Source organism: Nocardiopsis alba (assembly GCF_000710955.1).
Lineage (GTDB): Bacteria > Actinomycetota > Actinomycetes > Streptosporangiales > Streptosporangiaceae > Nocardiopsis > Nocardiopsis alba.
In genome coordinates, this window is the sequence record NZ_BAZE01000002.1 from 457130 (window position 1) to 508227 (window position 51098).

The following is a 51098-nucleotide window of genomic DNA, read 5'->3' on the forward strand; positions in this document are numbered from 1 at the left end:
GCGTAGGCGGACAGTTTCGGGCCGGGGTTCGGTCCATCCCCACGTGCGTGGGGCTCACGCCACCAAGGACGCCGGCCGCCGCCTCGGAGACGGTCCATCCCCACGTGCGTGGGGCTCACTATCCGGCGCCGGAGAGTGCGCGCGCCGCGGCCGGTCCATCCCCACGTGCGTGGGGCTCACGGAGGGTTCTTCATCGGCTGGGTCGCCGCCGGCGGTCCATCCCCACGTGCGTGGGGCTCACGGAGGGTTCTTCATCGGCTGGGTCGCCGCCGGCGGTCCATCCCCACGTGCGTGGGGCTCACCTAACGCACGCATCCTGCGCCACGTGATCGCCGGTCCATCCCCACGTGCGTGGGGCTCACGCTTAATGACCTGCGATAACACAGGGCGTTATCTCAGCGAGACCTACCGGCCGGTTAAGAAACCATCGGCCTCCGCGACCCATCGCGGAACCCTGCGTGGCGCCGATTCCACCTCTCGCCATGTTCTCACGAACATCAGAGCCCGTAGGAGAACCCGAGCACACCGACGCAAGGACCACTCCCCCACCCTCCACATCCTCCTGGCTCCCACCCGGCCCACCCACCGGCACGGCGAGCGGACCGGGCGAACACACCTCAGGGCTTGATGAGGACCTTCAGGCTCTTGCGCTCGTCCATGTCCCGGTAACCGGCGGGCACGCCGTCCAGGTCTGTGGTGGTGTCGAAGACCTTCCCCGGCTCGATGGTCCCGTTGAGGATGTCGGGCAGGAGCTCCTCGATGTAGGCGCGCACTGGAGCGGGCCCGCCGGCCAAGCGGATGTTGTGCCGGAACAGGCTCGCGAAGCCGATCGGGGCCTCCTCGTACTGCGGCACACCCACCCGGCTGATCACACCGCCGGGGCGAACGACGCCCACGGCCTGCTCGTAGGCGGGCATGTGTCCGACGGCTTCGAGGACGGCGTGCGTCCCCTGCCCTCCGGTGAGGTCTCGAACGCGGGCGATGCCCTCCTCTCCGCGTTCGGCGACGACGTCGGTCGCTCCGAACTCGCGTCCCAGATCGGTCCGGTCGGTGTGCCGGCCCATGAGGACGATCCGTTCGGCCCCCAGTCGCTTGGCCGAGAGCACGGCCATCAGGCCCACCGCCCCGTCCCCGATCACGGTGACGTCCTGGCCGGGGAGCACGCCCGCGGCCTTGGCCGCGTGGTAGCCGGTGCCCAGCACGTCGGCCAACGTCAGCAACGAGGGGATGAGCGCCGAGTCGGGCGCGACCGGCAGCTTGACCAGGGTGCCGTCGGCCAACGGCACTCGAACCGCCTCGGCCTGGCCGCCCTCGTTCTGAAGACCGTCCCAGAAACCGGCCTCGTGGTGAGAGCAGGAGGTCTGGAGGTTCTCTCGGCAGTATTCGCACGCGTTGTCGGAGATGGCGAACGGCGAGACGACCAGGTCGCCTCTCTTGAGCGTGGCCACCTCCGTTCCGACCTCCTCTACGACGCCGATCAGTTCGTGCCCCATCCGGGCGGGGCCTTCGTCGGTGGTCATGGAGTGGTAGGGGTGCAGGTCGCTCCCGCAGATACAGGACGCGGTGATGCGGACCAGGGCGTCGGTGGGGTTCTCGATCCGGGAGTCGGGAACGTTCTCGACGCGAACGTCTCCGGCTCGGTACATGAGTGTTGCGCGCATGGTGGCTTTCTCTTTCGATGTCGTTCGTCGTCGTGGACCGCCGTCTCCGGCGGACGTGTGGCTGGTCAGGTCAGGGCGTTGACCGACTCGGGGCTCGTCTCCGCGGCACGGCGGCGCTGGATCAGGGCCAGCGCGGTCGCGGGGATCAGCGTCAGGGCGGCGATGACCGCCCCGACGAGGACGGGGCCCGTGGTGCCCAGCCCGGTGCCGAGGGCGATGCCGCCGATCCAGGAGGCGATCGCGGTGCCGAGGTTGAAGGCGGCGACGCTGAGCGAGGAGCCGAGCGTGGGCGCGTGCGCGGCGTAGCGGACGGCCAGCGAGATCAGCACCGGGTTCGCGCCCAGACCGAACAGGCCGAGCAGGATGAGGAGGATCGTCGTCGGGATCGACACGCCGGCGACAAGGGCGAGCGCCGTCAGGATCAGGGCGGTCGCCAGTGGAGCGACGATCGTGGCCGTGTGCGGGCGACTGTCACCGATACGGCCGCCCAGAAGGGAGCCGACCAATGAGCCGACACCGAAACCGGCGAGCACCAGGGGAACCAGGTTCGCGGGGATACCCGTGCGCTCGGTGAGCAGCGGGGTGATGTAGGAGTAGGCGGCCAGGACACCGCCGGTGGTGGCGGCGCAGGTCGCCAAGGCCAGCCACAGCCTGCCGGAGTTCAGGGCGGCCAGTTCCGAGCGGATCGACACCGACCCGTGGTCGGCGCCACCGCGGGGAACGTGCCGGGCGATCATGGGGATCGCGACGACCGCGAGGATCGCCAGCGCCCAGAAGGTGCCGCGCCAACCGACGAACTGGCCGAGGAGCGCGCCGAGCGGAACGCCCAGGACGGTCGCGAGCATCCCACCGGCGTTGACGACGCCGACGGCGCGCGAGGCCATCCCGGGACCCGCGACGCGGGTGGCGACCACCGCGGCCACGGCCCAGAACGCGCCGGTGGCCAGAGCGGTGAGGAAACGCGCGGGGAGCAGCACCCCGAAGTCGGAGCCGACGGCGACGATCACGTGTCCGACGGCGAACACGCCCAGGGCGAGCATGAGCGTCACCCGCCGGGGCATGCGCAGGGTCAGCATCGCCATGAGCGGCGCGCCCACGATCATGCCGATCGCGAAGACCGTGATGAGCGTTCCCGCGCGGGCGACGCTCACCTGAAGGTCGGCTGCGATGCCGGGCAGGATCCCGGCCACGACGAACTCCGTCGTGAGCATCAGGAACGTCCCCAGCGCCAGGGCGTAGACGACGAAGGGGAGACGGGACGAACGGCCCTTCAGGGGAACCCGAGTGGCTTCGTCGTGCATGGTGGACCTCGTGTCGTGGTGATGCCTTCGCTGTCACCTCCACTCCACCGGCCACGGCCGTCAGGGAGAAGGCCGAGTTGATGGGGGGTACGATCTCGACCCCCTTAAGGCGCCCACCTGTGCCTATCGTGGACGACATGGACAATCGCGCGGACATCAAGGGCTTTCTCGCCAGCCGACGTGCCAAGTTGTCACCGGAACAGGTCGGGCTTCCGCCCGGCACCCGCCGCCGGGTCCCCGGTCTGCGCCGCGAGGAGGTAGCGGTCCTGGCCGGTGTGAGCATCGAGTGGTACACCCGGTTGGAGAAGGGCCACATCGCGGGCGTGTCCGAAGAGGTACTCGACGCGGTCGCCCGGGCGCTCCGTCTGGACGACGAGGAACGCACCCACCTGTTCGACCTGGCCCGCGCCGCGCGGCCGGCCCACCGCAAGGCGACCCGACGGCGCGAAGTGGCCCTCGCCCCGCCCGTGCAGTGGATGCTGGACTCCATCACGATGTCGACGGCGTTCGTGCGCAACGGCCGCCTGGACGTGGTCGCCACCAACGCCCTGGCCCGAACCCTGCACGCGCCGATGTTCGCCAGCCCGACGACGTCCGCCCACGGTCGGGCCAACTTCGCCCGCTACCACTTCCTCGACCCGGCGTCCCGGGACTTCTTCGTGGACTGGGAGGACGGGGCCGCGATGACCGTGGCGCTGCTGCGAGCCGAGGCCGGACGCGAACCCTACGACCAGGCGTTGCGGGAGCTCATCGGGGAGTTGGCCACCCTCAGCGAGGACTTCCGCGCCCTGTGGGCCTCGCACGACGTGCGGATCGACCACAGCGGCGTCAAGCGCATGCATCATCCGCAGGTGGGCGATCTGGAGTTGACCTTTCGTTCCCTGGACCTGCCGACCGCACCGCGGGCCGTACACGACCTGTCGCTCTACACCGCCGAGCCGGGGACCCCGCACGAGGAACGGCTCAAGCTCCTCGCCAGTTGGGGCGCGTCGACGGCGGAAGAGGGGACTCGGAAGGATTCCGAAGCGCTCTGACCCGGGCCCGGGTTCCCGCCGATTCCGGGGTCGGAGGCCGGTGGAAGTGTGGGCCGCCGGGACCAAGGGCGAGAGGCGGAGGCAGCAGGGTTCGGGCGTGTTCGGGTAGCCGGCCGCTCAGGCCTGGGACCGGAACTCGGTCAGGGCGACGGCGAGGTCCGCGCCATCCCAGGCTTCCACGAACTCCGCGAACCTGTCGGCCTCGGTGTCGCTCAGGCCGTTCTCGATGCCGTAGGACGCCCACTCGTCGAGGTGGTCGCGACGCTCGATCTCCTGGAAGGCCGCCTCCATGAACTCGTCCTCTTCGTCGAGGGGCTCGTCGGGGCCGTTCAACCAGATCTCGTGCAGCGCCGCGTCGTCCAGTTCACGCATCTGCTCCGCGTAGGGCGAGGGAGAAGACTGCTCGCCGGGTCCGCCGGTGAGGGTGGCTTCGGAGCGGTCGTCGTGCACGGGCTTCTCCGTTCAGGAGCAGGGGATGCTGTGGTGAAGGGCGGGGTTCCGGGTGCTCGCCCCTCCCCCGGACTCTTGAGAACGTAGCCCATCCCCACGTGCGTGGGGCTCGTACTCTCATCACAGCCGCCACATGGCAGTACTAGGGACCATCCCCACATGCGTGAGGCTCACCCCCTATTCTGTCGGACTCGGCGGTCGACGTGGCTCCGTCCACGTCTACTCTCCGACCATCGGAATTCACGGAGTGCCCCGCGTGCGATATACCCGCTTCGCCCCACCCACCGGACTCCTCAATGAGCTACGCGATGCCCACACCGGAAGCGAGATCCGACTCAAGGACGTGCTGAAGCACCATGGCCTGCGCACGCTGACCGGAGGTCTCCAGAACAGCGTCTACGCCTGGGAGGGTCCCGATGGCGAGCCCGTCTGCATCAAGCTCTACACCAAGGGGAATCATCGTCGACGCGTCGAGCGCGAATGGGCGGACCTGACCCTGCTCGCCGAACACGGGGTCGGCGACGTCCCCCGCCCGCTGTGGCTCGACGATGCCGGCGACCTCCCCGCGATCGGCATGAGCCTGGTCGCGGGAACGCCGCTCCTGGAGAGCGCCGATCGCGAGACCGCCATCAGAGGCTTGGCCCGCGCCACGCGACGCATGCAGAACGTGCCCTTGTCCGGTCTGCTCGCCGACGTCGAGCGTGTCGACTCCGGCTCCCACTACCTGCTGCGTCTCACGGACGGTTGGCCGAGACTTCTGGCGGAACACGAGGACGACCCTCTGACCCGCGACATGCGCGCCCTGCTCACGGCCTGGCACGACAGCGGCGACGCCGAAGTCGTGAGGGAGAAGGCGGCCTCCGCCGTGTTCTCCCGGGGAGACTCCAACCTTCTCAACTGGCTCCGCGACGGCGACAGAAGTCCATGCGTCGACTTCGAGTACAGCGGGCACAGCGGTGTCTTCTTCGACGCCGCCGACCTGATCGAGCACATCAGCGCTCGCGAGATCCCCGACAGCACCTGGATCGCGCTCCTACCCGATCTCGGCGTCACCGCTACCGACAGGCACCGATTCCTCGCCGCACAACGCACCTGCGCCCTGCGCTGGCTCGCCGTTCTGTGGAAACAGCGGCATACCCGCGCCGCCAGGTTCGCCGCCCAGCACGCCCGCGTACGGCTCTTGCAGCGTCCCGACAACCCCTGGCGCGGTTGAATCCACCGGACGGCGCATGAGCACGAACCGCTGAGCCGCCCATCCCCACATACGTGGGGCTCACCCCATGACCTCAGCCTCCCCGTGGGGCGGCGCCGGTCCATCCCACGTACGTGGGGCTCACCCCGAACTTCTGGGAGACCGGATCGCGTCCCGCGGTCCATCCCCACGTGTGTGGGGCTCACCCACCGGGACCAGGCTGCCCTTTTCGATGACCGGTCCATCCCCACGCGCGTGGGACTGCTCGCCCTTAATGACCTGGGACAACGCGAGGCGTTATCTCCGCGATACCTACTCGCCGCTTAAGGAACAGCCGGCCTCGACCATCCCTCTTCGACAACGCCCAGCGCCGTTTCCACTCCCCGGCATGCTCTCACGAACACCGAAGCGCCCAAGAACAACATCCCCGGATTTCCGGCTCCACCTCTAACAACCAACCACGAAAAACCGCACCCATTCCAACACCATCCCGAACACGGCACCAGCCGAGGAGAGGCCGCGCTCCAACAACAGGCGACAGCGCCAGGCCTGGCCCTCGCAAGACCCGTTCACCACCCGCCACCCGCCACCCGCCCGACCGCGACCACTCCTCGCACCGCCCCGCACCCCTCCGAGATCAGTTCACGCCACGCGGATCGAACGACTCGGTGTCGATCACCAAGGGCTCGGGGAACGCGCTGGCCACCGCGTCCCACCGCGTCAGCTTGAAGTTGGTGCTCTCCCGGTCCCCGTTCCCCGGCGTCTCCTCACCGTCGTGGGTGACCAGCAGTCCCTGGGGGAAGGCGTCGCCCAGGGGGACGTTGACCACGGTGGCGCCGTCGGAGTGCTGGGTTCCGTCGGTGGCGGGACCATCGACGATGGCGAAGGAGCCGACGTAGTCGTTGTCACCGCCGCGCTCGTACACGGCGAAGGTGTCGTCTCCCTGGCTGGAGACGAGCACGTATCCGGCGCCATCACCCGCGTGGTAGAGGGTCACACCCTCGGCGTCGGCGGAGATGTTCTCACCGCCGAACCCGGGGGCGTTCTCCGTGTCGAGGACGCACTCCTCGTCCGCGGTCTCGTCATACGTCCACGGCGTCCCGTATTCACGAACACGGTCGATCAGCTCCGCGTCGGCGAACTCGTCCTTGTCGAGGTCGATGCGCCACAGCCCCACGGTCTCCTGACCGGCATAGAGGACGTGCTCCTCCTCGTCGACGGCCATGCCCTCGACCTGGGGACGCTCGCCGGGGTCGGCGCAGGGCGTCCACTCGGTGCCGTCGGGCAGGGTGAAGGTGTCGGGGAGTTCGAGCGTGTCCTCGGTCTTGTATCCGACCAGCCCGCCCTCGTCCTTCAGCTCCAGGAGCCGCAGTCGGGTCTCTTCGCGCTGGGACACCACCACGAAGGCATCGTCGCCATGCCTGTAGGTGGTCAGCCCGTAGGAGGTTCGCTGGTCGTCCACCTCGGCTTCGTCCGCGGCGAAGACCGGCTGAACGTCGGGCGCGGTCACGTCACTGAGCGGCGGCCTGCCCTCCGCGACGGCGTCGGGGTCGATGGCGAAGGCGCGGATCCGGTCGCGCCCTCGGTCGCTGACGATCGCCAGGTCCGTCTTCTCGCCGTCCAGCTCGAACCCGTAGAGGACGTCGACGTTGTTGAACCGGCCGGGGGCCGCCTCCTCGTCGGGGGCCTCGGGCGCCGGGATGTGCTGGATGCGCTCGCCGTCGAGCCCGTAGACGTCGAGTCCGGCCTTCTTCAGGGTTCCGATGACGATGCTGCGTCCGGGGTCGTCAGGGTCGATCCAGACTGCCGGGTCGTCGGCGTCGGCGTTGCCTCCCGCCTCGTCGTCGTACACCGGAGGTGTCTCGACGCTCGCGGTGACGGGTACCGGGGGCTGGACGAAGGAACCGGTCGCCGCGAGGAGGGCGGCCAGTGTGGTCGGGACGGAGGCGTTCACGGTACTCCTCGGTAGGGGGAGTTGGACGCCGAGATGGTACGGGGCGGCCGACGAAGGAGACGGGACGCTCTCATGAACAGTGTGCGACCAGTCTGTTCCCCCTGGTAACGACCTCCGGGCCGACCCGACCTCTGTGCTCGCCCGCTGGAGCGCGAGCATCGGGCCCGAATCCGCACCATCTCTCCGGGCCCGTACCGACCTTGTCGAGGATGGGCCCGGCAGCCCGGGGCCGATGCCTGGCGCCCTCCCTGCGCCCTCGACCCGGCCCTCACCCTCGATTCCTTCCGTCAGCCCGCCGAGGCGTCCTTGATGAGGGGAACGTCCCGGCACAGCTCGCGGAACCCGGCGCCGTAGTACAGCTCGCGGGCCGCCGGGTGGCCTGGTGCCCCCAGGCAGGCCACCGTCGCGTGCACGGCCCCCGCCTCCCGCGCCAGCAGCATCCCGTGCAGGAGCAGCGCCCGCGCCAGGCCCCTGCGCCGGTGGTCGGGATGAGTCCCCATCGGCTCGAACTCGACGGTCCGGTTCACCTCGTCCAGCCACATGATGGTCGAGGCCGCCATCTCCCCGTCCGACGCCTCCACCAGCACGTGCAGGTCACCGCGGTACCCCGTCGTCTCCCGAAGGTCCCGGTAGGCCTCGACCGTGTACGCCCGGGGACCCCAGGCGTTCAGGTGGGCCTGGACCGCGGCCTCGTCCCCGGCCTCGTCGGCGGTGCGGAACCGGTACCCGTCCGGGAGCTTCGGAGATTCCACGTCGGTGAGGTCGCGTTGGTTGAGCTGGGTCCAGGAGCCGGTGTCCCCGAGCCCGTCCGGGTCGGGCGCGTACCCGTGCGCCGCCCACCGTTCCAGGGCGAACCTGTCGGGGTCCCCCGGAAGCACGGTGCGTTCCAGGCCCTCAGCGGTGGCGTCGTACCAGTCGATCACCTCGTCGACCAGCTCGGCGTGGTCGGGATGGACCTGGTAGGCCAGGTAGGCGCCGGTGGCGTTCGCGACCGACCCGTCGCTGAGCCGGACGCTGCACGGCAGCTTGACCCAGCCCCACGCCACGAGTTCCCCGCCGGAGAACCAGAGGCGGCGGCGCCATGAGGAACCCTGAGCAGCGTGCGCACGACCCCAGTTCCAGGCCAGCTCGCCGAACGAGGCGTCGCTGTTCACCAGCTCCGGGCGAGTGGCGGTGATGCGCTGGGCCAGGTCCTGCATGAGTTCCACGTCGGCGGCGGTCAGAAACTCCGAAGTCGTCATGGCGCCTCACAGTGTCAGGAAACCGCAGGCTTATCCACGGGTTTTCCGGCCCCTCACCGACCCAGTGCGTCGAGGTGTTCGGCGTAGCCGTCGAGGACGGAGGAGCCGCGCGATCCATCCCCACCTGCGTGGGGCTCACCTGATACGTATCTGCAGAGGGTGCACCCGCGCCTTCGAGAAAGAGGTGACGAAGCGGCCGGTGTCGGGCACCCGTCGATAAGACGCGGTCATGCCCTCGCATCGCGCAGGAGCCGGTCAGCCGAGCAGGGGAGCGAGATAGCCGCCCTCGTCGTCGATCAGGTCGGTGAGCAGGCGCCCTGGATTCCAGTCCTCGCCTCCGCCTTGGGTGAGCCAGATGTCGAGGTCGCGGAGCTGGTCGAGCACCGCGGCGCCACGGATGAGCGCGCGACCATGGATCGGATCCATGTGACGAGCGGCGATCTCCACCGCGGCGGCGCCCGCCTCCGAATCGACGTATTCGCCTTCCACGGACACGCAGGCCTCGTACACCAGCCGGCAGAGGTCGATCTCGACCGGACCGAGCACGGCGAACTCGAAGTCCAGCAGAGCGACGACCTCACCGTCCCAAAGTGCGTTCATCAGGGCCAGGTCGCCGTGGTCGACGACCTGCTCGACCATGGGCGCGGCCCGAAAGTAGCCCTCGATGATCTCGTGGAGTCGCGACTGCCGTGCGTCGGACAGTCCGAGCGCGGCTCCGGCGCGTCCGGCCGATGCCGTGGCGTCGCCGAGTGTCGCCGGTACGAAACCCCCGTGCGTCGCGACATGTGTCTTGAGGGACGGGCTCGCGTCATGCACGATCTGAGCCCGAGCCCATAGCTGATGGATCGCCTGTCGTTGCTCCACAGGTGTCAGCGTCGGCCATGCCTCGTACAGGTTCCGGCCGTGCACCTCCGCGGTCACGATCCAGCCGTGGCCCTCGGTAACGCCCTCCCCGAGGATCTCCGGATGTGCGACCTCTCGTGGCAGAGCACGCACGAGCGCGGCCTCGCGAGCCATGCCGACGGGTGTATGCGCGATCCGCACGGCGATGCCGTCGCCGACCCACGTCGCGTTCGAGTACCCGTTCGCTCGCCGCATCCGCGTGAGTTCACCGCCGTAGCGGGCCGCCACCTCGGCGGCCAGGCCCCGAACGAAGGCGGCCTCGGAGGGGTCGCGATGCTGGTCGAGCGGATGGGAGGTCGCGCTGGGCTCTGGCATCACGCGAGCATCCTCCCACGGTCGCTCGGGCGCTGATCCGGTGGTGAGAGCACGACCCGCTCGGCCACTCCACGGCCGGCCGTCGATCCTGTCGGCGAGCCGGTCGTGCCGCACCTGCGAGGCCATCCGGGGCTTGGCGTTCTCCTCCCCACGTACGTAGGGCTCACGCCAGGAGCCGGGCCATGTTCAGCCAGCCCTCCGGTCCATCCCCACGTGCGTGAGGCTCACGCCGCAGGAGGTGACACCAGCCTGGACGCTGCCGGTCCATCCCCACATGCGTGGGGCTCACGGCCTCCACGTGGCGGCCGAGTCCTCCCGTGCCGGTCCATCCCCACGTGCGTGGGGCTCACTCGTGCTCTCCACCATCTCGCCGCTCTTGAGCAGCGCCTGAATCGGTCCATCCCCACGTGCGTGGGGCTCACGATCGCGCAGGCCAGCTTGACGGCGTCCTCACCGGTCCATCCCCACGTGCGTGGGGCTCACCGCACGTTCTCGAACCCCCTCCCGGAGCACGTCGGTCCATCCCCACGTGCGTGGGGCTCACACCCTCTCCCCCTACCGCGCCCAGGTGCGGCACGGTCCATCCCCACGTGCGTGGGGCTCACGACTCGTTCCTGGAGTCGCGTGTCCAGGCGGCCGGTCCATCCCCACGTGCGTGGGGCTCACGTGCCGGTGGGGGCGGAGGCCTGTTCGACCGTCGGTCCATCCCCACGTGCGTGGGGCTCACCTGATCGGCCTCCTGGTCGACGCCGTCCTGATCGGTCCATCCCCACGTGCGTGGGGCTCACTTCTACCTGCGGAAAGGCACAGCATGCTCGACCGGTCCATCCCCACGTGCGTGGGGCTCACGAGACCTACCCCGTCGATGGCCCCTCGGTGTTCGGTCCATCCCCACGTGCGTGGGGCTCACGAGATCATCGGCGGGCCGGTTGGTTTCGCGGACGGTCCATCCCCACGTGCGTGGGGCTCACGATCGGATGCGCTTCGCCTTGGCGATGACATCCGGTCCATCCCCACGTGCGTGGGGCTCACAGATCACCATGTGGGGCAACCTAGGGCGTCTACGGTCCATCCCCACGTGCGTGGGGCTCACATGGTCGCCGCGCACAGCATCGTCGTAGTGCTCGGTCCATCCCCACGTGCGTGGGGCTCACGTCCTCGGGAAGCGCGAGGGTGGTGTCCATCCCGGTCCATCCCCACGTGCGTGGGGCTCACTCGATCGCCACCGCCCGCTGCAGGTCCCGCAGCGGTCCATCCCCACGTGCGTGGGGCTCACGTCTTCGCTCGAAGCGCCAGATGCCACAAGAACGGTCCATCCCCACGTGCGTGGGGCTCACGTCCTCCTCGATGGCGTCCAGGACCAGTTCGGCGGTCCATCCCCACGTGCGTGGGGCTCACAGCTTCTGGCCCCTGGGGAACCGGGCGACGAGCGGTCCATCCCCACGTGCGTGGGGCTCACATGTCGTGGGTGGAGCCGAGTCCGAAGAAGCTCGGTCCATCCCCACGTGCGTGGGGCTCACGCTTAACGACCTGCGATAACGCGCGCCGTTATCCCTGTGATACCTACCGGCCGGTTAAGAAATGGCCGCTCCCGGCCACCTCTCGCAAAACCGACACAGACCGTCCCACCGGAACGCTAGCTTGGCCTCATCCGATGCTCTCATACCCCCTGGAGCACCCCCGAAATGTCATCCGCTCCCCCCACTCCCCCAGACCCTGGCGATGATCACTCACGCATCGACCTCGGTCTCTGGGCCAAAGAACGTCACCTCCGCGGCCACCGCTACCCCTACGCCCTCCATGCCCTCGACGCCACCGCCGCCGCCCTCGTGCTGTGGGACGTCGTGCTCTCCGCCGGTCTGAAGCGCCGGATCGCGGCGGGCCTGGGCACGGACGAGAACCACGCTCGCGCGCTGGTGGCCTTCTGGGCGGGATGTCACGACATCGGCAAGCTCATCCGTGAGTTCCAGGAGCAGATCGACCTCGACCTGTCGGCCTACCCCGCCTACCCGCATCCCGGGGACCGGGCCGGCCACGCCTCCGTCACCCACCAGTGGCTGGTCACCGCGCTCGAGACTCTCGGCTATGAGGACGAGGGCGGGTACACCGCGCACCTGGTGGCCCAACTCCTGGGCGGGCACCACGGGATCTATCCGGAGGCCCTCGACGAGTACACGACGCCTCGGTTCGAGAGCGATGTCTGGCAGGAGCAGCGCGAGCGTTCGACCCGGATCGTCCATGAGGCGGCCGGCGCCCCGAAGCCCCCGGTCCGGTTCCAGGCCCCGGTCGCCCCGTTGATCTGTGGGCTGGTCATCCTCGCCGACTGGCTGGTCAGCCAGGAGCACTTTCTGCTCGACCGGCTCCGGACACCTCCCGCCGATGGTGGGCGCGCCGCACTCCTGGCGCACTTTCGAGCCTCCACCGGCAAGATCGTCGACCTGGTGCGGGAGGCCGGGCTGAGCCCTCTCACCGTCGCTCCGGCCTCGTTCGCCGAGTCCTTTCCGGGGTTCACCCCCAACGGCCTCCAGAGTTCGCTCGCCCACCATCTTCCCGGGCTGTGCTCCGAGGGAGGCCTGGTGCTGATCACCGCTCCCCCGGGCGAGGGCAAGACCGAGGCCGCCCTGCACGTCGCGGACCTGTTGGGTGAGGCGACCGGACACGATGGTCGTTTCCTCGCTCTGCCGACCATGGCCACGGCGGACCAGATGTACGGCCGGTTGAAGGAGTACGCGAATCGCCGTTCCGAGGTCGGGTCTCCCCTGACGCTCCTGCATTCCATGGCCTGGCTGAACCCCGACTACGCGCCCACGGACCAGGAGTTGGCGCGCGCCGACGATCTCGCCCCCACGAGCTGGCTCATGAAGGCCAAGAGGGGCCTGCTGGCCTCTTGGGCGACCGGCACCATCGACCAGGCCCTCATGGCGGTGCTGCCCTCGCGGCACAACGCGGTCCGCATGTTCGGTCTGGCGGGGAAGGTCGTGATCGTGGACGAGGTGCACGCCACGGACCCGTACATGCAGATCCTGCTGGAGCGTCTGCTGCACTGGCTCGGCGTCTACCGGGTCCCGGTCGTGCTGTTGTCCGCCACTCTGCACCACTCGGTGGCGAACTCGTTGGTGAAGGCCTACGTCACCGGCTCCAAGGGCAGGGTGAAGAAGTCCGCGCCGCCGTTCGTGGAGAAGATCCACTACCCCGGTTGGTTGCACGTCCACCCCGACAGTGGTGAGGTCACCACCAACCCCGAACCGTTCGAGACCACGAAGCGGAACCCGCTGAAGGTCGATCTGGTTCCCATCCCCGTCAAGGATCGACGTCCCGACCGGGAGCGGGCCCTGCGTGGCCTGTTGTCGCCCTTGGTCACGGAGGGCGGTTGCGCCGCGGTCATCTGTACGACCGTCGCCGAGGCCCAGCAGACCCGGGATCTGTTGGCCGCGTGGTTCGCCGAGTTGGAGGACCCGCCGGAGCTGTTCCTGCTGCACGCGCGCTTCCCCCAGGATCAGCGGAGCAGCATCACCTCGGAGCTCACGCGGAGGTTGGGCAAAGAGGGCGCGCGGAAGGGCGATCGTCCCGTGCGGGCCGTCGTCGTCGCCACTCAGGTCATCGAGCAGTCCCTGGACCTCGACCTGGATCTGCTCGTCACCGATCTGGCCCCTGTCGGCCTGTTGCTCCAGCGTGCGGGTCGCTGCTGGCGACACGAGCGCATGGAGATCATCACTCGTCCGAACTGGGCGACGGAGCCGCGTATGGCGATGCTGGTGCCTCAGGAGCAGCAGAGCAAGGGGCACCTTCCTCGTTCCTGGCAGTACGTCTACACCCCGTCCCTGCTGATGCGCACGCACACGCTGCTGGCCCGTAGGGACGGCGCGCACGTGAGGATCCCGGAGGACATCCAGTCCCTGGTGGACGGCCTCTACGACGACCCGACCCTCATCGAGGACGTCACCGCGGACATCGAGCGGATGGGCGAGGAGTTGGCTCTGCGCACGCACGGGCGCAACGCGGTCATCCCCGCCAGTGGAGGGATCTACGGAGATCTGTCCCCGTTCACCACGGCCGACTTCGAGATCGGCGAGCACTTCCTGGCCACCCGGTTCGGCGCCGACTCGGTGCGGGTCCTGTGCTGTTACCGCGACGCGCGCGGCGATCTGTGGCTGGACGAGGGGCTGACCCGTCGTCTTCCCGCGACCGACTCCGAGGGACGGATGTCCGGGGACGACCTGCGCGCGGTCATCTCGCGCACCATCCCCCTGCGCGCCGACCGGAACACGCGGCCGCCCCTGGCCGAGGGCAACCGGGTGCCGGAGGGGTGGGAGCGCAACTTCCACCTGCACGATCTGGTGCTCCTGGTCCACCCGGTCGGCGACGGCACGACCGGTGAGGCCCTCCTCGGAGACAGACGCCTGTACCTGCATCCCGACAACGGACTCGAAGAACGCGCTTGACCCTTGCCCCGGACCCTCTCGTCCGGCCGACCCTCCACGGAGCGACGGTGACCTCTCCCTCATACGACCTGACCGAACGACCCTGGCTACCGGTACGCGCGGCCGACGGCACACCCGCGCCCGCGGTCGGGCTCCGTGAACTGTTGTGCCGCGCCCACGAGTTCTCCGACATCGAGCTGCCGCTCCCTCCGGCCTCCTCGCAGCTGTGGCGGGTGCTGACGCTGTTGGCCGCCCGTGTCACCGGGCTGGACGTCGCCGCCGATATCGGCGACTGGTACCGAACGCGTCGCCGGGTCTTGGACGCGGGTGCGTTCGACCGCGACCGTGTGGAGGCCTACTTCGCCTCCTTCTCGGACCGTTTCGATCTTTTCCACCCCGAGCGTCCCTGGTCTCAGGACCCTCGCCTGCTTGAGCAGTGCGCCAAGTCCTCGGGGGTCAACAAACTGGCCTGGGGCCGTACCGCCGGGCAGAACCAGGTGTGGTTGGGCGGCCACCACCACGACCTGGACCCGGTGCCCCTTCCTCCCGACGAGGCCGCCTGGCATCTGTTGGCCACCCTCGGCTACGGCCCCTCCGGGCGCTGTACCTCGCGCACGGTCGATGGTCGTTCCGAGGCCAACAGCACCGCCGGTCCTCTGCGCGGGACGGTGTCCTTCCACCCGTTGGGGCGGACGCTGTTCGAGAGCCTGATCGTGAACATCCCCTTCGACGGTGACAACGAGGACGAGGTCGGCGATGTCGAAGCCGCCCCCTGGGAGCGGGACACCCTGCCCGACCCGTTGGGGACGCCTCGGGAGTCCACCGGTCTGGCCGGGACCCTGCTGAACCAGGCCTCGCACGCGGTTCTGCTGGTCGCCGATCCGGGGGGCGACAAGGTCGTCGACGCCTATGTCACCTGGGCCCGGCGGGACCGCCCGGTCCCGCCCACCGACCCCTACCTCATCCATCTGCTGAGCAAGAAGGGGCAGCGGTACGCCCGTCCGGCCGACGCCACGCGCGCGGTCTGGCGCGATCTGGACTCGCTGCTGTCGGAGGACACCCCGGAGCGGTTCCGCCCCGAGCTGCTCGGCCACCTCACCTCCAGGACCCACCTTCCCGACGACCTGTACCGGGCTCTGCGGCTGCGGGCCTTCGGCTTCGACCAGGACGGGCAGACCCGCGATCGCCAGTGGTTCACCGCCACCACCCCGGCGGTCCTGCGCTGGCTGGAGGACTCCGCCGACACCTCCGAGGAGGCCGTCGCGGCACGCGCCCGAATCCGGCTCACCCGTCGTTCGGCCGAGTCCCTGGGATCGCGCCTCAAGAGCGCTCTGACCGACGCTTGGAAGGAGGGCAACAGCCCTTCCGGTGGCTCCGGTCGTACCGATACCGGGACCGGCCCCTGGCTGCGGCGCGGCCTGTCCCGCTACTGGGCGGAGGCCGAGACGGAGTTCTGGCGGATCGCCATGGACACCGATTCCAAGGGCCCCGGTATCGACTTCTCCCGTCTGGCGCTGGCCGCCTACGACGAGGTGACCGACCCCTACTGCTCTCGCCCCCGCGTGGCCGCCGTCGTGGAACGGCACCGGCGATCACTGTTCCTACGGCGACCCGCCCGCCGTACCGACCGAGGAGACGACACATGAACGAGGCGAAGACGAAAAAGAAGGAAAAGAAAAGGGTGACGGACAAAGAGGTTCTCCGCGCCGCCGACCGGATGGTGGAGCACCTCCAAGAGCGGGTACGCGACGAGCCCGCGGTACGGGCCGTCCTACGCAGGGCGAGCGGTAAACGAGTCGAGGACCCCGCGGTCCTGCCGGTCCACGGATTCGTCGCGCGTTACCTGGACCGGCTGCTCACCTCCATCGAGGAGGACGAGCGGGCCCGGTGGCGGTTCCCGGAGGCGGACGTGGAGCGCGCCTTCTACGGGGTGGCCGCGATGCTCGCCGCTCAGCCCCGGCAGGCCCGCGATCGGATCGGTGGGGAGGACGAGGACACCGCCGACGAGGAGGTGGAGGACACCGCCGACGAGGAGGTGGAGGACACCTCCACCTCCGACCAGCAGGCCACCGACACCGAGGACACGGAGCGGCGCCCCTCCGACCCGCTGAGGAGGCGTTCCAACCTGGGTGCCGCTCTCGGGAAGGCCGTCACCCGGGGAAGGCTCAACGCGGACACCACCGAGGAGCGCCTGCACCTGTTGTGCCGCCAGTCCGTGGACGGGGCGCACGCGCAGCTCCCCCGTCTGATCCTGCACGCCAACGACAAGGACGTCCCCATCGATTGGGGGCGTCTGGCCCTGGATCTGTCCCGTTGGGGGGCCGATCGCGACTCCGTGGCCAAGGAGTGGGTGCAGGGCTACCACCGCACCATCGAGACCGAGAAGGCCGGGCGTGATGAGGCCCTGGCCCAGAAGAACAGCACCGACGACGATTCCGAGGATCAGGCAGCATGAGCACCCCCACGTTCCTGGACGTACACGTCCTGCACACCCTCCCCTACTCCAACATCAACCGCGACGACCTGGGCTCGCCCAAGACCCTCGTCTACGGCGGCGCCGAGCGCACCCGTGTCTCCAGCCAGGGTTGGAAGCGCTCCGTCCGGCACCGGGTCGAGGAGCGGCTGGGAGACCCGGCGGTGCGCACGCGACGCATCGTCGGAGAGATCGCCGGGCGTCTCATCGCTCGTGGTTGGGAGCCCGACCTCGCCGAGCAGGGCGGTAACCAGGTCGTCCTGTCCGCGGCCAAGAACGGGATCAAGTTGGAGAAGGAGAAGGAGGGAGAGTCGCGGGTGACCTCCGTGCTCTTCTACCTTCCGGTCTCCGCGATCGACGCCCTGGCCGCCATCGCCGACGAGCACCGTGAGGCGGTGACCAAGGAATCCGCCAAGAAGACCCCCAAGGGGATCCTGCCCGCCGACGACATCGTCGCGGTGCTGCGCTCGCGGAACGCCACCGTGAACCTGTTCGGGAGGATGCTGGCCGAGCTTCCCTCCACCGAGGTGGACGGCGCCGTGCAGTTCGCGCACGCTTTCACCACCCACGGCACCAGCGTGCAGGCGGACTTCTTCACCGCGGTCGACGACGTTCCCAGGCAGGACGACCACGGCAGCGGACACATGAACGTCGGCCAGTTCAGCACCGGCACGTTCTACCGCTACGCCAACATCGATCTGGCCGGGCTGCTGCGCAACCTCGACGGGGACGTCGAGGCCGCCCGCGAGCTGGTGTCGGAGTTCCTGCGCGCCTTCCTGGACACCGTTCCCTCGGGCAAGCAGAACGCGACGGCGGCGATGACCCTGCCCGACCTGGCCCACGTGGTGGTGCGCTCGGATCGGCCGGTGTCGTACGCGCCCGCCTTCGAGTCCGCTGTGCGCGGCCCCGAGGGGTTCGCCCCCGCCTCGGTGTCACGGCTGAGCGAGTACGCGGGGAAGATCGAGCGGCTCTGGTGGCCCGGGACCGTGCTGTCCTCCGTCCACGCCGGGATCGACGACAAGCCGGTCGAGAACCTCGGTGAGCGTCTGGCCGGCTACCCCACGCTGGTGGAGACCTCCGTGGCCGCCGCCTACCCCGGGGACGGGTCGTGACCGGTCTGCTGCTCCGCCTGGCCGGGCCGATGCAGAGCTGGGGCGAGCACAGCGCGTTCGGGGAGCGTGACACCCTCTCCTTCCCCAGCCGGTCCGGCCTGGTGGGGATGTTCGCCGCGGCCCAGGGCGTGGAGCGCCGGGAGGGCCTGGAGCGCTACGCCGGGCTGAGGCTGCTCGTGCGCGTCGACCGGCGCGGGATCCGGATGAGCGATTTCCACACGGTCGGCGGCGGTCTGCCTCGGGAGCGGACGGTGCCCACCGCCGAGGGCAAGCGACGTCCGGAGGGTGCGACCACCATCGTCACCCGGCGGGCCTACCTGGCCGACGCGGTGTTCACCGTGGCCGTCACCGGCCCCGGCTCCGAGGACATCGGCCCTGCCCTGCTCTCCCCCCATTGGCAGATCTACCTGGGGCGCCGTTCCTTCGTGCCCGACCCTCTGCTGGTGTTGCGAGAGCGGGTGTCCGACCCCGAGCACGAGCTGCGCACCACGGTGCCGCTGCCGTACCGCCGAGTTCCCGAGGGGGAGGAGACCGTCGAGGTCGAGATGGTCTCCGAGCAGGTCGTGCCCGGTGACGCCGACGCCGCGGGCCGGACCGTCCTCAACGACGTCCCCCTCTCCTTCGCCTCGGACCGCCGTCGGTACGCGAGCCGGGAGGTCCGGGTGGAAAGAACCGCGCTGCCCGCGGAACTCGTCTCGGACGGCATCCGGGAGTACCAGGAACGTCTGTTGAACTACGTCGAGGAGCATCGTTGACCTGGCTCACGAAGATCACCCCCGACCTGTCGTCGCGGAGTGCCCGCGCCGCCTTCGCCAACGCCGGAGAACTGCACCGAATGCTCATCGGTCTGGCCTCCTCTCAGCTGGGCGAGGAGACCATGCCCTCTCCTCGTCGGCACGCCGGTCTGCTCTTCCGGGTGGACGAGGGCCACACCGGGCCCGCGCTGCTGGTTCAGAGCCACGAACGTCTCGACCTGACCCGGGTCGACGGGATCGGTGAGGCCGCCGAACGCGACCTGTCACCCTTCCTCGACGGCCTGGAGAAGGGGCGAGAGGTGCGTTACCGGTTGGCCGCCGCCCCCTCCAAGCGGCTCGGTAAGTCGGAGAAGAACGCCGAGCGGCTCGGCGATCGGGCGCGGCCGGGCGTGCGCGCCTACACACGGCCGCTGTACGGGGAGGACGCCGAACGGTGGTGGCTCGACCGTGCCGAGGGCCATGGGCTGGAGTCGCGCCAGGTGTTGAGCACCGGTCTGGGGCCGGCCCTGGACCCGGGTAAGAGCGGCAGGCGCGGGGTGCGTCTGCAGGTGACCCGGTTCGACGGCTACGCGGTGATCACCGATCCGGACGCGGTGCGCCGGGCCGTGGTCGAGGGCGTGGGTCGGGGCAAGTCGTTCGGCTGCGGGCTGCTCAGCCTCGCCTCGGCGGAGTGGTGAGGCCGATGACCGCCACGAGTGAGGCCCGAGCGTCCAAGGCGCTGGCCCGACCGACGCTGGCGATGTTGCCGAAGGTGTCGGACAACCTGTCGTTCCTGTACGCGGACATCTGCCGGATCGTGCAGACCGACACCGGGGTGTGCGCCGAGGTCGCAGCCGGGGCGGGCAACGTGCACCGGGTACAGATCCCCACGGCGTCCTTGGCCTGCCTCCTCCTGGGCCCGGGCACCTCGATCAGCTCCCCCGCGCTGGCGACGTTCATGCGCCATGGAACGACGGTGGTCTGTTGCGGGTCGGGCGGGATCCTGCACTACGGGAGCTTGGTGCCCGAGAGCCGCACCACCGCGTGGCTGGACCGGCAGGTGCGGGCCTACTCCGACGACAAGGCGCGCATGGCCGTGGCCAGGCGCATGTACGAGATGCGGTTCGGAGAGGAGGTGGAGGAGGGGGTCGGTATCGAGCGTCTGCGTGCCCTGGAGGGGCAGCGGATGAAGGCGCTGTACCGGGGCCTGGCGAACAAGCATCGGGTGAAGCCGTTCAAGCGCAGCTACGATCCGGCCGACTGGGACGGGCAGAACCCGGTGAACAAGGCGCTGTCGGCAGGGAACGCCGCCCTGTACGGAGTCGTGTACTCGGTGATCGCCCATCTCGGCTGCTCCCCCGCTCTGGGCTTCGTGCACGCCGGGAAGCAGCGGTCGTTCGTCTACGACATCGCAGATCTGTACAAGGCGCAGACGACGATCCCGTTGGCGTTCTCCCTGCACGACGCGGAGAACCCCGAGGGGCGGGCCAGGACTCGGCTGCGGACCGATCTGCGGTTGTACAAGATGATTCCGCGCATGGTGCGGGACATCCAGGTCCTGCTCGACCCGAGCCTCGAGGACGAGGAGGAGGACGACGGTTCGGAGACCACGTCGAGCCGGTGGCGGGTCGTCGACCTGTGGGACCCCACCTCCGGTGCGGTCTCCGGCGGGGTCAACTACGCGGGGAAGGGGGACTGATGGGGTCGATGGTGGTGATCGCCACGACCGCGGTCCCCGATCGGGTGCGCGGCGCACTGTCCCGGTGGATGACCGAACCCGACGCGGGGCTGTACGTCGGCACGATGAACGCCCGGGTCCGCCGGGAACTGTGGTCGGCCGTGAGCGACTCCGTGGGCGAGGGGGCGGCCGTGTGCCTGCACCCCGCCGACAACGAGCAGGGCTACGTCGTGCTCACGGCGGGCGAGCGGCGCCGGAGGGTGCTGGACTTCGACGGTCTTCAGCTGATCCAGATGATGGCGCCGATCGAGAAGAAGGACGCGGAGTGGCTGCCCGAGGCCCCGGAGCCGCCGGTCGAGGGGTGGGGAGAGGGCGATCCGGGCTCGGAGTCGGGTTCGGCGCCGGTGCTGGAGGAGACCCCCTTCGATGACCTGCCTCTGGAGGGGCCGGATCCGGATCGGTGGTGAGGTGGCGGAAGCGAGGTGATCGCGGCCCGGTAGGGCTCGCTGCTCGCGGGAAGCGGGTACCGGGGCGGCGGATCGCGATCGCTCGATGATGGTCGAAGAGGCCGGGCCATGGAGACATGGCCCGGCCTCTTCGACGTCGAGGTGCCACAGACGAGTGTCCCGGATGACGTAGGCATCCGGGGTCGTACTCCCCCCACGTGCGTGGGGCTCACTACCGGGAGACGTCGGACGCGCTGGCCGGATTCGGTCCATCCCCACGTGCGTGGGGCTCACGTGGCCGATCTGTTCACCCACTGCCCGATAGTCGGTCCATCCCCACGTGCGTGGGGCTCACGAGGCCTTCGGGCCGCACGTGCTACGCCACACCGGTCCATCCCCACGTGCGTGGGGCTCACGGATGTGGTTGTCCGGACCGTAGGTGCGTCCTCGGTCCATCCCCACGTGCGTGGGGCTCACGCTGCCAGGTCCTCGGCGCGCTGGGCGATGCTCGGTCCATCCCCACGTGCGTGGGGCTCACGGCTCGCCGGACCTCTGCACGATCGTGACTCGCGGTCCATCCCCACGTGCGTGGGGCTCACTCACCCTGGAGAACCCCGGGGGTGTGGGCGGTCGGTCCATCCCCACGTGCGTGGGGCTCACTGGGAGCTGCGCGCATGACCCCCACCGAAGACGGTCCATCCCCACGTGCGTGGGGCTCACCGCGTGTACTCGGCGATCAGGTCCGGGTGCGCCGGTCCATCCCCACGTGCGTGGGGCTCACCGATCCGCGCCACCCATCGACCGGTTCACCGCGGTCCATCCCCACGTGCGTGGGGCTCACCCAGGACCTGGCCGTCGTGGGGGAGTTCGACCGGTCCATCCCCACGTGCGTGGGGCTCACGAGCGCCAGAAGGAACGACTGGGGGGTTTCGCCGGTCCATCCCCACGTGCGTGGGGCTCACACCCCCTGGACGGCGACGCGGCCCTGGAGTGGCGGTCCATCCCCACGTGCGTGGGGCTCACCTTAATGACCTGCAACAACGCGGGGCGTTATCTTCGCGATACCTACTCGCCGGTTAAGAAACAGCCGGCCTCGGCCGTCCTTCACCGGCAGCGCCCAGCGCCGCTTCCACTCCCCGGCATACTCTCACGAACACTGGAGCGGATGCGCGGCCGATCCGGCCTTCCCGGGGGCCGCGCACCCGCCCTACCTCACCCTCCGACGAGGGCCCTGAGCACCACGTACAGCAGCGACGGCCCGAGCAGGCATCCCACGCCCGTGTAGAAGGTGGCGGTCATGGCGCCGTAGGGCACCAGGCGCTTGTCGGTGGCCGCCAGCCCGCCCGCCACACCGGATGTGGTGCCCATCAGGCCGCCGTAGACCATCGCGGACTTGGGGTTGTTCAGTCCGATCAGCGGGGCGATCAGCGGTGTCCCCACCATCACCACCACGGACTTGACGAGCCCGGCGGCCACGGACAGCGCGATCACCTCAGAGCTCGCGCCCACCGCGGTCCCGGTCACCGGGCCGACGATGTAGGTGGCCGCGCCGGCGCCGATGGTCGCCATCGACGCGGCGTCCGTGTAACCGAAGGCGGCGGCGATCGCCGCCCCGACGGCGAACGAGACCAGTACGCCCAGCACGAGTGACAGCACGCCGACCAGTCCGGCGCGTTTGATCTCGCGCAGGTCCACGCCGTAGGCGGTGGAGACGATCGCGAAGTCCCTCAGCATCGCGCCGCCCAGGAGGCCCAGGCCGGAGAAGACCACGATGTCGGCCAGCCCGTGCTCACCGCCGGTGACCCATCCGCCCCAGTACGCCAGCGCCAGGCCGAGGATGATGGCGATGGCCGAGCCGTGCAGCCAGCCGCGGGTGAGCTTCTTGGACAGCCATACGGAGATCGCCATCAGCCCGCCGACCACCACGAAGGCCACGAGCAGGTCGTTGCTCTCGAAGACGCCGATGATCCGGTCCATCTCAGGCCTCCCGCTCTTCCTCGACCAGCGGCGGCAGCGGTTCCGCCGGTTCGCCGATCCGCGACAGGACGGGCACCAGGGCGGCCCCCACCGCGAGCGCCGCCAGGCCCGCGGTGATCGCCATCGGGCCGCCCGCGATCGCCTTGACCACGTTCTGGGTGGAGGCCATGGCGATGACGACCGGGATGTACATCGCGCTCCAGAAGAGCACGCCCTGCTCGGTGGCCTCGGGGAGTTTCCCGTTCCTGCGCAGGCGGTCGGAAACGACCACCAGCATGATCATGGCGAAGCCGACGCCGCCGACGTTGGCGTCGACGCCGACCGCGGCACCGAGGAGTTCGCCCACGAGCGCGCCCGAGAGCAGGCACACCGCCAGGGCTGCCACTCCGTAGAGGACCATCGTTTTCTCCTTGCTTCGGGGGGTGGCCTGCGGGAGCGCCGGGGGTGATCGGCGATACGCCGGGGACGGCCGTCGGGGGTGTGGGAGCGACCGGCGGTCAGGCGTCCGCGCCGGTGAACAGGCCCGTGTAGCGTTCGCGCAGTTCGGCCTTCTGCACCTTCCCCATGACGTTGCGGGGCAGTGCCTCGACGACGCGCACCGCGCGCGGTCGCTTGAATCGGGCGAGGTCTCCGGAGATGGACTCCAGCAGCTCCTCGGCCTGGAGTTCCCGCCCCGGCCGGGGGACGACGACGGCCGCCACGGCCTCCCCCAGGTCCGGGTGGGGGACGCCGATCACGGCGGACTCCAGCACCCCCGGGTGCGCGTCGAGGAGCTCCTCGACCTCCTTGGGGTAGACGTTGTAGCCGCCGGAGATCACGAGGTCCTTGTCCCGGCCGACGATGCACAGGTGGCCGTCCTCGTCGACGCGGCCCAGGTCGCCGGTGATGAAGAAGCCGTCCTCGCGGAACTCGGCGGCGGTCTTCTCCGGCATCCGCCAGTAGCCGGAGAAGACGTTGGGGCCGCGGACCTCGACGATGCCGACCTCTCCGTCGGGGAGCTTCTCTCCCGTCTCCCGGTCCGCCACCCGGATCTCGACGCCGGGGAGCGGTCGTCCGACCGTGCCGGGCTTGCGCGGCCCCTCGTAGGGGTTGGTGGTGTTCATCCCGGTCTCGGTCATCCCGTAGCGCTCGAGGATGGCGTGGCCGGTGCGGGCCTGGAAGGCCTCGGCGTCGCTCGCGAGCAGCGGGGCCGAACCGGAGACGAACAGCCGCATCGAGGCGCAGGACTCCGAGGTCAGCCGCTCGCTCTTCAGTAGGCGGGTGTAGAAGGTGGGGACGCCCATGAGCACGGTGGCGCGGGGCAGCAGGTCGATGACCGCGTCGGTGTCGAACCCGGACAGGTAGTGCATGGAGGCGCCCGCAGCCAGCGTCATGTTGACCGCGACGAAGAGCCCGTGGACGTGGAAGATCGGCAGGGCGTGGATCAGCCGGTCTTCGGAGGTGTACCGCCAGGCCTGGAGCAGCGCCTCGCAGTTGGAGGCGAGGTTGCCGTGGGTGAGCACGGCGCCCTTGGACCGTCCGGTGGTGCCGGAGGTGTACAGGATGGCCGCCGGGTCCTCGGCCGAGGCGTCGTGGTCCCCGTCGTGGCGACCGTCCCCCTCCAGGAGGGTGCCGTCGCCGGAGGTGCCCAGGGTCTCGACGACGAGTCCTTCGGCTTCGCGACCGGTGTGCTCGGCCCGGCGGTCGGGTGAGCAGACGAGCACGCGGGGCCGGGCGTCGCCGAGGAAGTACGTCATCTCCGCGTCGGTGTAGGCGGTGTTGAGCGGGAGGAAGACCCCGCCCACGCGCAGGGTCGCCAGGTACAGCGCGACGGCCTCGGGGGACTTCTCCACCTGCATCGCGACCCGGTCGCCGGGGGTGACGCCGTCGGCGAGGAGGCGGGCGGCGATCCGTCGCACGGTCTCTTCGGTCTGCCCGTAGGTGATGCTCTCGCCGCCGGGCAGTTCGAACAGTGTCCGGTCCGGTCGCCGTCGCGCCTGCTCGGCGAAGGATCGGTGAATGGCCGTGAATGGCGCCATCGTTGGTATTCCTCTTTCTCGTTCTATGCGGTGGAGGTGGCTCACGTGTCGAAGCCCGGGGCGTCCGGCAGCGCGTCCCGCAGGGGGCCGTCGAGCGCCACGGTGCGGCGGCGGACGAAGTCCTCGTGGCGGCGTTCGAGCTTGTCCGGCTCGTAGCGGTAGTTGACCATCGCGCCGTAGGACTGCCGCCAGGCCTGCTCCGAGGTGTTCGCCGGCCAGTCGAGCCTCCACGCGGCGGCCCCGTTGCCCAGGTGGAAGCGGGCGACCGGGTCGAGGGGTCGTCCGTCGTCGCGTTTCTCGGCCGCGATGTACCGGGCCAGGACGGGCAGGAGCCGGGGGCGGATCCGCGCGGTCTCCGTGGGGTCGAGGTCGGCCGGGCCGTCCGCGGCGTCCAGGTCCCGGACGAGTTCCCGCAGGTCGGCCTCGCTCTCGGCCCGCTCGTCGAGCCAGCGCCGGAACCCCGGGATCGGTGAGAGCGTGACGAAGTGCTCCAGGTGCGGCAGCCGGTCGCGCACCTGCTCGATGACCTGCTTGATGAGGAGGTTGCCGAAGGAGATCCCGGTCAGGCCGTCCAGCGCGTTGTTGATCGAGTAGAGCGCCGCCGTGTCGGCATCCCGGGGGTCCAGGGCGGGGCCGGGCTCCAGCAGGGGGGCGATGTCGCCCGGGGTCCCCCGCACCAGGGCGACTTCCACAAAAATCAGCGGCACGTCGCCGGTGGCCGGGTGGAAGAAGGCGTAGATGCGGCGGTCCGCGGGCTCCAGGCGACGGCGGAGTTCGGCACGGTCCGCCATCGGGTGGACCTTCTCGTAGCGCAGCAGGTGGTCGTGCAGCCGCCGGGGCGAGTCCGGGGTGACCTCCTCCAGGCGGAGGAATCCGCGGTTGAACCAGGAGGCGAGCAGGTGGTGGAGGTCGTGGTCCAGGGGGCGTAGTTCCGGATGGCGGCGCATCAGCCGGCGCAGGTCCGCGCGCATCCCGACCAGGGCGAGCGTGGCGTCGGGCGCGTGGTTCATCCGGCGGAGCAGTCGCTGGCGTGCCGGCTCGACCGCGTCGAAGAGCTCGACCAGCTCCTCCTCGCCTCCGGATCCGCTGTTGTCGGCCTCGTCCCAGCGATGGAAGGCGGTGCGGACCCGGTCGGGGTCGACACCGTGGTCCTTGATGACGTGGGTGAAGAAGGCCGTTCTGCCGGGGTCGTCGAGTTCGTCATAGGCGGCCAGGGCCCGCGCCGCGACCGCGCGGACGGAGGCCTCTCCCACGTCGCCCATGAGGATCTCGCAGTCGGTGAGCAGGCGGTCCAGGGCGGACGGCCCCGATGTATCGGCCGCCTGGGGGCCACCGTCGTGCCCCTCTTTCGCCGGTCGGACCGGACCGGTCTCGCGCGCTCCGTCGGGCCGCATCTCCGCTCCTTAAGTAACATACATCACTTGGGGTGATATATATAACAGGGAACGTAAGGTATGGAACAGTGGAGCGCAACCCCCTCAGCCGGTCGGCTAATCTGGGCACGGAGGTGTCGATGGCTCGGGTTCCGGAATCCCAACGCGTCCGGGACGCGCTGGAGAACGCCGTTGTCGAGGGCCGGTACCGGCCGGGTGAACGCCTGGATCCGGCGCGACTCGAGCTCGAGTTCGGGTGCTCGCGCACACCGATCCGGGAGGCGCTCCAGGCCCTGGAACGCTCCGGGCTGGTGCAGATCCGCCCCAAGCAGGGCACGTACGTCACCGAGCTCGGCGTCTCAGAGCTGGCCGAACGCTTCGAGGTCATGGCCGAGCTCGAAGGGATGGCGGCACGGCTCTGCGCACGCCGCATCGAGCGGGAGTCGATAGAGCGGCTCGAGGACACCCTGCGCGCGTGCGAGCGGTACGCCACGGCGGGCGACGCCGACGGGTACTACTACGCCAACGCCGATTTCCACGGCGTCATCTCAGGGGCGTGCGGCAACGAATACCTGCGACAGCAGGCCCACGCGCTCAAACGGGCCCTCCAGCCGTATCGGCGGCTCCAGCTCCGGGTGCCGGACCGCATGCGACGCTCCCTGGCCGAGCATCGCGCGATCGCCGACGCCATCATCGCCGGGGACGCCGAGGCCGCGGAGAACGCCGCCCGCGACCACGTGCTCGTGCAGGTCAAGGAGTTCAGCCAGCTCGTACGGACCTGGCGCCACCTCACCGATTCGGCACGCGACGCCGGGTAAGGGCCGGGCTGGGCCGGACGCGGTCGGTGCGGCTTCGGTCCATCCCCACGTGCGTGGGGCTCACAGAACACGAACTCGTTGAGCCGCCATCCCACGCGGTCCATCCCCACGTGCGTGGGGCTCACTGCAGGCTGTCGATGATCGGCGTCGCCTCGCGCGGTCCATCCCCACGTGCGTGGGGCTCACGATCGGCCGGGCCGGCCCGTCTCCTGCCAGGGCCGGTCCATCCCCACGTGCGTGGGGCTCACGCGCGCTGCAAGAGGACCTGTCCTCAGGACGCCGGTCCATCCCCACGTGCGTGGGGCTCACAGAGCGGGGTCGGCTACTGCCGGTGATAGCAGGCGGTCCATCCCCACGTGCGTGGGGCTCACGATGAGTGTGCTGGCCAGGTCATCATTGAGTTCGGTCCATCCCCACGTGCGTGGGGCTCACTGGCCGGTGTCGGCGTGCTGCTGGCGCAGGTCCGGTCCATCCCCACGTGCGTGGGGCTCACATGTCGTGGGTGGAGCCGAGTCCGAAGAAGCTCGGTCCATCCCCACGTGCGTGGGGCTCACAAGAAGTCGCCCCATGCGCCGTACAACATCACCGGTCCATCCCCACGTGCGTGGGGCTCACCACGGACCGGACGACGAGGAGATCGACGCGGCCGGTCCATCCCCACGTGCGTGGGGCTCACGTAGACAGCCCTGGCGCCAGGGTCAGGGTGTCCGGTCCATCCCCACGTGCGTGGGGCTCACGCTTAATGACCTGCGACAACGCGGCGCGTTATCTCCATGAGACCTACTGGCTGGTTAAGGAACAGCCGACCTCGACCGTCCCACCCACCGACACCCCGGCACCGCTTCCATCTCACCGCATGCTCTCACGAAAGCCGGACCGACCCGGAACAACGGCCCTCCCCAGCTTTCGGACCACACCAAAGCCCTCTCTCCCCACCCTTCCAGAGCCCTGAAGCCCCCGTTCAGTCCGCCGGCACCGGTAGCAACCGGTAGGCGTCCCCGTCGGTGACGACCCGACCGGCGGTGGGCGGGGCGAAGTGGGTTCCGAGCAGCAGGGTGTCGGTAGCGGCCAGGGATGCGAGCAGCGCACGGCGGGTGGCCTCGGAGCGCCGAGGATCGATGTCGACGCAGGCCCCGATGCCGGGATGGGCGAGCTGGATCGGGTGGTGGACGCAGTCGCCGGTGATCAGTGCCATTTCTCCCTGGACGGCCAGTTCGACGGCGACATGGCCTGGGGTGTGGCCGGGGGTCGGGATCAGGCGTAGGCCGGGTGAGATCCGCGCGCCTTCGACCGGGACGTCGACCAGATCGAGCAGGCCGGCCTCTTCGATCGGGATCACCGAGTCGCGGAACATCTGGCGGCGCGCCTCGTCCATGTCCTGACCGGCCCAGAACTCTCGTTCGGTTCGACTGGTGAGGTAGCGGGCGTTGGGGAAGGTGGGCACCCACGCGCCGTCCACTTGTCGGGTGTTCCAGCCGACGTGGTCGGCGTGCAGGTGCGTGAGGATCACCAGGTCGATGGTCTCCGGTGGGAAGCCGGCCTCGGTGAGCCGCTCCAGGTAGTCGGTGCGCAGGTCGTGCCAGGCGGGGTTGGCCCGCTGCTTGCCGTTGCCGATACCGGTGTCGACGAGCACGCGCGATCCGTCCACGACGAACGCGAAGCTGTGGCTGTCGATGTGGAGGACGCCATCGTGGTCGGCGAAGTGGGGACGCAGCCAGTCCTGGCCCAGCACCAGATCGGGGGTGGCGTCGGGTAGCAGCCACGGTCCGGTCGCCGGTGGCAGCGGGACCTCGTCGACGCGGTGGACGATGACGTCGCCCACGGACCAGGAGGGGATGGTGGAAGGGGTCCGCATGGTCTCTCGTTTCCTTTCTTCTTCGTTGGAGGCGATCGATGGCCTGACAGGGGTCGGCCGCCGCGCGCCGTGACACTGCGAGGGCCGTCGGAGCCACTGCCGCGGGCAGGGCCGGTTGAGGCGGTCATGGGGCACGACGCGTCGAGAACGAAGGGCGCGCGTCCGCTGACCATGCCCCCCTTCCCGCAAAAGCAACACATTTGCCTTAAGCGACGATAGGACCTACCGTCACCTAAAGCAAACAGTTAGCTTTTGGCGTGGGGTGCTCCGGCACCCCGCCCCGACCGGATGGGAGAACCGTGTCCTCCACCGAGCTCACCCCGCCCGAGGCCGCCCGCTGGGCCGCCCGGGCCGGACTGCCGCTCCCCCATGACCGGCACACGGCGGTCGCGGCCACCGCCGACCACATCCACACCGTCGTCTCGGTTCTGCGCGAGCTGGACTTCGGAGACACCCCGCCCGCGAGCACCTATCGCGTAGGACAGGAGAAGCCCGATGCGACCGTATGAATCGACCCTCGCCGCCACCGCGACCCTGATCCGGGAACGGCGACTGTCCCCCGTCGAACTGGTCGACTCCGTCCTCGAACGCATCGAACGGATCGAGCCGCACCTCGAGGCCTACGTCATGGTCGCCGCCGAACAGGCCCGCCACGCGGCGCGCGAGGCCGAACGGGAGATCTCCCAAGGTGAATACCGGGGGCCACTGCACGGTGTCCCGGTCGGCCTCAAGGACCTGATCGACGTCGCCGGCATGCCCACCACCGCCAGTTCCCGGGTCCGGACCGACCATCGCGCGACCGCCGACAGTACGGTCGCCGCCCGACTACGGTCCGCCGGCGCCGTCCTGGTCGGCAAGACCCACACCCACGAGTTCGCCTATGGCCTGACCACCCCACAGACCGGCAATGCCTGGGACCGGGACCGGATCGCCGGAGGCTCCAGCGGCGGATCCGCCGTCGCGGTGGCCGCCGGGGAAGCGACGTTCTCCCTCGGCACCGACACCGGAGGGTCGATCCGAGTGCCTTCCGCCCTGAACGGAGTGGTCGGCCTCAAGCCCACCTACGGGCTGGTCCCCCGCCACGGGATCACCACGCTGTCCTGGTCCCTCGACCACGTCGGGCCGATCACCCGCACCGTCGAGGACGCGGCCCTGGTTCTGAACGCCCTCACCGGGCACGATCCGCGCGACCCGGCCTCACTGGACACCCTCCCCGTCGACCACCGGCCGGAGACGGACCCGGACTTGAGCGGTGTGCGCGTCGGAGTGCCGAGCCACTACTACTTCGAGCACGTCGATCCGGAGGTGGCCGCCGCCGTCCACCACGCCATCGCCGGAATGGAGGAGCTCGGTGCCCGACTCGTCGAAGTCGAGATCCCCATGACCCGTTACGTCCAGGCCACTCAGTGGGGCCTGATGGTGCCGGAGGCCACCGCCTACCACGAGCGAACCCTGCGCACCGTGCCCGAGCTGTACCAGGCGGACGTGCGGATCCTCTTGGAGGCCGGCGAGCTGATGAGCGCGGGCGACCACCTGAGGGCCCAACGCGCCCGCACGCTGATGCGCGACGCGTGGAACCGTCTTCTGGAGGAGGTCGACATGGTCGCCGCCCCCACCGTTCCGATGACCGCGGTTCCGGCCACGCAGGAGAGCGTCACCTGGCCGGACGGTACGACCGAGAGCGTCTCCGACGCCTACGTCCGGCTCTCCGCCCCGGCGAACATCACCGGGCTGCCAGCCCTGTCCGTCCCGGTCGGCCACGACACGGCGGGCATGCCCATCGGCATGCAGCTGATCGGCCGCCCCCTCTATGAGCGAACGCTTCTGCGAGCGGGGCACGCCTACGAACGGGCGCGGCCCGCTCGAGCGCTCGCTCCGGTCGGCTGAGCCCGGCCCGCGGACCGACGGTCCGTCTCGAGGCCACGAGGACCGTCGATACCCACCGTCGGGCGGTCTCCGTTCCGCTTCAGAGAACCGCTAAACGCAGAGGGCGAGCTTTAGACTGACTCCATGAGTCGCAAGCAGATGGTGCGCCCCGGAGGGCGTAGCGCCCGGGTCCAGGCCGCGGTGCACTCCGCGGTACGTGAACTCCTGGCCGAGGTGGGGCGCGACGCCCTCACCGTGCCCATGGTCGCCCAACGCGCCGAGGTCACCCCGTCGACGATCTACCGTCGTTGGGGTGACCTGACCGAGCTGTTGTCGGACGTCGCGGTGGAACGTCTGCGCCCCGAGGGTGAACCGGAAGACCACGGCGACCTGCGAGCCGACCTCACCGCCTGGGCCGAACAGTTCCTCGACGAGATGGGATCCGGTTCGGGCCGGGCCTACATTCGGGACGCTCTACTCGGCGACCCGGACGGCGGTAACGCCGGGCGGTGCTCCGCCTACGCGGCCGAACAGATCGATACCATCCTCATCCGCGCGAGCGGTCGTGGGGAGAACACCCCCGCCGTCGAAGAGACCATGGACGGCATCGTCGCCCCCATCATGTACCGCATCCTCTTTCGCCCCGCCGGTCTCGAGACCGCGTACGCCCGCCGACTCGTGGCCGACCTTCTCGACGCCCATGAAGAGAGCGCCCGCTGACCGGGGGACCTCCTGTTGAGGACAGCCCCGGCATCCCCACGTGCGTGGGGCTCACGCCGACGCGCGGATATCGGAGATACCTGGGTACGGTCCATCCCCACGTGCGTGGGGCTCACGTTCACCTCGCAGATCAGCGCGTCCAGGGTTTCGGTCCATCCCCACGTGCGTGGGGCTCACGAGTCCCCTGGTTCTAGCTCACCGCTCTCGATCGGTCCATCCCCACGTGCGTGGGGCTCACTCGAAACAAAGACAGATCTACAAGATGTCCTCGGTCCATCCCCACGTGCGTGGGGCTCACGTCACGGACGAAACCATGCCCACTAAAAGTGCCGGTCCATCCCCACGTGCGTGGGGCTCACCCAGACGCTCCCATGCCGGAGGCCGCTGGCGGCCGGTCCATCCCCACGTGCGTGGGGCTCACCCACCGAAGAAAAGGTGCGACTCCCCCTTGAGCGGTCCATCCCCACGTGCGTGGGGCTCACCTCGGTGAAGAGTCACCAAGCCGACTTTTTGTCGGTCCATCCCCACGTGCGTGGGGCTCACTGCTCCGTGAGGCCGCGGGCGGCTCCGAGAAGCGGTCCATCCCCACGTGCGTGGGGCTCACGGCGCAACAACACCGCGATGCGCGACGGGAGACGGTCCATCCCCACGTGCGTGGGGCTCACTCGTCGATCGCGGCGGTGACGACGAGGGTGTGCGGTCCATCCCCACGTGCGTGGGGCTCACACGTCCCGGGTTCGGAAATCTCCGAGGCGTTCCGGTCCATCCCCACGTGCGTGGGGCTCACCTTAATGACCTGCAACAACGCGGAGCGTTATCTTCGCGATACCTACTCGCCGGTTAAGAACCAGCCGACCTCGACCATCCTTCACCGGCAGTGCCCAGCACCGCTTCCACTTCCCGACATGCTCTCACGAATACCTGAGCCCCTCACAGCCACGAGCGCCCCGCCTACACTCCCGTTCCCCTCCTCACGAACCGAGCCCCCAAGACCCACCCACCCCCAGGTACTCCTCGAAGTGCTTCAAGATCGCTTCCTGCAGTCGGGCCCTGAGCCGTTGCAGGGGCTGATGTCGAGGATGCGACCGGGACCCCCGAAACTGGTCCCATGACTGATCAGCGCCCCCTGTACCTGCTCCTGTCCGGAGCGTCCACCAGCGACCACGAGCCGGTGAACGGTCTCGTGGAACTCCTCCAGAACCAGGGCCGGCACGTCGCGGTCCTGTCCACTCCCATGGGAGCGCGCTTCCACGACCTGGACGCCCTCGCCGACCTCACCGGGGAACCCGTGAGGACCGAGTTCCGGCTTCCGGGAACGGGACGCAGCATGCCTCCCGGTGCAGCCGTAGTGGCCTGCCCCTGGTCGTTCAACAGCACGAACAAGACCGCCCTCGGGTTGACCGACACGTTCGCCGTCGCCTTGGCCTGCGAGATGATCGGTCGCGGTGTCCCGACGATCATCGTGCCGAAGGCCGGTGAGGCGCTCGCGGGGCACCCTGCATTCAGGCGAAGCCTCCAGGAACTTGAGGCCATGCCTTCGGTGTCGGTGCTCAGGAGCGAGGAGAAGAGCCTGCCATCTTGGGAAGAGGTCGCGGAAGCGGTGGCGAAGGCCACAGCCTAACCGGTCTCCGAGCATGGTGGGCCTGGTGGTTCCGAATCTTGGAACCACCAGGCCCTTCTTGGTCGGCCCATCCCCACGTGCGTGGGGCTCACCGTGAGGGGCCGCCCTGGGTAGGGCGGCCCCGCGATCCATCCCCACGTGCGTGGGGCTCAGCTTAATGACCTGCAACAACGCGGGGCGTTATCTTCGCGAGACCTACTCGCCGGTTAAGGAACAGCCGACCTCGACCTTCCCTCACCGACAGCGCCCAGCGCCGTTTCCACTTCCCACTCCCCCGGCATGCTCTCACGAACACCCGAGCCCCTCGCGACCACAGCCACCCCGCACCCCTCCCACAACCCCCACACCCCGCTCCCCCGCCCCGCCCTCACAACACGAACTCTCGAAACCCCTACACCCCTACTCCCCCAGGTGCTTCTCGAAGTGCCTCAAGATCGCCTCCTGCAACCGGATCTCGTTCTCCGGGTTGGCGAACCCGTGCCCCTCGTCCTCGGCCAGCAGGTACTCCACCGGCACCCCTCGTTCCTCCAGGGAGGCGACGATCTTGTCCGACTCCCCCTGCATGACCCGTACGTCGTTGGCCCCGTGGGCCACCAACAACGGTGTGGTGATCTTGTCGACGCGGCTGATCGGGGAGCGTTCGAGCATGTCGACCTCCTGCTCGGGAATGTCCGGGTCACCGACGTAGGCGTACCAGCTGGTCATCAGGTAGGGACGGCTGAACGGCGGCAGGTTGCGCATGAAGCTGGCCAGGTCGGCGATGCCGACGATGTCGACGGCGGCGGCGAAGCGGTCGGGGGTGAAGGTGACTCCGACCAGGGCCGCGTAGCCGCCGTAGGAGCCGCCCATGATGCCGATCCGGTCGGGGTCGGCGTAGCCCCGGCCGACGGCCCAGTCGACGGCGTCGAGCAGGTCGTCGTGCATGGCGCCGGCGAATTGGCCGATGGCGGCGGTGGTGTGGCGGCGGCCGTAGCCGGTGGAGCCGCGGAAGTTGACCTGGAGTACAGCGTGACCTCGGTTGGCGAGGAGCTGCGCTTGAGGGTTGTAGCCCCAGGTGTCGTGCATCCAGGGTCCGCCGTGCACGAGCAGTACGAGCGGCAGCCTCTCGGGGGCGACGCCGACGGGCAGCGTGAGCAGGCCGTGCAGCGGCAGTCCGTCGCGCGCGGGGAACTCGACGGCCTCCATGGGCGCGAGGTCGGCCGGGTCCAGGTGGGGGTAGGGCCGGAAGAGTCGGCGGCTCTGGCCGGTCTCGTGGTCGTAGTGCCAGGCGACAGCGGGGTCGCGGTCGTGGACGAAGGTGGCGATCCAGTGGCGTCCGGTGTCGTCGGAGGACAGGGTGCCGAGGACGCCGTCGGAGAGGGTGGAGAGCTTGGCGTAGACCTCGGCGAAGTCGTCGTCGAGCACCTCGATGTGGGGGCGCGGTCCGACGAAGCGGGCGGCGAGGATCTCTCCGGTACGGCGGTGGGTGTAAACGGTGGGCGGAAGGACTCCGGGGAGCATGGTGCCCATGATGTCGAGGCTCTGGTCTTCGAGGGCGGCCAGGACGGTGATCTCGCCGGTCTCGCGGTCGACGCGGACGAGGCTGAGGTGGTCCGATTCGTGGTAGGCACCGATGACGAGGCCGGTGCCGTCTGGGGTCACCAGCTGCGGGTGGACTCCCAGCGGATATTCGGCGCCTCCCATGCGAATGAGGCTCTTGTGGTCTCCGGTGTCGGGGTCGATGGCGGAGAACTCCAGCGTGCCGTCCTCTTCGAGGTGGGAGGCGAACGCGGGGCGGCCGTCGTGGTCCAGGAGCACGTTCTCCGTGGGGCCGGTCTGTTCGTGGTGGAGTGTGATCTCGCCGGTGGCGACCTCGACGCGGAACAGGTCGAGGGACATCGGCCGCCGGTTCATGGTCACGAGCACATGACCGGGGTGGGAGGGGAGCTCTTCGGCTCCGAAGACCCGGGATCCTTCGGGAAGCGGGGTGAGGTCGACAGCGGGCGTGTCCGGGTCGTCGAGGTCGACCCGGTACAGGTGCCAGTCCTCGTTGCCGTCGGTGTCCTGGAGGTAGAGGAGCCAGCGCGGGTCGTCGGACCACAGGTAGGTGGTGATGCCCCGCCGGTCGTCGTGGGTGACGCAGCGGGCCTGGTCATGGTCCTGGTCGATGCCTCGCACCCAGACGTTGCGTCGTCCGTGTTCGGGGGCGAGGTAGGCCATCCGGGTCCCGTCGGGCGAGATCTTCGGGTTGGCGAAGGAGGGGTCGGCGAAGAGTTCTTCGATCTCGATGCGTCGGGGTCGGGTTCCGTGGTCCGCGCTGCTCATGGCTGTGCCCTTTCGGGTCGGTCGTCGGAGGGGACGGCGGATGCCTCGACGGGGTCGGCGCATCCGGGTTCGTCCCGGACACCCACATCACAAACGATGCCCTAGGGGCATGGTCAAATCCCGCTTCTCGGATCCGGCCGTTCCGGTGTCGGCCGGATCCCTCGGTGGGCGTGGCGTTCCCGGTGGTTCGGCGATGGTTCCGTTCCGTCGGTGGAACCCGGAGAATGTGTGTATGTCGATCACGTACGTCTTCCTCTGATGGCCTGGAGCACCCGTGAGCTCGCCGCGTTGGCGGGCACGACCATCAAGACCATCCGGCACTATCACTCCATCGGGCTGATGGAGGAGCCGGAGCGGGCTCTGAACGGCTACAAGCGCTACGACACGAACCATCTGGTGCGGTTGTTGCAGATCAGACGGTTGCGCGACCTGGGGATGTCGTTGTCGCAGATCGCTCTGTTGGACGGGCCGGAGGAGGGCTTCGTCGATACGGTGCGGGCCCTGGACGATGAACTGGCCGCCTCGATCGAGCGGCAACAGGCGATCCGCGCCGAGCTCGCGCCGCTGTTGCGGCATCGCACGTCGGCGGACGTCCCGGCGGGGTTCGAGGAGGTGGCCTCGCATCTGTCGGACGCGGATCGGGCGATGATCATGGTCTCCGCGCGACTCTTCACCGAAGAGTTCATCCAGGACATCCGAGATATGTCGGCCACCCACGAGAAGGTCGACGCCGAGTTCAACGCTCTCCCCGCGGACGCCGACGAGGAGACGGTCCGCGATCTGGCGAAGCGCATGGCCCCTTCCGTCCGTTCTATCCGCGAGGAGTACCCCTCCGTGGAGAACCCGGGGCTCTTCGTTCGCGGCAGGAAGCGCGACGCCATGATCACCGTGGCCCAGGCCCTGGTCGACCTCTACAACCCCGCGCAGCTCGCGGCGTTACGGGAGGTCCACCGTCTCTTGGCGGAGGAGCGGGAGGGCTGAGGCCCCGTTCCAGCCGACCTTCATGTTCCACGCCACTCCGGCCCGCCCATGCGGATCGGCCGCCCTCGCAGTCGCCGTTCCCAGGTCTTCCTCTGGTCGTGATCACTGGAGGGACTCAGAGGTGGCGACCCAGCCGAGGTACCAGTCGGCGAACCCGACCCTCTCGCCTGAAGTACCGAGGGGGCGGAAACCCCCTTCGGCCGGGAAACCGTCGACCCACATGCCGCCGCGCTCGGGCCCTGTCACGACGAGCCAGTTGAAATGGCCGCAGCCCTCGTGACTCAGGCACACGGCCCCGTCCGCGAACCTGTCGAAAAGGCGGTCGTCGGCGTCGCGCCACTCGCCGTACGCGGCGTCGAACGCCTCCCGCGTCGCGAAATCGGCCCGTTCCGGTTTTTGGTCCTCATGCTCGGCCAGGAGTCGTACTCGTTCCCGGGCCGTGACGAAGGGAGCCGACAAGCCGTCGCGACGGGGCCGACCCTCGTCCCCGTCCCATGCCCATCCGGTCGCCGTTCTGCTCAGAACGTTGAGCCCGTAGCCGGGGCCCGCTCCGCCGGCACCGACTTCCAGGAGGAACCCTCGGTAGTCATCGGGCAGCGAGACGCCCCACTGTGTCTCCACCTCGGCGATCTCCGCCTCTGAGAGCGGGGCGGCGAGTGGCAGGCTGTGCCCCTTGGCTCCGTACCGGTCCCCCGCGCCGAGCGCCTCGTGCTCCCGGCCCCCGGAAGCCAGGGCCTGGACCCGCTCACGGACCCGGCTCCATCTCGTCGTCCTCACGAATCGGAGCGTAGATCAAGGAAAGGGCACCGAAACACGGTGGCCGTAGACCGGGACCGGAGACGCGTCGCGGACCGGATGTCGCGTTGATGTTCGTGGGCGGGCTGCCCGCCAAGCTCGCCGCGAAGTACGGGCTTCGGTGGGGCAAGGCAGCCGAGTCGGGTCGACGGATCTCCGCCCTGGGCGGTGAGCTGATCGACGGGATCAAGGGCCTGAACCGGGCCAACAAGAAGATGCAGAACGTGAGCTGTCCGATCGGGAACAGCTTCACTCCGGGGACGGGTGTGGTGATGGCCGATGGGTCCACCAAACCCATCGAGGACGTCGATGTCGGCGAGAAGGTTCTGGCGACCGATCCCGAGACAGGGGAGCAATCGGCTCGGACGGTCCTGGCAACGATCGTGGGCTCGGGCGGTAAGGCCCTGGTGCAGATCACCATCGACCCGACCACCGAACGCGATGCCCCCGCAGGGGACGAGGCCGGTTCGGATGAGGAATCCGCGGGTGTTCCAGGACCGGTGGCCGCGGGCGATGTGATCGTGGCTACCGATGGTCACCCGTTCTGGGTTCCGGACCCGGGCCTGTGGGTGGACGCGATCGACCTGGCCCCGGGCATGTGGCTGCAGACCTCGTCCGGCACCTGGGTGCAGGTCTCCGCGGTTCAGGCCTGGACCCAGACGGCCACGGTCCATAACCTGACCGTCCAGGGCGTCCACACCTACCACGTGGCGGCCGGGGACCTGGATGTCCTCAACCACAACGTAAACTGTCCTGTATCTGGAAATAACCACGGCGACCTTGGGGAACTTGCGACTGAGAGACGCCTTCAGTCTGACGGTTATAACCCGATCGTTTCGGAAGTTCCATTCACCGACAGTGGAGGTCGCACTTTTAGAGCCCATCTCATTTGGATTCTCGGTAACCTGTCCCAGTGTCGATGGTTGAGCGTTTGGTTCCGGACGGACTGTGGGAGCTGTTTCAGCGGGTGGTGCCCGAGGCGCCCACCCGGCCTCAAGGTGGTGGGCGGCGTAGACACGGGGACCGTGAGGTCTTGGCCGCGATCATCTTCGTGGCGACCACCGGCTGCACTTGGGCCCAGCTCCCACCGGTGTTCGGCCCCTCCGGGCCCACCGCGCACCGGCGTTTTACCGAGTGGAGTCGGACCCGCGTGTGGGCGAAGCTGCATCGCCTGGTCCTGGACGAACTCGGCTCCCGCGGTGAACTCGACTGGTCGCGGTGCGCGGTCGACTCGGTGAACATGCGTGCTCTCAAAGGGGGGACCTGACGGATCCGAATCCTGTCGATCGGGGCAAGAAAGGGTCGAAGATCCACTTGATCACCGATCGGAGTGGGCTTCCGATTTCCGTGGCGATCTCGGGCGCGAACCTGCACGACAGCCAAGCCCTGCAACCGCTGATTCGCGCGATACCGCCCATCCGGTCCAGGCGAGGCCGCAGGCGGCGCAAACCCGGCAAGCTCCATGGAGACAAGGGCTACGACTATACCCACCTGCGCCGATGGCTGCGTGAACGCGGAATCGTCCATCGCCTGGCCCGCAAGGGTGTGGAGTCCTCGAAGCGGTTGGGGCGCCACCGCTGGCAGGTCGAACGCACCATGGCCTGGCTGGCCGGGTGCCGCCGGCTCCACCGTCGCTACGAGCGCAAGGCCGAACACTTCCTCGCGTTCGCTGGCATCGCCTGCACGTTGATTTGCTTTCGCAGACTCACCAAATGAGATGAGCTCTTAGAGCGGACTTTGTGGCAAGAGATCCCAGTGGCAACTGGAGAGCCATTGAAGTGAAAACGGGCTCAGGTGCGACAGTCACTCCCAACCAGCAGTCTGGCTACCCTGAACTGGGCGGAGTCGGTGCAACTTTGGGCTCGAGCCGCCTTGAAGCTTATGGCATGAGAAAGGGCGACAAGGTAAGGATGCCTGTGGAGATTGATGCTTGGATGTGTCCAGATTGCTAATGAGTGAGACTTTAGAGAAAATTGATCGATGCTTGTCCTCGCGAGGTTGGGGTCGGTGTGATTTCGAGGGAGGCGGGTTTGTTAAATTTGACTCTCCTTCGGTTATTTATCAGCTAAGACTAGATCTCCTGGAAAAGGGCTACGGAATACGGTTGAATCCTTCCCTCGGGGTGCGCTGTCCGACGATTGGAGATCTTGTATCCAGGTTTATTGGACTTCCCCACTCGGGGAATTTATACTCGGGATTGGCTTCGGTGGGAGTCTCGCTTTCCGACCTCAAGCACACAGAGCTCGGTTTGGTGAATTTTGAGAACGAGTGGTCGATCCTCAGGAGCGACAATGCCCAGGAAGCCGTTCAGGCGTTGTCTTCTGACGTACTCTTCGCTGAAGAGAATTTCTTCAACAAATTTCGCGGAATCAATGATGTTGTTGAATATCTAGAGTGCACTCAGTGCGACCAGTTCCAGTTGAGGCAGTTAGCCGTTGGACAGGCCTTGACCGGAAGGGAGGAAGCAGCCCTCATGACATTGGGAGAGTATTTTGAGATAGTCAAAAAAGAACCCCCCTTGGTCACCGATCAAGCCCGACTTTTCATCACTTCATTCTCGGAATATTTTGGCATCGAAGAGGGAGATTGGAAAAATCCTTTGCATTAAGTCTATTTACAAGGAGATTGAAGGGGCAGGGGTGCCACTCTGATCTTTGAAGTGGTTCTTGACGAAGGCGAGCACCTGCCCCGTCATGGCGATTGGAGGGCCCCGGAGCCTCATTCCCCGAAAGAACTCCCCGACTGCCGGATACGTGCCTGTGATCCACCGGCCACCACACGTGTTTCGTGTCGGGTGCGGTGGAGGGGCTCATCCCAATCGGGGGTGTAGGAGTTGGGGGCTGAAGCCGCCGGTCTCGAGCAGGCTTCGGGCGATGTAGTTGGTCAGGTTGCGGAACCCGAGTGCGGAGCCGCGCAGGTGTTCGAGCCGTCCGTTGAGCGCCTCGGTCGGCCCGTTGCTGGTGCCGGGTCGTTCGAAGTAGGCGAGCACGTCAGCGGCTCGCTTCTTCAGGGTCCGGCCCAGGGTGGTGAGCTCGGTGAGCACCTTGGGGACGCCGGCGCTGAGGTCGGTGATCAGCTTCTCCATGAGCTCGCGGCCACGTTGCCGGTCCTCGTGGCGATAGGCGGCGATCATGCGCTGGTAGACACCCCAGGTCGCCTCGACCTCGACGTGAGCGTCATCAACGAACAGCGCGCGTAGCCTGTCGCTCTGCTTGTCGGTGAGCAGGTCCGCGCCGGTGTGCAGCGTGCGCCGCGACTTGTAGAGCGGGTCGTCCCTGAACCCACGGTGCCCGTGGATCGCGAGTTGGACCCGGCGCCGGCACCTGTCGAGGGCGTCACCGGCCAGGCGCACGACGTGGAAGGGATCCATCACCGTGACCGCGTCCGGGATCTCCTCTGCAGCGGCGGTCTTGAACCCGGTGAAGCCGTCCATCGCGACCACCTCGACCGCGTCACGGAAGGCGTCGTCGCGGTCGGCGAGCCAGGTCTTGAACGCCGCCTTCGACCGGCCCTCGACCATGTCCAGCAGCCTTGCTGGGCCGGCGCCATCGCGGACCGGGGTGAGGTCGATGATCACGGTGACGTACTTGTCGCCACGCCTGGTGTGGCGCCAGACGTGCTCATCGACGCCAATGACCTTCACGCCCTCAAACCGCGTGGGGTCGTTGATCAGCAGCCGCTTGCCTTCAGCCAGGACCGCGTTGTTGGCGGTGTCCCACGCGACCCCGAGTCCCTCGGCGACACGGGCGACGGTGAGGTGTGCGACCACGATCCCTTCCAGCGCCCACCGCAGCCCGGTGCGCGAGAGCTTCGCGCGTGGCTCCGCCGCGGCGCTGGTGTCTTGGCGCCACACGTGTCCGCAGTCGGCACAGCGGTAGCGGCGCACTACAACTTCCAGCACGGTCGGTCGCCAGCCCAGCGGCTCGTGGGCCAACCGCCGGATCACGGTGTCACGAGCAAGCGCCTTCGCTGCCGCACCGTCGGCACCACTGATCTGGTTCCACCACGCGGCACGCGAGGACCGCACGATCCGGTTCAAGTCGTTGTCCGGTCACGCTCAGACCGAGGCCGTCGAGTCGAGCGAAGGCGGTCAGGTCAGGGCGGCCGAAGCCGGCCGGCGGGGTAGCGTCGGACACGTCGAGGTCTTTCGGATGGATGGCGTAGGAACCTCCGTCATCAGGAGACCTCGACGTCTATCTGCGGACCGACGCGCCCGGCCGACCTACACCGTCATCTGAGAAGACCCTGATTAGGTCGTCGGTTCGATTCCGACAGGCGGCTCCGACGAACAGCCCCTGACCTGCGGAAACGCAGGGCAGGGGCGGTTCGGTTCTGGTGGTCGCGCGATGCGCTGGCCTCACGGCTCTGCCCGACACCGACGTCGCTCTCCTCTGCGACGGACCCCTCGCCGGCTGAGCGCTCGCGGCCGGCATCCTGTCCGTGTGCCGATAGGCCTCGCACCGCTCGGCAACGCAGCGTGGCGTTGCGTCGCGACCTGGCGACCGCTCGGCGGGGCGCGATCGTCTCGTGCGTTGGCGGACTACGGGAGCTTGGACGCGAGGACGTCGGCCGCCAGGATCTCGGGTGCTGCGCCGAGGAGGTGCTGGTTGGCCATCAGGGCTGCGACGATGGCGCCGTTGGCGTGGGCGTCGCGAGCGGCCTCGTCGGGGAATGCATCGAAGATCCAGAAGGTGTCGGCGTGGGTCCTGACCGCGAACCAGACAATCGTTCCTACTTCTTCGTTGGCGAGCGCGACAGCGCCGGCGAGCAGATCGGCGAGCGCGTCGTGCTGTCCATCGGCCGCGACGATCTTGGCGACGAAGGCATACGGAAGTGATGCGGGTGTGGACATGAGGGGTTCTCCTAGGTGTCGAGGTTTCTTGGTGAAGCGAGTTCAGCGTATGACGAGCAAGGGCATGTGAGAAGTGGCGTATACGGCAGTATTGCTATTGTTCGCGCCATGCGTATCGGACTGATCGCGATCGACGGCTGCTTCGGTTCGGCTGTCGCGTCGGTCATCGACATCGTGCGGGTGGCCGACGGAGCCCGCGGCGATGTCGACCCGCGGATCGACCCGATCGAACTCGCCATCCTCGGACCGAAACGGAGAGTGACCACGACGGCATCGATGACCCTGTCGGTGGACCACCCGCTGTCGGAGTCCGCAGAGTTCGACGTGGTCGTCGTCCCTGCGCTTGGAACCCTCACAGCCGCCGCTACCAACGACGCCCTCCAGAGCCGAGATGCTCGTTCGGTCATCGCCTCGCTCGGGCGCCTCGACGACGCGACCACCCGGATCGCCGCGGCGTGTACCGGCGTGTTCGCTGTCGCCGAGACCGGACGGATGCATCATCGGCGGGCGACGACCAGCTGGTTCCTGGGGCCGGAGTTCCTGAAGCGCTATCCGACCGTCGCCCTCGATCTCGACACCATGGTCGTGGTCGACGGGAACCTCGTCACCGCCGGCGCCGCGTTCGCCCACATCGACCTCGCGCTCTCACTCGTGCGATCGATCAGCCCCGACCTGGCCCAACATGTCGCCAAGCTCCTCATCATCGACGAGCGTCCGTCGCAGGCGGCCTTCGTCGCCTACGAACATCTCCGGCACGAGGACCCGATCGTCGTCGAGTTCGAACGCTTCGTGCGCGCCCGCCTGGACGAACCGTTCAACGTCGCCTTCGTCGCGCAGTCGCTCGGCACCAGCCGGCGCACCCTCGAACGACGAGTCCGCGCGGCGCTCAACCTCACTCCGCTCGGCTTCGTCCAACGGCTTCGCATCGAACGAGCTCGGCACCTCTCAGCAACCACGGACCTCACCTCCGCCGAGATCGCGCGACGGGTCGGCTACGCGAACGCCGAGACTCTGCGCTCCCTCCTGCGTAGGGAGCGACGCCGTTCCTGACCTATCGCCATGCCTGTAGCCGGTGTCCTAGTGCTCGGTTGGAACCACCTCTCAGCACGTCGCGTCGACGCTCCTGCGTCGCCCCTGGACGACCCACTCGACACGCCCGCAGCACAGGCCATGTGACGTGTCCCGGCTTCCCGGACGGTCGGGGTTGGGTGGCTGTGATGTCGCTGCGTTCTCGTCGAGGGGGTCAGCAGACTCGATCAGGGTCGATTGGGATGAGCCGCGAAGGCGGTCAGGTCAGGGCGGCCGAAGCCGGCCGGCGGGGTAGCGTCGGTCACGTCGAGGTCTTTCGGATGGATGGCGTAGGAACCTCCATCGTCGGGAGACCTCGACGTCTATCTGCGGACCGACGCGCCCGGCCGACCTACACCCTCATCTGGGAAGAGCCTCTAACGATTGGGTTTTCTGGTGGGTGGAAGGGGAGTTGGATGAAATTGCGGATGCGGTAGACGCTGAAAGCGACCCCAGGGTCGCCTGGAACAGGCATCAAGTGTCCAGGTTGGTCGATAGGGTTCGCTCTTCCCTGGAGGAGAGCGGTGACATTGGTTCTCACTTGAGGGATGCCGAAAGCGATGGAAGGGAGATTTCTTCCTGGCTGTCCGGTGATTTTTCCTGATCGCCCGGCCATGAAATATAATTCGATGAGATTTGGCGTGTAAGCGGTGCGGACACTCGAGGACGGCGATGCCGATCCGACGGCACCGACTTGGTTTTCCGCCAAGAATGACCAACGGTTTCCTGACGAGCATTATCCCTAACAGCAGGAGAATCTTGCAGCAGCCAAAGGACCTTCATGGATGAGATGAATCGGGTTCGCTTCGGCCCGGTAGGAGAGGCTCCTTCCGTGATGGTCCGCATGGATGTGAACCCCCTGTCGGATGCGGGAGAGTACGCTTGCCGACTCAGGCGGGTTCTGACTTCGGTGATCGTCATCGGCTCCTTTCAAGGTTTTGAGCGTGAGCACTTTGACCACTCATCGCTTCCCGGATGGTTCCTCACCTCCTTCTGTGACACCGAACCCGTTGAGGGACCGGCCGATGATCTCGTGCTGCAAGGTTGCGAGAATTACTACCGACATCGCCAGGGTGATATCTGGGGGGTGCATGAATGGATATCGCTCTTCGACCCCGAGGACAGACGATGGTCCTGGTGGGACGTCGTCGGCTCGGACGGGGGTGGCGTGAGTGTGTTCGTAGATACCCGCGGAGAGCCGGTGGTGCCGTTCGAGGAGCTTTGGTGGATGCTCTATGCCACCGGCGCCAGGTCTGTCTCCGGGCCTGTTCTGGCCACTTCTGATGATTGGGAGGCGGGGAAGCGGTTGCGGTGAGATGACTCCATACGGGTCGCCAGGCCTCGCCGGTCACCGTCGTGATCACCTCCAGGCAGGGCCTGAGGGCTCAACGGGGCGCTTCCTTCGCTCGGGCTTGGAGCCACGATGTAGGAAACGAACGCGCATATCACCCACAGGCGAAGAAGGTTAACGAACCTGTTATCGCAACCCCCCGTGCGCCCACCGTGGCTCCCTGTTCCACTGGGGTGGCGGCCACAACAAGGTGGCCGCCCCACGCAGGCCGCGACCCGACCGTTCGTACCCTCTCGACCGGCCGGCGGCGGCCCGCGCGGGTCTCCCCCGTACCCCTCTGGAGTCGACTTGAGCCCGAACCCCCCGAACCGCCGAACCCTCCTCAAGAACGTCGGCGGTCTCTCGCTCGGCATGGCCGTGGCCTCCGGCGGCCTTCTGGCGGCGACGTCCCCCGCCCGCGCCGAGACAGCCGCACGGCCTCTCCCCTCCCCCGACCACGCCGGTCTGCGCCTCGTCGCGCACAACGAGGACGACCCCCGCATGTGGTACTACCGCTTCGAGACGGACGAGGTCGCGTGGGATCCCGCCATCAACGTCCTGGTGCCCCGCGGCTACCGCGATGACGGGCGCACCTACCCCGTCCTGTACCTGCTGCACGGTGGCGGGCCGGGCCAGGACTTCATCAGCTGGGACAAGGCCGGCATCCGTGAGCTGTCCGAGGACAAGCAGATCATCATCGTGATGCCCGATGGCGGGCCCTGCGGGTGGTACAGCAACCCCGTCACCACCAACGTCGGCCCCCGCAACTGGGAAACGTTCCACATGAGCCAGGTTCTGCCCTGGGTCGACGCGAACTTCCGCACGTTCGCCGAGTTCGACGGTCGGGCCGTGGCGGGCTTCTCGATGGGCGGCTTCGGCGCGCTCAAGTACGCGGCCAAGTACTACGGTCACTTCGCCTCGGTCAGCTCCTACTCGGGCCCGGCGAGCACGCGCCGTGACTTCGGTCTGGTCACCCACTGGGCGAACTTCACCTCCGGGGCCTTCGAGCTCGGTGGCGGCACGGTCTACGGGGTGCCGTGGGACGAGGGCCGGGTGAGCGCGGACAACCCGGTGGAGAACGTCGAACGCTATCGCGGCAAGCGCGTGTTCATGGTCGCCGGGGACAGCCCCGACCCGTTCGATCTGTTCGACCGGATGAACGAGGAACAGGTCCTGGCCGGGCAGCGTGAGTTCCGCGCCCTGTTGGACGGCGCCGGTATCCCCCACGAGTCGCACGAGGTCAGTGGCGGTCACTTCGTCCGCCCGGAGCTGGTGCGCGCCGACCTGGACGGCATGATCGGGCGGTTGCGTTCGGCCGGATAGCCCCCCGCTTCCCGCGGAGGACCTGGCGGCTCTGGCACACGGAATCGGCGAAGCGGTCGCCTCACTCCGCACGTGGTCGAGGCTCTGCCGGCCTCGCCGTGTCATGGTGCGCGCGAGCTCGACCTTGGGAAACGGGCCGGCGCGCACCCAGGCGGGTCGATCGGTGTCACCGCGAACCGCCGGCTCGACGCCTCCGCACCACCCGGTTCATCGACCAGGGCCTCTCGGTGGAGGAATCGAAGACCGTCCCGGGCCATGCCGGGGTACTCGTTGGTCGGGGGCCGCGCCCGAAGTGCGCTTCGGGTGCGACCCCCGCGGAGGGTCCCGATCGGAGCCCGTCGGGTCTCCAGTCCCTGGGCTCCGACATCCAGCCGGCCCTCACGATCTATGACTGCTCCGGCTCACCGGTCTTCGCAGCGTCCACGTGCGGTGATGTGTGTTGTGGAGGGGCCGGAGGTGGTGGTGACACCCCCGGCCCGCTCCCCACGACCCCACTCGACTCCAAGGCCGGGCGAGGCCTTCGCCACCCGAAGGCGGCGGGGCTTGGTGAGCGCGGCGGTACGGGACCCTGACAGAGCCCCGGAGAGCTGATCCACGTCGTCCAAGATCGACCGCACCACCACGCCGGCTTTCACGCCCCCACGCACGTCACCGACGCGCGGGAGGCGGAAGGTCTTCGTGTCCCGATCACGGCCGGGACGGTCTACTCCCCCGTCTCAGAGAGAGCAGACACCGTGTTGCTTCCATTCGGCCCACGTGGTCACCGTCCGGGCTCGGTGAGCAGGCGTTGAACGTCGGACTTGAAGTACCGGCGATGGCCGCCCAGCGTGCGCACCCACCGCAGTCTTCCTTCCTGGGCCCACAGACGGACGGTCTTGGGATCCACCCGAAACGCCTGCGCCACCTCCTGGGGCGTCAACAGGTCCATGGGGTCGACATCCGGCTGCGTCATGTTCTTCTCTCAAAGGGGGTCGTTATCGGAGGTCAAGGAAGTTCAGGGGGGTCGGTCGTGTGCGCCGGCCCCGTATCAGAGGCATGGAAGTCGTAACAGGAGGATGTTCATCGCGCCGATGTCCGTGTTCGGGCAGCGTGCAGCGCGGCCAAGACCTGGACCAGTCGTCCTTCGGCGTCGTCCAGCAAGGCGTTCCTGCGGGCTTGGCTGTTACCGGCCCACTGGGCGCGGGTCAGGTAGCGGGCGGCGTCCTCGGCGGCGCTCGCCCCGGCCAGCAGGGTGGGGCCGCAGGCCGGGCGGGCGGCCTGGTCCCACGCGGGACGGGTGCCCTCGACCTGCCGACGCCGGGTCTGGAGCGGCAGTTGGGCCTGGTCCCAGAGCAGGTAGGCCTGCTCACGCCCTTCCTGGTCGGCCTCGTAAGCATCGAGAAGCCTGGTCAGGAGCTCGTGGGAGGGGCGGATGCGTCCGGTCTCGATCCGCGAGACCGTCGACTGGTCCACACCCGAGAGCCGATATCCGCTCAACCCGGCCACCTTGCGCAGCCGCTTCAAGTGGACACCGAGCGCCTTCTTGGACTCGGAGCACAGAGAATCCGCGTCCTGATCCACCTGGGCCTCCTTGCTCTCCACCGACACGGGCCGGTCATCGTTCATGAAGTGTTCGGGCTGTTCGGGGCCGGTCATGCGCGCTCCGGGAACGGTCGACCCGGCCCAGTGGACGAGGAAGGCACGAGCTTCTCTGTCCGCTCTACGGACTCGGCACCTCTCCGCGATCGAGAGCGAATCCGGATCGGGGTACGTCATCTCTGTTCTTCCGGAAGTGCCGTGGTTCAGGGGTGGGCCCCAGGAGGGCGCTCCTTAGAGCGCGCCTCCTGGGACACCGGACGGGCCACGCGTTGCTGCTGCCAGGCCGCAAGTACCCCGTCGTCTTGGGGGGATCAACTAGGCGAGGGCACGCACCAGCGCGTCCCAAGCGCTGCCCGGCAGGGTCAAACGCACCTGGTCGGGGTTCTGGGTGTCACCCATCAACACGTTCCCGCCATCCACGAGCTTGGCGGCGGCGCAGTTGGAGGCGCCCTGAGAGGCCTCGGCCTTGTGCCACACCCCGGCGGTCAAGAACCTACGACCCTGGGTCTCCACGATCTTCATGAAATATCCTCTGTCTGCTTGTTCTTACGGTTGAAACCCCGGAAGGCGGCGGCCACCGCCCCCGGGAACGAGCCCACGCGGGCTCTACGGTGCCCTCACTTCTCGGGTGAGGGCACCGAGCCTTTTCACGACTCCGATCAGTCGACCCCGGTAGAGCGGGCAGGCCGCACGGGAGAAGCGGAGAGGTCGGAGCGCTCGGACCGAGCGACTCGGGCAGGACGGTCAGGCTGTGCGGAGGCGTCCAGGGTGGTCAGGGCGGCGATCGGTGGCTCTCCCCCACCCGGCTCACGCGGCGACAAGCCCCGCCACCGACCCCACCCCGAGGCCTCGAAGACCTTCCGCAACCCGTCCGCCTCGCGTGCCACCAACCGGGTATCCGCACCCTGCTCCTGGGCCTGGCCGGTGTAGACCTCGGCGGCGCCGACCATCCCGGACAGGTGCGTGATCCCCCATCCGCTCCCCGGAGCCAGCCGGGAGGCCAACGCCTCGACCAACCCTGTGACCTCGGAATCCTCCAAGTGGTCGAGGGTCAGGGTGGAGAGCACCCCCACCGGCACCGACAGATCCAGATGCTCACCCAGAGCGTTGACCAGGGTTTCCGGGTAGCGCAGATCCAGATCGAGCACCCGCACGTTGTACCCCCGCACCTGAGCCGGGTGCTCCCACCACGCCCTAACAGCAGCCAAGGCGGCGAGGTCGTGGTCGACATAAACCGTCCTCGCCCGCGGCCCCCACAACACCCGGCCACGTTCATGCGGAGCCCGGCGCATCGCCGGCAACCCGCACCCCAGATCGATCACCTGAGAGAACGAGCGCCAGACCGCGTCCACCACACCTTCGCGGGCCTTGCGGTGCACCAACATCTGCCCCGCCAACCCCGGCGACGCCTCCGCCATCTTGACGGCGACATGGCGGTCCTGGCTCCAGGAATCCTTGCCGTAGTCCAGGTAGTCGAACGTCCGGGCCGCGTTGGTCAACGCCCATTCCTCACGATCCAACAAAGTGCCGCTACGGGCCGCACCCCACGTCATGGTCTTTCCGGTACCGGGTGTGCTCATGAGGTCGTCCACGTCCGTCCACCCTGGTCGAGGTAGCGGCGTATGGCCACACCGAGCTCTTGGGTGCCGGCGTCCTGCTCGGCCCGCTCGGCTTCGCGCAACTGCCGTTCCACCCGGGAGCGTTCGTCCAAGATCCCGTCGACCAACAGCCGCGCCAGACTCAACCGGTGATCCACCCGCGCAAGCCTCTGCTGCACGCTCAACCGGCCCAACAACCGCAACGCGCTCAACTCCGCGGCGGCGCTCTGCTCTGTCACACGCGAGGCGGACGGACTCTCAGGAGCCGGCGAGCCTGACGAGGGCCGAGGGGTGCGACGGGGAAGAGGGACCGGAGGCTTCGGCGGGACGGGCTGCTCGGGTTCGGGGGCCGAAAGGAAGCCGGCCCAGTGGGCGAACCGGCGCGGAAGACCGAACCAGCTCCTCCGAACCTTCGGGACGACCGGGCTAGTAGTGGTGTCGGTGGCTTTGGGACGGGTGAGGGTTCCCGTCCGGGACGGCAGGGCGTGCCTGCCCCGCTGTACCGGTGAGGTGGACGTGGTGCTGGCCTCGGGCGGGATGAACGTGCTGGTGGTTGGGATGCTGCGTCGGACCTGTGTCGGGATCATGCTCACGATGTGCTCCTTCACGCTGGTCAGGGAAGTTCGATCCGGGCCTTGACCGTCACCGGTAGACCCGCGCATCCGTCCCAGTCCCAATAGAAGGAGAGCGAAGCCACCCTGCCGAGCCCTCCGCCGTGGCTCTTCTGCTCCGGGAAAGAGAGCCGCTTGCATCCGGGGGTAGGGCCGGCGTCGGTGACCGTGATCGACAACAGATACCGCGAACGCTCCAACATCAGCGTGAGCGTCTGATCCGGAGCACCCGAGTGAGAATGACGGTGAGCGTTGTCCATCAACTCCCACGCGATCAACGAGGCCCGGTTCGCGATCTCCGCAGCCGCCACCGGGTTGGAGATCCCCCGAGCAGCGTGGCGACGTACCCAGTTCTGCGCAGCGGCACGGGCCGCGACCGTGTGGCGGACACGCAAGCCGACCCTGTCGGGATCGGGGTAGTGGAGCACTTGGTAGGCAGAGGACAAAGGCCTGTCCCCACGCGGCCTCAGAGCAGTACACTTCATTCGTCTCACCTCGGAGCTATCGGGGTGGGTCACAACCCCGGGCGGCCGCCTTCTACTTCGGCCCCCGGGGTTCTTGTTGTTCAGAGTTCGATTCGCACCTTCTGTTCGAAACGAACCAATATCGTCCTCCCTAGCCAAGGGTGAGAGAGCCAGGGAGGTCGCCCCGTGATCTATGGTGCTCACGAGAACCTTTGCCCCAGAAGCTCTCAAATCCCTTAGCAAGGGAACATCCGACCTGAAACCTCCCCTTGGTTTCTCTTGAACCCAAGGAGGTGCCGCAGGCACCTGATGATTACTATGCCAAGCCGCAGGTCAGAGGGCTAGTGATACAACCAATCAGGGATTCAATGTTGCATAGGGGTTGTAAAAAGTAACCATCCGTAGTTAGCTAGTTCCATGGGCGACAAGGTGCTACCCGAATGGCGTGGGTTTGGTGAACTACTTCGGCGACACCGCAAGAGAGCTGGTTTTTCACTTGCCGAGGTCGGCAAAGGACTGTCCCTGAGCGGTGGGATGGTTGGCCATCTAGAGAGGGCGACAAGGGCCCCAATCAAGGCTCATGTTCGCAAACTGGACGAGATGTTCGCTACCGATGGCGAGCTGTTACAACAATGGCTGGATGTCGTTGAGGGGAAAGACGTCCTGCCATGGTTCAAGGATGCGCTGGAATCCGAACTCCGCTCCAGGAAGATCTGCGAGTACCACCCCATCCTGATCCCAGGGCTACTCCAGACCCCCGAGTACACCCGTGTACTCGTCACAGCTCGGCAGGTGCGGAAGACTCAGGAGGAGATCGAGGAGGTTGTTGAACTCCGTGTGAACAGGCTGCCGAACCTTACCCAGCGCCCCCTGCTGTGGTTCGTAGTGGACCAAATCGTCGTTGACAGGATCGTCGGCGATGAGGAGATCATGTACAAGCAGCTTCACCACATCGTCAAGCTGGCCAAGGACGATAAGATCCGGTTCCAGGTGATCCCGGGCGAAGTGCGAAGGCACTGTGGTCTCTGCGG

The 51098-nt window shown here is 68.2% G+C and carries 42 protein-coding genes, 2 pseudogenes and 5 CRISPR repeat arrays; of the genes and pseudogenes, 23 read left to right on the plus strand and 21 right to left on the minus strand.

The annotated features are described in order from the left end of the window. The first annotated feature begins 29 nt into the window (after positions 1-29). Positions 30-362: direct repeats of the CRISPR family, unit length 29 nt; unit sequence CGGTCCATCCCCACGTGCGTGGGGCTCAC. A gap of 255 nt (positions 363-617) precedes the next feature. Together TR33_RS05485 and TR33_RS05490 are read right to left on the minus strand one after the other, a co-directional pair. Next, positions 618-1661: a zinc-dependent alcohol dehydrogenase family protein gene (locus TR33_RS05485; protein WP_042281839.1), complete on the minus strand. Its 1044-nt coding sequence runs from the start codon at positions 1659-1661 to the stop codon at positions 618-620. 65 nt (positions 1662-1726) lie between these two features. Then, entirely contained in the window at positions 1727-2962 is a 1236-nt protein-coding gene (locus tag TR33_RS05490; RefSeq protein WP_042281841.1) for an MFS transporter, read from the minus strand. A gap of 137 nt (positions 2963-3099) precedes the next feature. Between TR33_RS05490 and TR33_RS05495 the strand changes: the two genes are divergently transcribed. Then, the gene (locus tag TR33_RS05495) at positions 3100-3996 is read left to right on the plus strand and encodes a helix-turn-helix transcriptional regulator (RefSeq protein ID WP_042281844.1); all 897 of its coding nucleotides are present in this window, start codon (positions 3100-3102) and stop codon (positions 3994-3996) included. Positions 3997-4113: 117 nt separating this feature from the next. On the opposite strand, the gene TR33_RS05500 is transcribed toward TR33_RS05495, so the two are convergent. Then, positions 4114-4446: a hypothetical protein gene (locus TR33_RS05500; protein ID WP_042281846.1), complete on the minus strand. Its 333-nt coding sequence runs from the start codon at positions 4444-4446 to the stop codon at positions 4114-4116. Between the two features lie 256 nt (positions 4447-4702). Between TR33_RS05500 and TR33_RS05505 the strand changes: the two genes are divergently transcribed. After that, positions 4703-5659, plus strand: a complete 957-nt coding sequence (locus tag TR33_RS05505) for a phosphotransferase (RefSeq protein WP_052358102.1) — start codon at positions 4703-4705, stop codon at positions 5657-5659. Positions 5660-6275: 616 nt separating this feature from the next. Here TR33_RS05505 and TR33_RS05510 read toward each other — a convergent pair. The 3 genes from TR33_RS05510 to TR33_RS05520 form a co-directional block, all read right to left on the minus strand. Then, positions 6276-7592, minus strand: coding sequence for a phytase (locus TR33_RS05510; protein WP_042281848.1), 1317 nt, complete (start codon positions 7590-7592; stop codon positions 6276-6278). A gap of 287 nt (positions 7593-7879) precedes the next feature. Then, positions 7880-8833, minus strand: a complete 954-nt coding sequence (locus TR33_RS05515; protein ID WP_042281851.1) for a GNAT family N-acetyltransferase — start codon at positions 8831-8833, stop codon at positions 7880-7882. Between the two features lie 255 nt (positions 8834-9088). Beyond that, positions 9089-10051 carry a phosphotransferase family protein gene (locus tag TR33_RS05520; protein ID WP_234305756.1) on the minus strand — a complete coding sequence of 321 codons (963 nt, stop codon included), beginning with the start codon at positions 10049-10051 and terminating at the stop codon, positions 9089-9091. Positions 10052-10250: 199 nt separating this feature from the next. After that, positions 10251-11571: a CRISPR direct-repeat array (repeat unit 29 nt; unit sequence CGGTCCATCCCCACGTGCGTGGGGCTCAC). A gap of 165 nt (positions 11572-11736) precedes the next feature. Here TR33_RS05520 and TR33_RS05525 point away from each other — a divergent pair. The 8 genes from TR33_RS05525 to cas2e are packed head-to-tail and all read left to right on the plus strand — an operon-like array spanning position 11737 to position 20936. Further along, positions 11737-14493, plus strand: coding sequence for a CRISPR-associated helicase/endonuclease Cas3 (locus TR33_RS05525; RefSeq protein ID WP_042281855.1), 2757 nt, complete (start codon positions 11737-11739; stop codon positions 14491-14493). Positions 14494-14540: 47 nt separating this feature from the next. Then, positions 14541-16118, plus strand: a complete 1578-nt coding sequence (gene casA / locus TR33_RS05530) for a type I-E CRISPR-associated protein Cse1/CasA (protein ID WP_042281970.1) — start codon at positions 14541-14543, stop codon at positions 16116-16118. 35 nt (positions 16119-16153) lie between these two features. Next, positions 16154-16927, plus strand: a complete 774-nt coding sequence (gene casB / locus TR33_RS05535; protein ID WP_052358104.1) for a type I-E CRISPR-associated protein Cse2/CasB — start codon at positions 16154-16156, stop codon at positions 16925-16927. Then, on the plus strand, positions 16924-18057 hold the full coding sequence (gene cas7e, locus TR33_RS05540; protein WP_042281856.1) for a type I-E CRISPR-associated protein Cas7/Cse4/CasC: 1134 nt from the start codon (positions 16924-16926) through the stop codon (positions 18055-18057). Before casB ends, cas7e begins: the two co-directional genes overlap by 4 nt. Next, positions 18054-18812 (plus strand): type I-E CRISPR-associated protein Cas5/CasD, encoded by a 759-nt coding sequence (gene cas5e, locus TR33_RS05545; protein ID WP_042281860.1) that lies wholly within the window; start codon positions 18054-18056, stop codon positions 18810-18812. Before cas7e ends, cas5e begins: the two co-directional genes overlap by 4 nt. Then, positions 18809-19489, plus strand: a complete 681-nt coding sequence (cas6e, locus tag TR33_RS05550; protein WP_042281862.1) for a type I-E CRISPR-associated protein Cas6/Cse3/CasE — start codon at positions 18809-18811, stop codon at positions 19487-19489. Before cas5e ends, cas6e begins: the two co-directional genes overlap by 4 nt. A gap of 5 nt (positions 19490-19494) precedes the next feature. Further along, positions 19495-20490: a type I-E CRISPR-associated endonuclease Cas1e gene (cas1e, locus tag TR33_RS05555; RefSeq protein ID WP_042281865.1), complete on the plus strand. Its 996-nt coding sequence runs from the start codon at positions 19495-19497 to the stop codon at positions 20488-20490. Beyond that, a complete protein-coding gene (cas2e, locus tag TR33_RS27385) occupies positions 20490-20936 on the plus strand; it encodes a type I-E CRISPR-associated endoribonuclease Cas2e (RefSeq protein ID WP_084570207.1) in 447 nt (148 codons plus the stop codon). Before cas1e ends, cas2e begins: the two co-directional genes overlap by 1 nt. Positions 20937-21119: 183 nt before the next feature. Next, a CRISPR array of direct repeats spans positions 21120-21938; the repeat unit is 29 nt; unit sequence CGGTCCATCCCCACGTGCGTGGGGCTCAC. A gap of 189 nt (positions 21939-22127) precedes the next feature. Here cas2e and madM read toward each other — a convergent pair. The 4 genes from madM to TR33_RS05580 all read right to left on the minus strand — a co-directional run bounded on the left by madM (position 22128) and on the right by TR33_RS05580 (position 26304). Further along, complete coding sequence (gene madM, locus TR33_RS05565) at positions 22128-22892, minus strand: malonate transporter subunit MadM (RefSeq protein ID WP_042281868.1); 765 nt, start codon at positions 22890-22892, stop codon at positions 22128-22130. Position 22893: 1 nt separating this feature from the next. Next, positions 22894-23292 carry a malonate transporter subunit MadL gene (gene madL / locus TR33_RS05570; protein WP_084570208.1) on the minus strand — a complete coding sequence of 133 codons (399 nt, stop codon included), beginning with the start codon at positions 23290-23292 and terminating at the stop codon, positions 22894-22896. Between the two features lie 97 nt (positions 23293-23389). Further along, a complete protein-coding gene (locus TR33_RS05575) occupies positions 23390-24910 on the minus strand; it encodes a malonate--CoA ligase (protein WP_042281871.1) in 1521 nt (506 codons plus the stop codon). A 41-nt stretch (positions 24911-24951) separates the two neighbouring features. Further along, positions 24952-26304: a malonyl-CoA decarboxylase domain-containing protein gene (locus TR33_RS05580; protein WP_042281874.1), complete on the minus strand. Its 1353-nt coding sequence runs from the start codon at positions 26302-26304 to the stop codon at positions 24952-24954. A 119-nt stretch (positions 26305-26423) separates the two neighbouring features. On the opposite strand from TR33_RS05580, the gene TR33_RS05585 reads away from it, so the two are divergent. Next, positions 26424-27101, plus strand: coding sequence for a GntR family transcriptional regulator (locus tag TR33_RS05585; protein ID WP_042281876.1), 678 nt, complete (start codon positions 26424-26426; stop codon positions 27099-27101). Positions 27102-27136: 35 nt separating this feature from the next. Further along, positions 27137-27838: a CRISPR direct-repeat array (repeat unit 29 nt; unit sequence CGGTCCATCCCCACGTGCGTGGGGCTCAC). Between the two features lie 224 nt (positions 27839-28062). On the opposite strand, the gene TR33_RS05590 is transcribed toward TR33_RS05585, so the two are convergent. Continuing rightward, positions 28063-28956 (minus strand): MBL fold metallo-hydrolase, encoded by an 894-nt coding sequence (locus TR33_RS05590; protein WP_042281877.1) that lies wholly within the window; start codon positions 28954-28956, stop codon positions 28063-28065. 299 nt (positions 28957-29255) lie between these two features. Here TR33_RS05590 and TR33_RS05595 point away from each other — a divergent pair, with 299 nt between their 5' ends. The 4 genes from TR33_RS05595 (at position 29256) to TR33_RS05610 (ending at position 33163) form a co-directional block, all read left to right on the plus strand. Then, positions 29256-29465 (plus strand): hypothetical protein, encoded by a 210-nt coding sequence (locus TR33_RS05595; RefSeq protein WP_042281879.1) that lies wholly within the window; start codon positions 29256-29258, stop codon positions 29463-29465. After that, positions 29452-30843, plus strand: a complete 1392-nt coding sequence (locus TR33_RS05600; protein WP_042281881.1) for an Asp-tRNA(Asn)/Glu-tRNA(Gln) amidotransferase GatCAB subunit A — start codon at positions 29452-29454, stop codon at positions 30841-30843. The genes TR33_RS05595 and TR33_RS05600 overlap by 14 nt, the downstream gene beginning before the upstream one ends. Positions 30844-30966: 123 nt before the next feature. Continuing rightward, entirely contained in the window at positions 30967-31542 is a 576-nt protein-coding gene (locus tag TR33_RS05605) for a TetR/AcrR family transcriptional regulator (protein ID WP_042281883.1), read from the plus strand. A 26-nt stretch (positions 31543-31568) separates the two neighbouring features. Further along, a CRISPR array of direct repeats spans positions 31569-32330; the repeat unit is 29 nt; unit sequence CGGTCCATCCCCACGTGCGTGGGGCTCAC. Between the two features lie 320 nt (positions 32331-32650). Continuing rightward, positions 32651-33163: a flavoprotein gene (locus TR33_RS05610; RefSeq protein ID WP_017534650.1), complete on the plus strand. Its 513-nt coding sequence runs from the start codon at positions 32651-32653 to the stop codon at positions 33161-33163. A 399-nt stretch (positions 33164-33562) separates the two neighbouring features. Here TR33_RS05610 and TR33_RS05615 read toward each other — a convergent pair whose 3' ends face one another. Then, on the minus strand, positions 33563-35467 hold the full coding sequence (locus TR33_RS05615; protein ID WP_042281884.1) for a S9 family peptidase: 1905 nt from the start codon (positions 35465-35467) through the stop codon (positions 33563-33565). A gap of 228 nt (positions 35468-35695) precedes the next feature. Here TR33_RS05615 and TR33_RS05620 point away from each other — a divergent pair, with 228 nt between their 5' ends. Beyond that, positions 35696-36448: a helix-turn-helix domain-containing protein gene (locus tag TR33_RS05620; protein ID WP_084570209.1), complete on the plus strand. Its 753-nt coding sequence runs from the start codon at positions 35696-35698 to the stop codon at positions 36446-36448. Positions 36449-36550: 102 nt separating this feature from the next. Here TR33_RS05620 and TR33_RS05625 read toward each other — a convergent pair whose 3' ends face one another. Further along, positions 36551-37225 (minus strand): SMI1/KNR4 family protein, encoded by a 675-nt coding sequence (locus TR33_RS05625; RefSeq protein ID WP_042281888.1) that lies wholly within the window; start codon positions 37223-37225, stop codon positions 36551-36553. A 290-nt stretch (positions 37226-37515) separates the two neighbouring features. On the opposite strand from TR33_RS05625, the pseudogene TR33_RS27180 reads away from it, so the two are divergent. The 3 genes and pseudogenes from TR33_RS27180 to TR33_RS26555 form a co-directional block, all read left to right on the plus strand. Continuing rightward, positions 37516-37926, plus strand: a pseudogene (locus TR33_RS27180) (hypothetical protein); the annotation flags it as partial. A gap of 236 nt (positions 37927-38162) precedes the next feature. Further along, a protein-coding gene (locus tag TR33_RS26325) for an IS5 family transposase (RefSeq protein ID WP_234305761.1) occupies positions 38163-38959 on the plus strand; the annotation gives its coding sequence in 2 pieces (ribosomal slippage) (positions 38163-38499 and positions 38499-38959; 798 coding nt in all). 490 nt (positions 38960-39449) lie between these two features. Then, positions 39450-39851 carry a hypothetical protein gene (locus tag TR33_RS26555; RefSeq protein WP_159068773.1) on the plus strand — a complete coding sequence of 134 codons (402 nt, stop codon included), beginning with the start codon at positions 39450-39452 and terminating at the stop codon, positions 39849-39851. A gap of 201 nt (positions 39852-40052) precedes the next feature. On the opposite strand, the pseudogene TR33_RS05640 reads toward TR33_RS26555, so the two are convergent. Both TR33_RS05640 and TR33_RS05645 read right to left on the minus strand, forming a co-directional pair. Next, positions 40053-41379 (minus strand): annotated as a pseudogene (locus TR33_RS05640) (ISL3-like element ISPfr2 family transposase). Positions 41380-41783: 404 nt separating this feature from the next. Continuing rightward, positions 41784-42095 carry a putative quinol monooxygenase gene (locus TR33_RS05645; RefSeq protein WP_003941073.1) on the minus strand — a complete coding sequence of 104 codons (312 nt, stop codon included), beginning with the start codon at positions 42093-42095 and terminating at the stop codon, positions 41784-41786. A gap of 108 nt (positions 42096-42203) precedes the next feature. Here TR33_RS05645 and TR33_RS05650 point away from each other — a divergent pair, with 108 nt between their 5' ends. From TR33_RS05650 to TR33_RS05660, 3 genes are all read left to right on the plus strand, one after another. Further along, entirely contained in the window at positions 42204-43145 is a 942-nt protein-coding gene (locus tag TR33_RS05650) for a GlxA family transcriptional regulator (protein ID WP_035904878.1), read from the plus strand. A gap of 799 nt (positions 43146-43944) precedes the next feature. Next, complete coding sequence (locus tag TR33_RS25665; protein WP_159068774.1) at positions 43945-44478, plus strand: hypothetical protein; 534 nt, start codon at positions 43945-43947, stop codon at positions 44476-44478. 324 nt (positions 44479-44802) lie between these two features. Further along, positions 44803-45816, plus strand: coding sequence for an alpha/beta hydrolase (locus TR33_RS05660; RefSeq protein ID WP_042281895.1), 1014 nt, complete (start codon positions 44803-44805; stop codon positions 45814-45816). Between the two features lie 760 nt (positions 45817-46576). On the opposite strand, the gene TR33_RS05665 is transcribed toward TR33_RS05660, so the two are convergent. The 6 genes from TR33_RS05665 to TR33_RS25895 form a co-directional block, all read right to left on the minus strand. Next, the gene (locus TR33_RS05665) at positions 46577-46744 is read right to left on the minus strand and encodes a BldC family transcriptional regulator (protein WP_014910824.1); all 168 of its coding nucleotides are present in this window, start codon (positions 46742-46744) and stop codon (positions 46577-46579) included. A 131-nt stretch (positions 46745-46875) separates the two neighbouring features. Next, a complete protein-coding gene (locus tag TR33_RS05670; RefSeq protein ID WP_017536438.1) occupies positions 46876-47451 on the minus strand; it encodes a helix-turn-helix domain-containing protein in 576 nt (191 codons plus the stop codon). Between the two features lie 258 nt (positions 47452-47709). After that, positions 47710-47916: a DUF397 domain-containing protein gene (locus TR33_RS05675; protein WP_042281897.1), complete on the minus strand. Its 207-nt coding sequence runs from the start codon at positions 47914-47916 to the stop codon at positions 47710-47712. 137 nt (positions 47917-48053) lie between these two features. Continuing rightward, complete coding sequence (locus tag TR33_RS05680) at positions 48054-48974, minus strand: SAM-dependent methyltransferase (RefSeq protein ID WP_234305757.1); 921 nt, start codon at positions 48972-48974, stop codon at positions 48054-48056. Then, positions 48971-49231 carry a hypothetical protein gene (locus TR33_RS05685; protein ID WP_042281898.1) on the minus strand — a complete coding sequence of 87 codons (261 nt, stop codon included), beginning with the start codon at positions 49229-49231 and terminating at the stop codon, positions 48971-48973. Before TR33_RS05685 ends, TR33_RS05680 begins: the two co-directional genes overlap by 4 nt. 374 nt (positions 49232-49605) lie before the next feature. Continuing rightward, the gene (locus TR33_RS25895; protein WP_234305758.1) at positions 49606-50049 is read right to left on the minus strand and encodes an ATP-binding protein; all 444 of its coding nucleotides are present in this window, start codon (positions 50047-50049) and stop codon (positions 49606-49608) included. Positions 50050-50484: 435 nt separating this feature from the next. Between TR33_RS25895 and TR33_RS05695 the strand changes: the two genes are divergently transcribed. Continuing rightward, on the plus strand, positions 50485-51098 hold a 614-nt coding region (locus tag TR33_RS05695), incomplete at its 3' end, for a helix-turn-helix domain-containing protein (RefSeq protein WP_084570216.1).

Bases quoted from the DNA above. Each gene is read 5' to 3' on its own strand.
- TR33_RS05585 (WP_042281876.1), top strand. From the start codon at position 26,424: ATGGCTCGGGTTCCGGAATCCCAACGCGTCCGGGACGCGCTGGAGAAC.
- TR33_RS05610 (WP_017534650.1), top strand. From the start codon at position 32,651: ATGACTGATCAGCGCCCCCTGTACCTGCTCCTGTCCGGAGCGTCCACC.
- TR33_RS05615 (WP_042281884.1), bottom strand. From the start codon at position 35,467: ATGAGCAGCGCGGACCACGGAACCCGACCCCGACGCATCGAGATCGAA.
- TR33_RS05580 (WP_042281874.1), bottom strand. From the start codon at position 26,304: ATGCGGCCCGACGGAGCGCGCGAGACCGGTCCGGTCCGACCGGCGAAA.
- TR33_RS05665 (WP_014910824.1), bottom strand. From the start codon at position 46,744: ATGGACCTGTTGACGCCCCAGGAGGTGGCGCAGGCGTTTCGGGTGGAT.
- TR33_RS05520 (WP_234305756.1), bottom strand. From the start codon at position 10,051: ATGCCAGAGCCCAGCGCGACCTCCCATCCGCTCGACCAGCATCGCGAC.
- cas2e (WP_084570207.1), top strand. From the start codon at position 20,490: ATGGGGTCGATGGTGGTGATCGCCACGACCGCGGTCCCCGATCGGGTG.
- TR33_RS05515 (WP_042281851.1), bottom strand. From the start codon at position 8,833: ATGACGACTTCGGAGTTTCTGACCGCCGCCGACGTGGAACTCATGCAG.
- TR33_RS05600 (WP_042281881.1), top strand. From the start codon at position 29,452: ATGCGACCGTATGAATCGACCCTCGCCGCCACCGCGACCCTGATCCGG.
- TR33_RS05650 (WP_035904878.1), top strand. From the start codon at position 42,204: ATGCGTATCGGACTGATCGCGATCGACGGCTGCTTCGGTTCGGCTGTC.
- TR33_RS05485 (WP_042281839.1), bottom strand. From the start codon at position 1,661: ATGCGCGCAACACTCATGTACCGAGCCGGAGACGTTCGCGTCGAGAAC.
- TR33_RS05495 (WP_042281844.1), top strand. From the start codon at position 3,100: ATGGACAATCGCGCGGACATCAAGGGCTTTCTCGCCAGCCGACGTGCC.
- madM (WP_042281868.1), bottom strand. From the start codon at position 22,892: ATGGACCGGATCATCGGCGTCTTCGAGAGCAACGACCTGCTCGTGGCC.
- TR33_RS05675 (WP_042281897.1), bottom strand. From the start codon at position 47,916: ATGAAGATCGTGGAGACCCAGGGTCGTAGGTTCTTGACCGCCGGGGTG.
- TR33_RS05605 (WP_042281883.1), top strand. From the start codon at position 30,967: ATGAGTCGCAAGCAGATGGTGCGCCCCGGAGGGCGTAGCGCCCGGGTC.
- TR33_RS05590 (WP_042281877.1), bottom strand. From the start codon at position 28,956: ATGCGGACCCCTTCCACCATCCCCTCCTGGTCCGTGGGCGACGTCATC.
- TR33_RS05525 (WP_042281855.1), top strand. From the start codon at position 11,737: ATGTCATCCGCTCCCCCCACTCCCCCAGACCCTGGCGATGATCACTCA.
- TR33_RS05645 (WP_003941073.1), bottom strand. From the start codon at position 42,095: ATGTCCACACCCGCATCACTTCCGTATGCCTTCGTCGCCAAGATCGTC.
- cas1e (WP_042281865.1), top strand. From the start codon at position 19,495: ATGACCGCCACGAGTGAGGCCCGAGCGTCCAAGGCGCTGGCCCGACCG.
- TR33_RS05670 (WP_017536438.1), bottom strand. From the start codon at position 47,451: ATGACCGGCCCCGAACAGCCCGAACACTTCATGAACGATGACCGGCCC.
- TR33_RS05680 (WP_234305757.1), bottom strand. From the start codon at position 48,974: ATGAGCACACCCGGTACCGGAAAGACCATGACGTGGGGTGCGGCCCGT.
- TR33_RS25665 (WP_159068774.1), top strand. From the start codon at position 43,945: ATGGATGAGATGAATCGGGTTCGCTTCGGCCCGGTAGGAGAGGCTCCT.
- TR33_RS05575 (WP_042281871.1), bottom strand. From the start codon at position 24,910: ATGGCGCCATTCACGGCCATTCACCGATCCTTCGCCGAGCAGGCGCGA.
- TR33_RS05490 (WP_042281841.1), bottom strand. From the start codon at position 2,962: ATGCACGACGAAGCCACTCGGGTTCCCCTGAAGGGCCGTTCGTCCCGT.
- cas7e (WP_042281856.1), top strand. From the start codon at position 16,924: ATGAGCACCCCCACGTTCCTGGACGTACACGTCCTGCACACCCTCCCC.
- madL (WP_084570208.1), bottom strand. From the start codon at position 23,292: ATGGTCCTCTACGGAGTGGCAGCCCTGGCGGTGTGCCTGCTCTCGGGC.